The sequence below is a fragment of the Microbacterium sp. RU1D genome (genome assembly GCF_900156435.1).
Taxonomy (GTDB): Bacteria; Actinomycetota; Actinomycetes; order Actinomycetales; family Microbacteriaceae; genus Microbacterium.
Genome location: NZ_FTPQ01000001.1, coordinates 1,591,992 through 1,649,662, shown reverse-complemented (window position 1 = coordinate 1,649,662; position 57,671 = coordinate 1,591,992). Strand labels below are relative to the sequence as shown.

Annotated in this window: 49 protein-coding genes (2 of these 49 cut by a window edge); 14 read left to right on the top strand and 35 right to left on the bottom strand. The window is 70.9% G+C overall.

What is annotated here, in order from left to right; translation table 11 throughout:
- On the top strand, positions 1-469 hold the end of the coding sequence (locus B0B15_RS07540; protein WP_076674676.1) for a S9 family peptidase. The gene continues 1,646 nt to the left of window position 1, outside the view; only the last 469 of its 2,115 coding nucleotides appear in the window; its start codon lies off the left edge, out of view; its stop codon occupies positions 467-469.
- A 278-nt stretch (positions 470-747) separates the two neighbouring features.
- On the opposite strand, the gene B0B15_RS07535 is transcribed toward B0B15_RS07540, so the two are convergent.
- From B0B15_RS07535 to B0B15_RS07525, 3 genes are all read right to left on the bottom strand, one after another.
- A complete protein-coding gene (locus tag B0B15_RS07535; RefSeq protein ID WP_076674674.1) occupies positions 748-1,776 on the bottom strand; it encodes a 6-phosphofructokinase in 1,029 nt (342 codons plus the stop codon).
- A 159-nt stretch (positions 1,777-1,935) separates the two neighbouring features.
- Entirely contained in the window at positions 1,936-4,095 is a 2,160-nt protein-coding gene (locus B0B15_RS07530; RefSeq protein WP_076674672.1) for a DEAD/DEAH box helicase, read from the bottom strand.
- Between the two features lie 254 nt (positions 4,096-4,349).
- Positions 4,350-6,695, bottom strand: a complete 2,346-nt coding sequence (locus tag B0B15_RS07525) for a heavy metal translocating P-type ATPase (RefSeq protein WP_076674671.1) — start codon at positions 6,693-6,695, stop codon at positions 4,350-4,352.
- A 144-nt stretch (positions 6,696-6,839) separates the two neighbouring features.
- Between B0B15_RS07525 and B0B15_RS07520 the strand changes: the two genes are divergently transcribed.
- On the top strand, positions 6,840-8,207 hold the full coding sequence (locus tag B0B15_RS07520; protein WP_076674669.1) for an MFS transporter: 1,368 nt from the start codon (positions 6,840-6,842) through the stop codon (positions 8,205-8,207).
- 150 nt (positions 8,208-8,357) lie between these two features.
- Here B0B15_RS07520 and B0B15_RS07515 read toward each other — a convergent pair whose 3' ends face one another.
- From B0B15_RS07515 to B0B15_RS07495, 5 genes are read right to left on the bottom strand one after another with little or no spacing between them, the layout of a single operon-like run.
- Positions 8,358-9,302 (bottom strand): bifunctional riboflavin kinase/FAD synthetase, encoded by a 945-nt coding sequence (locus B0B15_RS07515; RefSeq protein WP_076674668.1) that lies wholly within the window; start codon positions 9,300-9,302, stop codon positions 8,358-8,360.
- On the bottom strand, positions 9,299-9,718 hold the full coding sequence (locus tag B0B15_RS07510; protein WP_076674666.1) for a hypothetical protein: 420 nt from the start codon (positions 9,716-9,718) through the stop codon (positions 9,299-9,301). Before B0B15_RS07510 ends, B0B15_RS07515 begins: the two co-directional genes overlap by 4 nt.
- 50 nt (positions 9,719-9,768) lie before the next feature.
- A complete protein-coding gene (locus B0B15_RS07505) occupies positions 9,769-10,137 on the bottom strand; it encodes a hypothetical protein (protein ID WP_076674665.1) in 369 nt (122 codons plus the stop codon).
- Complete coding sequence (gene truB / locus B0B15_RS07500) at positions 10,134-11,024, bottom strand: tRNA pseudouridine(55) synthase TruB (protein WP_076674663.1); 891 nt, start codon at positions 11,022-11,024, stop codon at positions 10,134-10,136. The genes B0B15_RS07505 and truB overlap by 4 nt, the downstream gene beginning before the upstream one ends.
- Positions 11,024-11,527: a nucleoside/nucleotide kinase family protein gene (locus tag B0B15_RS07495; protein WP_076674662.1), complete on the bottom strand. Its 504-nt coding sequence runs from the start codon at positions 11,525-11,527 to the stop codon at positions 11,024-11,026. The genes truB and B0B15_RS07495 overlap by 1 nt, the downstream gene beginning before the upstream one ends.
- 202 nt (positions 11,528-11,729) lie before the next feature.
- Here B0B15_RS07495 and B0B15_RS07490 point away from each other — a divergent pair, with 202 nt between their 5' ends.
- Positions 11,730-12,608, top strand: a complete 879-nt coding sequence (locus B0B15_RS07490; RefSeq protein ID WP_076674660.1) for an HhH-GPD family protein — start codon at positions 11,730-11,732, stop codon at positions 12,606-12,608.
- 225 nt (positions 12,609-12,833) lie between these two features.
- Here the strand turns inward: B0B15_RS07490 and rbfA are convergent, their stop codons facing one another.
- From rbfA to B0B15_RS07455, 7 genes are all read right to left on the bottom strand, one after another.
- Positions 12,834-13,319: a 30S ribosome-binding factor RbfA gene (gene rbfA, locus B0B15_RS07485; protein WP_076674658.1), complete on the bottom strand. Its 486-nt coding sequence runs from the start codon at positions 13,317-13,319 to the stop codon at positions 12,834-12,836.
- 202 nt (positions 13,320-13,521) lie between these two features.
- Positions 13,522-16,329, bottom strand: a complete 2,808-nt coding sequence (infB, locus tag B0B15_RS07480) for a translation initiation factor IF-2 (protein WP_176776588.1) — start codon at positions 16,327-16,329, stop codon at positions 13,522-13,524.
- 93 nt (positions 16,330-16,422) lie between these two features.
- Positions 16,423-16,674 carry a YlxR family protein gene (locus B0B15_RS07475; protein WP_076674655.1) on the bottom strand — a complete coding sequence of 84 codons (252 nt, stop codon included), beginning with the start codon at positions 16,672-16,674 and terminating at the stop codon, positions 16,423-16,425.
- Between the two features lie 34 nt (positions 16,675-16,708).
- Positions 16,709-17,698, bottom strand: coding sequence for a transcription termination factor NusA (gene nusA / locus B0B15_RS07470; RefSeq protein WP_076674654.1), 990 nt, complete (start codon positions 17,696-17,698; stop codon positions 16,709-16,711).
- A gap of 120 nt (positions 17,699-17,818) precedes the next feature.
- Positions 17,819-18,400 carry an HD domain-containing protein gene (locus B0B15_RS07465; protein ID WP_256714469.1) on the bottom strand — a complete coding sequence of 194 codons (582 nt, stop codon included), beginning with the start codon at positions 18,398-18,400 and terminating at the stop codon, positions 17,819-17,821.
- A 158-nt stretch (positions 18,401-18,558) separates the two neighbouring features.
- Entirely contained in the window at positions 18,559-21,054 is a 2,496-nt protein-coding gene (locus B0B15_RS07460; RefSeq protein ID WP_083708908.1) for a glycogen/starch/alpha-glucan phosphorylase, read from the bottom strand.
- A gap of 125 nt (positions 21,055-21,179) precedes the next feature.
- Positions 21,180-23,018 (bottom strand): lipase family protein, encoded by a 1,839-nt coding sequence (locus tag B0B15_RS07455; RefSeq protein WP_076674651.1) that lies wholly within the window; start codon positions 23,016-23,018, stop codon positions 21,180-21,182.
- Positions 23,019-23,093: 75 nt separating this feature from the next.
- Here B0B15_RS07455 and B0B15_RS07450 point away from each other — a divergent pair, with 75 nt between their 5' ends.
- The gene (locus tag B0B15_RS07450) at positions 23,094-23,903 is read left to right on the top strand and encodes a DUF1206 domain-containing protein (RefSeq protein WP_076674649.1); all 810 of its coding nucleotides are present in this window, start codon (positions 23,094-23,096) and stop codon (positions 23,901-23,903) included.
- 80 nt (positions 23,904-23,983) lie between these two features.
- Here the strand turns inward: B0B15_RS07450 and B0B15_RS07445 are convergent, their stop codons facing one another.
- From B0B15_RS07445 to ispG, 4 genes are all read right to left on the bottom strand, one after another.
- Positions 23,984-24,805 (bottom strand): aldo/keto reductase, encoded by an 822-nt coding sequence (locus B0B15_RS07445; protein ID WP_076674648.1) that lies wholly within the window; start codon positions 24,803-24,805, stop codon positions 23,984-23,986.
- A 90-nt stretch (positions 24,806-24,895) separates the two neighbouring features.
- Entirely contained in the window at positions 24,896-26,692 is a 1,797-nt protein-coding gene (locus tag B0B15_RS07440) for a proline--tRNA ligase (RefSeq protein ID WP_076675276.1), read from the bottom strand.
- 49 nt (positions 26,693-26,741) lie between these two features.
- Positions 26,742-27,926, bottom strand: a complete 1,185-nt coding sequence (locus B0B15_RS07435) for a benzoate/H(+) symporter BenE family transporter (protein ID WP_076674646.1) — start codon at positions 27,924-27,926, stop codon at positions 26,742-26,744.
- A gap of 58 nt (positions 27,927-27,984) precedes the next feature.
- Positions 27,985-29,136 (bottom strand): flavodoxin-dependent (E)-4-hydroxy-3-methylbut-2-enyl-diphosphate synthase, encoded by a 1,152-nt coding sequence (gene ispG / locus B0B15_RS07430; RefSeq protein WP_176776587.1) that lies wholly within the window; start codon positions 29,134-29,136, stop codon positions 27,985-27,987.
- 213 nt (positions 29,137-29,349) lie between these two features.
- On the opposite strand from ispG, the gene B0B15_RS07425 reads away from it, so the two are divergent.
- Positions 29,350-31,305, top strand: coding sequence for a chorismate-binding protein (locus tag B0B15_RS07425; protein WP_076674643.1), 1,956 nt, complete (start codon positions 29,350-29,352; stop codon positions 31,303-31,305).
- Between the two features lie 223 nt (positions 31,306-31,528).
- On the opposite strand, the gene B0B15_RS07420 is transcribed toward B0B15_RS07425, so the two are convergent.
- Positions 31,529-32,845 (bottom strand): M50 family metallopeptidase, encoded by a 1,317-nt coding sequence (locus tag B0B15_RS07420; protein WP_076674642.1) that lies wholly within the window; start codon positions 32,843-32,845, stop codon positions 31,529-31,531.
- An 88-nt stretch (positions 32,846-32,933) separates the two neighbouring features.
- Between B0B15_RS07420 and B0B15_RS07415 the strand changes: the two genes are divergently transcribed.
- On the top strand, positions 32,934-34,598 hold the full coding sequence (locus B0B15_RS07415) for a Mur ligase family protein (RefSeq protein WP_076675275.1): 1,665 nt from the start codon (positions 32,934-32,936) through the stop codon (positions 34,596-34,598).
- A gap of 195 nt (positions 34,599-34,793) precedes the next feature.
- On the opposite strand, the gene dxr is transcribed toward B0B15_RS07415, so the two are convergent.
- On the bottom strand, positions 34,794-35,876 hold the full coding sequence (gene dxr, locus B0B15_RS07410) for a 1-deoxy-D-xylulose-5-phosphate reductoisomerase (protein WP_076674640.1): 1,083 nt from the start codon (positions 35,874-35,876) through the stop codon (positions 34,794-34,796).
- Between the two features lie 77 nt (positions 35,877-35,953).
- Positions 35,954-36,913: an FKBP-type peptidyl-prolyl cis-trans isomerase gene (locus B0B15_RS07405; protein ID WP_076674639.1), complete on the bottom strand. Its 960-nt coding sequence runs from the start codon at positions 36,911-36,913 to the stop codon at positions 35,954-35,956.
- A 186-nt stretch (positions 36,914-37,099) separates the two neighbouring features.
- On the opposite strand from B0B15_RS07405, the gene B0B15_RS07400 reads away from it, so the two are divergent.
- The 4 genes from B0B15_RS07400 (at position 37,100) to dhaM (ending at position 40,256) form a co-directional block, all read left to right on the top strand.
- Positions 37,100-37,801: a lysophospholipid acyltransferase family protein gene (locus B0B15_RS07400; RefSeq protein ID WP_256334258.1), complete on the top strand. Its 702-nt coding sequence runs from the start codon at positions 37,100-37,102 to the stop codon at positions 37,799-37,801.
- A 90-nt stretch (positions 37,802-37,891) separates the two neighbouring features.
- Entirely contained in the window at positions 37,892-38,887 is a 996-nt protein-coding gene (gene dhaK / locus B0B15_RS07395; RefSeq protein ID WP_076674635.1) for a dihydroxyacetone kinase subunit DhaK, read from the top strand.
- The gene (dhaL, locus tag B0B15_RS07390; RefSeq protein WP_076675273.1) at positions 38,884-39,525 is read left to right on the top strand and encodes a dihydroxyacetone kinase subunit DhaL; all 642 of its coding nucleotides are present in this window, start codon (positions 38,884-38,886) and stop codon (positions 39,523-39,525) included. Before dhaK ends, dhaL begins: the two co-directional genes overlap by 4 nt.
- Entirely contained in the window at positions 39,522-40,256 is a 735-nt protein-coding gene (dhaM, locus tag B0B15_RS07385; RefSeq protein ID WP_076674634.1) for a dihydroxyacetone kinase phosphoryl donor subunit DhaM, read from the top strand. The genes dhaL and dhaM overlap by 4 nt, the downstream gene beginning before the upstream one ends.
- A 30-nt stretch (positions 40,257-40,286) precedes the next feature.
- Here dhaM and B0B15_RS07380 read toward each other — a convergent pair whose 3' ends face one another.
- The gene (locus B0B15_RS07380; RefSeq protein WP_076674632.1) at positions 40,287-41,252 is read right to left on the bottom strand and encodes a sugar-binding transcriptional regulator; all 966 of its coding nucleotides are present in this window, start codon (positions 41,250-41,252) and stop codon (positions 40,287-40,289) included.
- Between the two features lie 112 nt (positions 41,253-41,364).
- Here B0B15_RS07380 and B0B15_RS07375 point away from each other — a divergent pair, with 112 nt between their 5' ends.
- The 3 genes from B0B15_RS07375 to glpK all read left to right on the top strand — a co-directional run bounded on the left by B0B15_RS07375 (position 41,365) and on the right by glpK (position 45,555).
- On the top strand, positions 41,365-43,080 hold the full coding sequence (locus B0B15_RS07375; protein WP_076674631.1) for a glycerol-3-phosphate dehydrogenase/oxidase: 1,716 nt from the start codon (positions 41,365-41,367) through the stop codon (positions 43,078-43,080).
- Between the two features lie 121 nt (positions 43,081-43,201).
- Positions 43,202-43,957, top strand: a complete 756-nt coding sequence (locus B0B15_RS07370; RefSeq protein ID WP_076674629.1) for an MIP/aquaporin family protein — start codon at positions 43,202-43,204, stop codon at positions 43,955-43,957.
- A gap of 86 nt (positions 43,958-44,043) precedes the next feature.
- A complete protein-coding gene (glpK, locus tag B0B15_RS07365) occupies positions 44,044-45,555 on the top strand; it encodes a glycerol kinase GlpK (RefSeq protein ID WP_076674628.1) in 1,512 nt (503 codons plus the stop codon).
- Positions 45,556-45,708: 153 nt separating this feature from the next.
- Here the strand turns inward: glpK and B0B15_RS07360 are convergent, their stop codons facing one another.
- Together B0B15_RS07360 and B0B15_RS07355 are read right to left on the bottom strand one after the other, a co-directional pair.
- Complete coding sequence (locus B0B15_RS07360) at positions 45,709-46,188, bottom strand: hypothetical protein (protein WP_076674626.1); 480 nt, start codon at positions 46,186-46,188, stop codon at positions 45,709-45,711.
- A gap of 85 nt (positions 46,189-46,273) precedes the next feature.
- Positions 46,274-46,744: an OsmC family protein gene (locus B0B15_RS07355; protein ID WP_076674625.1), complete on the bottom strand. Its 471-nt coding sequence runs from the start codon at positions 46,742-46,744 to the stop codon at positions 46,274-46,276.
- 135 nt (positions 46,745-46,879) lie between these two features.
- Here B0B15_RS07355 and B0B15_RS07350 point away from each other — a divergent pair, with 135 nt between their 5' ends.
- Positions 46,880-47,863 carry an asparaginase gene (locus B0B15_RS07350; protein ID WP_076674623.1) on the top strand — a complete coding sequence of 328 codons (984 nt, stop codon included), beginning with the start codon at positions 46,880-46,882 and terminating at the stop codon, positions 47,861-47,863.
- A 78-nt stretch (positions 47,864-47,941) separates the two neighbouring features.
- On the opposite strand, the gene B0B15_RS07345 is transcribed toward B0B15_RS07350, so the two are convergent.
- From B0B15_RS07345 to B0B15_RS07300, 10 genes are all read right to left on the bottom strand, one after another.
- Positions 47,942-49,474: an APC family permease gene (locus B0B15_RS07345; RefSeq protein WP_076674622.1), complete on the bottom strand. Its 1,533-nt coding sequence runs from the start codon at positions 49,472-49,474 to the stop codon at positions 47,942-47,944.
- A 46-nt stretch (positions 49,475-49,520) separates the two neighbouring features.
- Positions 49,521-50,294, bottom strand: a complete 774-nt coding sequence (locus tag B0B15_RS07340) for a PP2C family protein-serine/threonine phosphatase (protein ID WP_076674620.1) — start codon at positions 50,292-50,294, stop codon at positions 49,521-49,523.
- Between the two features lie 118 nt (positions 50,295-50,412).
- The gene (locus B0B15_RS07335) at positions 50,413-51,393 is read right to left on the bottom strand and encodes an aldo/keto reductase (RefSeq protein WP_076674619.1); all 981 of its coding nucleotides are present in this window, start codon (positions 51,391-51,393) and stop codon (positions 50,413-50,415) included.
- A gap of 75 nt (positions 51,394-51,468) precedes the next feature.
- Positions 51,469-52,158 (bottom strand): DUF5684 domain-containing protein, encoded by a 690-nt coding sequence (locus tag B0B15_RS07330; protein ID WP_256334221.1) that lies wholly within the window; start codon positions 52,156-52,158, stop codon positions 51,469-51,471.
- 109 nt (positions 52,159-52,267) lie between these two features.
- Positions 52,268-53,020: a YaaA family protein gene (locus B0B15_RS07325; protein WP_076674617.1), complete on the bottom strand. Its 753-nt coding sequence runs from the start codon at positions 53,018-53,020 to the stop codon at positions 52,268-52,270.
- 70 nt (positions 53,021-53,090) lie between these two features.
- On the bottom strand, positions 53,091-53,351 hold the full coding sequence (locus B0B15_RS07320) for a F0F1 ATP synthase subunit epsilon (protein WP_076674616.1): 261 nt from the start codon (positions 53,349-53,351) through the stop codon (positions 53,091-53,093).
- A 1-nt stretch (position 53,352) separates the two neighbouring features.
- The gene (gene atpD / locus B0B15_RS07315) at positions 53,353-54,801 is read right to left on the bottom strand and encodes a F0F1 ATP synthase subunit beta (RefSeq protein WP_076674614.1); all 1,449 of its coding nucleotides are present in this window, start codon (positions 54,799-54,801) and stop codon (positions 53,353-53,355) included.
- Positions 54,802-54,823: 22 nt separating this feature from the next.
- Complete coding sequence (locus B0B15_RS07310; protein ID WP_076674612.1) at positions 54,824-55,726, bottom strand: F0F1 ATP synthase subunit gamma; 903 nt, start codon at positions 55,724-55,726, stop codon at positions 54,824-54,826.
- Between the two features lie 24 nt (positions 55,727-55,750).
- A complete protein-coding gene (atpA, locus tag B0B15_RS07305) occupies positions 55,751-57,382 on the bottom strand; it encodes a F0F1 ATP synthase subunit alpha (protein WP_076674611.1) in 1,632 nt (543 codons plus the stop codon).
- Positions 57,383-57,444: 62 nt separating this feature from the next.
- A protein-coding gene (locus B0B15_RS07300; RefSeq protein WP_076674609.1) for a F0F1 ATP synthase subunit delta crosses the window boundary here: on the bottom strand, positions 57,445-57,671 show its 3' portion. It continues 562 nt past the right edge of the window; 227 of the gene's 789 nt are visible here — the last part of the coding sequence; the start codon falls outside the window, past its right edge; it ends in the stop codon at positions 57,445-57,447.

Below are 57,671 nucleotides of genomic sequence, written 5' to 3'. Positions count from 1 at the left end.
CCGCATCGTCGCCGAGGGCGGCAGCGCCGGCGGGCTGCTGATGGGCGCGGTGGCGAACCTCGCGCCCGAGCTGTTCGCCGGCATCCTGGCCGACGTGCCGTTCGTGGATGCGCTGACCACGATCCTCGACCCGTCGCTGCCGCTCACGGTGATCGAGTGGGACGAATGGGGCGACCCGCTGCATGACGCCGAGGTGTACGCCTACATGAAGTCGTACTCGCCGTACGAGAACGTGCGCGAGGGCGTCGCGTACCCCCGCATCCTGGCCGTGACCTCGCTCAACGACACGCGCGTGCTGTACGTCGAGCCGGCCAAGTGGGTGCAGCGCCTGCGCGAGGTCGGCGCCGACGCGATGCTGAAGTGCGAGATGGTGGCCGGCCACGGCGGCGTCAGCGGCCGCTACAACGCCTGGCGCGAGCGCGCGTTCGAGCTGGCGTGGCTGCTCGACGTGCTGGGGCTGGCGGAGTAGGGGCGGGCCGCCGCCGCCGAACGCCCCGTCGCCTGCTGCGGCGGGGCGTCGCTCTGCGCGGGGCGCTCGCAAGCCTCTTCACGGCGTGGGCGTCCTGGGGTTTGGGGCAGGATCCGCTTCTCGGGGCGCGCACTGCACGCCCCAGGGTGCGGAAGACGCCCCAAACCCGGAGGTACGACGCACGCAGCGCCTCCGGTAGCACCACCGCCAGACCCCACACCGCGCAACACCCCGCCCCGCACTGCGTGCTGCGGGGACGGGGCGTCAGTGCAGCGGGCTCAGCCGAACAACGCGGCGGCCTCCTCGTACCGGTACAGCGGAACGCTGTTGAGCTCGCCGAGGGCGTCGGCGAAGGGCACGCGCACGATGTCGGTGCCGCGCATGGCGACCATCTGGCCCCACGCGCCCTCGTTCAGGGCGTCGGCGGCGTGAAGGCCGAGGCGCGTCGCGAGCACGCGGTCGAAGGCGGAGGGCGAACCGCCGCGCTGGATGTGACCGAGCACGGTGGACCGGGTCTCGATGCCGGTCAGGCGCTCGATCTCGGGGGCGAGCAGCTCGCCGATGCCGCCGAGGCGGGGACGGTTGAAGGCGTCGAGGCCCTTGTCGCTGAACGCCTCGTCCATGCCCTTGAGCTTGAAGCCCTCCGACACGACGACCAGCGGAGCGCGGCCGCGGTCGTGGGCTCGCGTGACCTGCTCGACGATCTCGTCGATCGACATCGGCACCTCGGGGATGCAGATGACGTGGGCGCCCGCCGCGATCCCCGCGTGCAGCGCGATCCAGCCGACGTGGCGACCCATGACCTCGGCCACCATGCAGCGCTGGTGCGAGTCACCGGTCGTGCGCAGGCGGTCCATGGCATCCGTCGCGATGTTCACGGCGGTGTCGAAACCGAAGGAGTAGTCGGTCGCGCGCAGATCGTTGTCGATCGTCTTCGGCACGCCGAGCACGTTGATGCCGTCGTTCGACAGACGGTCGGCCGCGGCCAGTGTGCCCTCGCCGCCGATGGCCAGGATGCCGTCGAGGCGGTGCCCGTACATGGTCTTCGAGATGTTCTCGGCGCCGCCGCGCACGCCCTCGTACGGATTGGTGCGGCTGGTTCCGAGGATGGTGCCGCCGACCTTGGACAGGCCCTTCACCTCGTGACGCGTCAGGGGGAAGAAGTCGCCGTCGACCACGCCGCGCCAGCCGTCGCGGATGCCGACGAACTCGATGTCGTAGTTGGTCGTGCCCTTCAGCACGACGCCACGGATGACCGCGTTGAGACCGGGGCAGTCGCCGCCGCTGGTCAGGATGCCGATCTTCATGGGCAGAGTCCTCTGGTGCTGTGGTTCGGGTGAAGGGTCGGCGCCGTTGCCGTCTTCGACCCTATCGCCGCGGGCGGGAACGCTGCCACACGGTGAGAGTGGGCGTGGACGAGCGAACGCCCCGGCGCCGAAGCGGCCGGGGCGTTCGAAGGGACGGGCTCAGGCCGCGCCGAGCGCCTGACGCAGCAGGTGCATGAGCGCCGAGAGCTGCACCGAGTCGCTCGAACCGGGCTCGACGGCCTGGCCGTCGAGGGCGCGCTGAGCGAGACCCTCCTTCGAGTCGATGAGCTCGGCGATCTTCGTGTCGATCGTGTGCGCGGCGATGATGCGCCACGCCGTCACGGGCTCCTCCTGGCCGATGCGGTGCACGCGGTCGATCGCCTGCGTCTGCTCGGCCGCGGTCCACGACAGCTCCGCGAGCACGACGTTGGAGGCGGCCTGCATGTTCAGGCCGACGCCGGCGGCGGTGAGCGAACACACCGCGATGCCCACGTCGGGGTCGCTGTTGAAGGCGTCGATCGCGGCCTGGCGCGCGGTCGAGGTCTGCTCGCCGCGCACCGAGACGGCCTTGAGGCCGGAGGCTTTGAAGTGAGCCTCCGCGGCATCCATCACGTCGATGTGCTTCGCGAAGAACACGACCTTGCCGACCGAGCGCTGCAGCTGCACGGCGTAATCCGCCGCGAGGTGCGCCTTGGCTTGGCCGATGCGACGGACCATGGTGAAGACGTTCTCGCTGCCCGAGCCGGCCGCCTTCGACTCCTCGAGCTCGCCGTGGGCGACCAGACGCACGATGTCGTCGTCGATCTCGCCGGCGGCGAGCCCGCGGTCGCCGCGCGCCTCGATGATGCGGCGGTACTTCGCCGCCAGCCGGGCGCCGAGTTCGCGCTCCGCCTGACGGATCGAACGGCCGTACTCGTCGTCGAGCTCGACGGGCAGGTCGGCGACGAGCTTGTCGGGCAGGTCGGCGGCGACGTCCTTCTTCTTGCGCCGGACGATGCCCATCGAGATGACGGCTTCGCGCGCCTCGGGATAGAACGCCTTGTCGGCGGGCGTCAGGCCCGTGGCATCCAGCTTCTCCATGAGCTCGGGGCCCGGCTTCTCGCCGTTGGTCCAGCCGAGGAAGCGCCAGATCGCGTCGAAGTCCTCGACGTCGTTGATCAGTGGGGTACCGGTCAGGGCCAGCAGCAGCGGATGACGGGTCTGCTCGCGGACGCGGGACGCGAGCGCCAGCACGTTCTGCGAGCGCTGCGACGTGAGGTTCTTGATGAAGTGCGCCTCGTCGACGACGATGCCCTTCAGGCCGATCGACGACAACCACGACAGGTGCCGGTCGAGGATCTCGTAGTTGACGATGAAGACGTCGGCGAAGGCGTCGATGTCGGCGCCGCCGCCGGAGATGACGGTCGCGCGACGCTGCGGCGTCCACCGCTGCACCTCGCGCGCCCAGTTCATCTTCACGACGTTGGGCACGACGACCAGCAGCGGGTACGCGTCGGCGACGGATGCCGCGAGGACCGACTCCGCGGTCTTGCCCAGGCCCGGCTCGTCGGCGAGGAGGAACTCGCGATGCCCCAGGCGCACGGCCTCGAGGAAGCGCGACTGGTGCGGCATGACCTCGAGTCCGCGCGGCGACAGCCGGTCGAACTCGGGGACGGGCGGCAGCTCCATGCTCGCCGCGGACCCGCCCGCGCCGGTCTCGAACGCCTTGTACAGCGGGCCCATGAGCTCCCAGCCGTCGAGGCGGCGGCGCGGGGCGTCACCGGTGGGCCGCGGCGTGAGGTCGGGCGCGCGGAACGGGTTCGCCATCTGACGCGCCTCGATGGATGCCGGGACGACCTGCTTCTCGGCGAGGGCCGCCGGGACGACCGGGGTGATCTTGGGCGTGTTGTCGGTGATGATCAGCTCGTCGGCCGGCAGTTCGGCGCCGGACTCGAGCAGCCAGTCGCGACGCATGCGGCGGGCGACGGGCGAGGTGGCCGCATCGACCTCGAGCAGCTGGATGAGCGAGGTGTCCCGCGCGGCGGTCTTGGCGAGGATGGTCGCCACGCCGTCGAGGCGCTTCAGCAGCTCCGCGCGCGCGGCGCCGGTGATCTCGGTGTCGGCCTTGACCCGGGCGCGCTCCTCGCGCACGAGGAACGCGATCACCTGGAACTTGACGCGGTTCGTGGGCCCGAGCTTTCCGCGCTGCGCCTTCGCCTCGACCTCGCGCACCTTGCGGGCGAGGATCGGGATGACGGGGGCTTCGTCGTCGCGTCGGGATGACGTGGTCTTCCTGCGCCGCTGGCTCGAGCTACGGGCGGCGGTTGCCGTGGTCGGCATGCTCCTCCTGAGCGTGTCGTCCGGAAAGAGTCCGGAACGTTCCGGCGCGAGGCCGGTGGATCAGTGACCCCGGGGAACATCACCCGGCATGCCGCCGGAGCGGCGATGCCTGCGGCCCGAGAGCGCTGTGACCGGAACGGTTCGCGACAGGGGCGGATGGCGGGATCGACATCATTCTAGCGCGAACCGCCCCGGTCCCGACCGCGAAGACGCGCCATTGTGGACGATCCGCGCATCCCCCGCCGGGCGGCGCCTCAGGCCGCGCGCCGCAGCCGCAGGCTGTTGAGCACCACGAAGACGCTCGAGAACGCCATCGCCGCCCCCGCCAGCATGGGGTTCAGCAGCCCGAGGGCCGCCAGCGGCAGAGCCGCAATGTTGTAGGCGAACGCCCAGAACAGGTTGCCGCGGATGACGCGCATCGTGCGGCGGCTCAGGGCCACCGCGGTGACGATCCCCCGCGGGTCGTCGCGCATCAAGGCGACGTCGCTCGCGTGCAGCGCGGCATCCGTCCCCCCGCCCATCGCGATGCCCAGATCGGCGGATGCCAGGGCGGCGGCGTCGTTGACCCCGTCGCCGACCATCGCGACGGTGCGCCCCTCGGCGCGGAGAGCGGCGATCGCGTCGACCTTGCCCTCGGGCAGGACGCCGGCACGGACCTTCTCGATGCCGAGCTCGGCGGCCACGGCGCGCGCGACGTGCGGGTTGTCGCCGGTCAGCAGCACCGGCTCGAGTCCCATCCCGCGCAGGCGCGCCACCGTCGACGCGCTCTCGGGTCGCACGGTGTCGGCGACCTCGACGACCAGGCGCACCCGCACGGTGCCGTCGGCGTCCGGCCATCCCGCGAGCACGACGGTCCCGCGCTGCTCCCCCTGCGCCACGGCTGCGGCGAGCGCCTCGGGCAGCGGCGCAGCGAGCTCGGCGGCCAGCGCCGGCCGCCCCGCGAACACGCGAAGACCGTCGACAACACCGACGATGCCGCGACCGGGCAGCGCCTCGACGTCGCGGGCGACCTGTCCGTCGCCCGCGGCGGCCACGATCGCGTGGGCGACGGGGTGCTCCGACGCGCGTTCGAGCGCCGCCAGCAGACGGAGGGCGTCGTCGGCATCCTGACCGGGGGCGGCGGTGACGTTCGCGACGCTCATGCGTCCCGCGGTCAGGGTGCCGGTCTTGTCGAGGACGATCGTGTCGATGCGCTCCGCGGACTCCAGGGCTGCCGGACCCGTGACCAGGATGCCGAGCTGGGCGGCGCGGCCGGTCCCGACGAGGATCGCGATCGGGGTGGCCAGGCCCAGGGCGCACGGGCAGGCGATGATGAGCACCGCGACGGCCGCGGTGAAGCCCGCCGCGAGGGGCTGCCCGGCGACCAGCCAGCCGATGAGGGTCAGGACGGCCAGCACGATCACGACGGGGACGAAGACGCCCGAGATGCGGTCCGCGAGTCGCTGCACGCGGCTCTTGCCGAGCTGCGCGTCCTCGACGAGACGGGCGATGCGGGCGAGGCGCGTCTGCTCGCCGACCCCCGTCGCCCGCACGACGAGCCGGCCGCCCGAGGCGATGGTGCCGCCGGTGACGCGCGATCCGGGACCCACGTCGACCGGGAGCGACTCCCCGGTGAGCATGCTCTCGTCCACCGAGGCGCGCCCGTCGAGCACCTCTCCGTCGGTTGCGACGGTGGCCCCGGGGCGCACGACGAACTCATCGCCGACGGCGAGCTGCGCGATGTCGATGCGGCGCCCGTCGACGAGCTCGGCCTCCCGCGCGCCGAGGTCGAGCAGTGACCGCAGGGCCGCTCCGGCGCGCCGTGTGGAACGCTGCTCGATCACGCGGCCGAGCAGCAGGAAGACGGTGACCGCCGCGGCGACCTCGAAGTACACCACAGAGGTGGCGTCATGCACGGGCCCGAACAGCATCACCTCGTGACGGATGCCGATGCGCCCGGCCGTTCCGAACACGAGAGCCCAGACGCTCCACAGGTATGCGGCGAAGGTGCCGAGCGTGATGAGGGTGTCCATCGTGGCGGCGCCGTGTCGCGCGTTGCGCAGCGTCGCGCGGTGGAACGGCCATCCGCCCCACACCACGATCGGGGTGGCCAGCACGAGCGACACCCACTGCCAGGCGGGGAACTGCCAGGCCGGGATCATGCCGAGCGCCACCACGGGGACGGCGAGGGCGAGCGACACCCACAGGCGCACGCGCAGCGGGGTCTCCCCCGGGGCGTCGGCCGTGTCGTGCACGTGTTCGACGTGTTCGTGACCTGAGCCCTCCGGGTCGCCGGATCGATCGGCGGTGAGGTCGCGGCCGGTCACGGCATCCACGTCGCCGCCGGGGGCGGGGACGGGTACCGGAGCGGGCTCCGTCGACGTGCGGGTGCGGACGCGGGCGTCGTAGCCGGCGGCGCGCACGGCATCCACGAGGGCGGACGTGTCGAGATCTGCGGGGTAGCGTACACGCGCCGTCTCGGTCGCCAGGTTGACCGCGGCCTCGACGCCGTCGACGCGTCCGAGTCGCTTCTCGACGCGCGCGACGCAGCTCGCGCACGTCATCCCCTCGATGTCGAGCACCGCCTCGGCGGTCGGTGCGGCATCCGTCTGGTCGCCCATGGCTCCTCCTCCGGTCACCCCGTCGTCAACAGGATACCCCCTGGGGGTATTCCCAGGGGCCCTCGTCGCCGTCATTCGCGTGTGCGGCGCGCCCCCGACGTGCATCCCCGCCCTCGGCGACCGCCACGACCCTACGCTGGAGGAATGGCCGAGGCGATGACACGCGAGCAACGCACGGTGCTCGCGGTCGCCGTCCTCGCCTCGTTCGTGTCGTTCCTCGACGGCACGGTCGTCAACGTCGCCCTTCCCGCGATCGCCGGTGACCTGGGCGGAGGCTTGAGCACGCAGCAGTGGGTCGTCGACGCCTACCTCGTCACGCTGGGGGCGTTCATCCTGGTCGCGGGCTCCCTCAGCGACGTGCTGGGCCGGGTGGTGGTCCTGCGCATCGGCTTGATCGGCTTCGGCGTCACCTCCCTCGCGATCGCCGCCGCCCCCACCGCGGAGTTCCTCATCGTGGCGCGCGCACTGCAGGGTGTTGCGGGAGCCCTCCTCGTGCCGAGCTCTCTCGCACTCATCACCTCCACGTTCCGCGGCGCGACGCAGGCGCGCGCGATCGGCATCTGGACGGGCGCGACGACGGTCGCCATGCTCGCGGGGCCCCTCATCGGCGGCGTGTTCGTCGACACCCTGTCCTGGCGGCTGGTGTTCCTCGTCAACGTGCTGCCCATCGGCGTCACGATGTGGCTGCTCACCCGCCTGGGCCATCGCGACCACCGCCGCCCCGACGCGCGCGTCGACATCCTCGGCGCCGTCCTGTGCGCCGCGGGCCTCGGCGGCATCGTGTTCGCGCTCATCGAACAGCCGAATCTCGGTTGGGCCTCCCCCGTCATCTGGATGCCCGGGATCATCGGCATCCTGGCCTTCTCGGGCTTCCTCGTGCGGCAGAGGACGGCACGCGAACCGATGATGCCGCTCGACCTCTTCCGGGCCCGCAACTTCTGGGCGGGCAACCTCGCCACCGTCTTCGTGTACGCGGCGCTCTCGTTGAACGGGTTCGTGGTGAGCGTGTACCTGCAGCAGGGCGCGGGGCTGCCCGCGACCCTCGCGGGGCTCGCGTCGCTGCCGAGCACGGTACTGATGATCGTGCTGAGCTCGCGCATGGGCGCGCTCTCGGGCCGGCTCGGGCCCCGTCTGTTCATGACCGCGGGACCGCTCGTGATGGCCGTCGGGGCGCTGCTCCTGCTGCGCGTCGGCGACGACTTCGACTACTGGACGCAGGTGCTTCCGGGCGTGATCGTGTTCGGCCTCGGCCTGACCGCCACGGTCTCGCCGCTGACCGCCGCGGTGCTGGGAGCGATCGACTCCGAGCGCTCCGGCATCGCCTCCGCCGTCAACAACGCCGTCTCCCGCGTGGCCGGCCTGCTGGCCATCGCCGCCGTATCGGCGGTGGTCGGCGGATCGCTGGACCTCGACGGGTTCCACCGGGCGGCGCTGTTCACCGCCGCGCTCATGGCGCTCGGGGCCGCGGCGTCGTTCCTCGGCATCCGGAACCACCTGTCGCGGCAGGACTGACCCTCCCGTCAGGCGCGGAGACCGGTTCGCCGGATGCCGTGGGGGTCGCGGCGCGGCAAGGCCGGGTCACAGCGCCACCCGCGGGGCGGCGGGCCTCACCCCACGACGCGGACCCGCGGCTCCGGGTCCGCCGGTCAGCACGCCTGCGGGTCAGCGCAGGATCGCCCGCGCCCGCTCCACGTCGTCGGCCATCTGCACCAGCAGTGCATCGATGCCGTCGAACGCCGTCATCTCGCGCACGCGCTCGACGAAGCGCACCTCGACGTGATGGCCGTACAGGTCGAGGCCGGTCTCGTCGATCACGTACGCCTCGACCTGCCGCGCGTGCACGTCGTCGAAGGTGGGGTTCGTGCCGACGCTGATCGCGGCGGGATAGCTCGTGCGACGCGCGCCGTCGACATCGACGAGCCATCCGGCGTACACGCCGTCGGCGGGCACGAAGCCCTCGAGGTCGGGCGAGAGGTTCGCGGTCGGGTACCCCAGCTCGCGGCCACGCTTCAGGCCGTGCACGACCTCGCCCCAGACCGAGGGCGCGCGTCCCAGCAGCCGCGCCGCCGTCGCGATGTCGCCGGCCGACAGCGCCTCGCGGATCCACGTCGACGACACACGCCGGTCGGCGTGCACCGCGCGGACGTCATCGACGACGTCGACGCGGAATCCGTGCTCGGCGCCCAGGCGCTCCAGCAGAGCGGGGTCGCCCGCCCCCCCGGCGCCGAAGCGGAAGTCGCGCCCGACGAGCACGGTGCGCGCCTGAAGGGCGTCGACCAGGATGCCGCGGACGAACTCCCCCGCGGGGATCGCCGCCATGGCTTCGTCGAAGGTCAGCAGCAGGGTGGCGTCCACTCCGGCCCGCTCGAGCAGCTCGAGTTTCTGGTGCGGGCCGATGACGTCGGCGGGGCACTTCTCCGGACGCAGGACGCTCAAGGGATTGCGGTCGAAGGTCACCGCGACGACGCGCGCGCCGTCGGAGGCGTCGACCCGGGCGCGGTCGATCACCGCGCGGTGACCCGTGTGGACGCCGTCGAACTTGCCGATCGCCACCACCGTGGGACCGAAGCCCGCGGGGACCTCCGCGGGGTCGCGGAAGACGATCACGACGTCGCCCGGCGGTGGCGCACGAGCCACCACAGCCCCAGGAAGGGCAGCACGAGCGGGATGAAGAGGTAGCCGTACCCGTACACCGACCACACGGTCGGGTGTTGGAACAGCGTCGGCAGCGCGAGGCTCAGCGTTCCCACCACGAGCACGCCGACCAGCTCGAAGCCGATCGCGACCCAGGCCACGCGGTACCAGGTCGGCCGCGCCGAGAAGATCAGCGCGAGGGTCGCGAGGATGTAGACGACCGCGGCGAGGGCCGACAGCGAATACGCCACGGGGGCATCGTCGAACTCGCGGACGATCTGCACGAAGGAGCGGCCCGTGGCGGCGAGCGCCATGATGCCGTAGACGACGACGAGGACACGGCCGATGCCGGTCATCCCCCGGGAACGGGTGGGAGTGGTGGATGCCATGACCTGACGATTCTAGTTCGCCCCGGCCATCGCCGAGCGGCGGTGCACGCTCAGGCGATCTGCACGGTCCAGATGACGTGCATGCGCCACACCATCACCGCGACGGCGAGCGCGGCGACGCCCATCACCACGGTGCTCCACCGACTGCGCTCCAGCAGTGCCCACGCGACGCCGGCGATCGGCACGAGCGCTGCGGACACGAGGTAGGTCCAGAACTCCAGCAGACTGCCGGAGGGCGGGTTGCCCGCGAACGGCGCGATGATCGCCACGACGATCTGCACGATCAGCAGGAGCTCGATGAGGGCGAGCGAACCGACGGTGATGTCTCCGGGCCGACGTCCGATGAGCCCAGCGCCGACGGCCACGACCCCGGCGAGCACGGCCAGGCCCACCTGCACGAGCGTGAACCACAGGATCATCGAGCCTCCTCCGGCATGTTCATGACACTCTTCAGCTGCGCGCCGCGCTTCTCGACCACGCCGACGAGACGCCCGTCGGGGTCGATCGCGGCCGCGACGGCGCCGGTCAGGCGCCCGCCGCCGTCGATGCGCTTGCCGTGGCGCAGGTCGCGCGCCTCGTCGGCGCCCACCGCGAGCGCGCCCATCACGACCGCCGCGGCGGTGGCGGGCTCGACGAGCGCCGCCTCGGCGATGTCGTCGACGGATGCCGCGGCGGTGACGTCGAACGCCCCGATACGCGTGCGGCGCAGGGCCGTCAGGTGCCCGCCCACGCCCAGCGCGCGGCCGAGGTCGCGCGCGAGGGCGCGGATATACGTGCCGGACGTGCAATCGACCACGACGTCGAGTTCGATCCCATCCTCGCGTCGACGGGTGGCGCGCACGTCGAAGCGCGCCACGGTGACCCGCCGGGACTTCAGCTCCACCTGCTCCCCCGCGCGCGCGAGGTCGTACGCGCGGCGCCCGTCGACCTTGATCGCCGACACCGTGCTCGGCACCTGATCGATCTCGCCCGTGAGGGCGGCGATGCCGGCGCGGATCGCGTCGTCGGTCACGGCGCCGACGACAGCGGCATCCGCCCGCTCCGTCTCGACGCCGTCGGCGTCGTCGCTGTCTGTCGCAACACCGAGCAGGATGGTCGCCGCGTAGGTCTTGTCGGCGCCGACGATGTAGGTCAGCAGCCGCGTCGCGCCCTCGACGCCGAGCACGAGCAGACCCGTCGCCATCGGGTCGAGCGTGCCGGCGTGCCCGATCTTGCGCGTGCCGAGCGCCCGCCGCGCGCGCGCCACGACGTCATGACTGGTGATGCCTCCGGGCTTGTCGACCAGGAGGATGCCGGGACGCACCATCAGCAGAAGTCTCCGAAGACCTGCACGGGGTGCGCGGGGTCGGAGTTCTCGACGATGACCGATGCGGCCGCCTTCGGTCGAACCGTGCGGAGGTAGTGCCTCTCGGCATCCGGGAGCTCGGGTCGCGGGGCGCCGATCGGGGGGTTGCTCTCGAGCCAGATCGAGAAGTTCCAGAGCCCGCGCACCTCGGGCGCGTGCAGGAAGCGCCCGGAGACGACGAGGACCGCGTCTGCAGGAGGCCCCGGAGAGTCGCCGAACGGCTCACCCGCGCGGAACGGCACGACGATGCGCTCGCGGACGTCATCGGCGTGATCGGCCAGCGGCACGCGGGCCACCGCCGTGCCGTCTTCCCCGACGACCTCGGCGAAGGCATCGGCGAAGGAGCCGGCAGCTTCCGCGTCGAGCGCATCGACCGCCACTACTACGCGCCCGGCGCGGTTGTTCTGCCGCATCAGGTCGCGGATGCTCCGCTGCAGGGTCTCGACGGCGTTCTCACTCGACATACCTCCAGCCTACGATCGACCACCGACACCGGCCCCCGCGCTGCCGGGGCGGGCACCCTCCCTCCGCGAGAAGGCGATCCGGGCTCGCGAACAACCCGTCTCCGCGGTTCCGCGAGCGCGAACACCGCGTCCTCGCGTTCCCGCGCACGAACGACGTCTCCGCCCGCGACCGGCCGTGGCCCACCGACCGTAGGCTGGGCGGATGCCGGGACTCGCCACGCCGCTCATCGACTGGTATCGCGACGCGGCGCGCGACCTGCCGTGGCGTCGCGAGGGCTTCGGCGCGTGGGGCACCCTGGTGAGCGAGTTCATGCTGCAGCAGACGCCGGTGAACCGCGTCATCCCGCACCTCGAGGCGTGGCTGACCCGCTGGCCGACGCCCGCCGACCTCGCAACCTCTCCCCCGGGCGATGCCGTGACCCAGTGGGCCAACCTCGGCTACCCCCGACGCGCGCTGTGGCTGCATCGGGCGGCGGTGGAGATCCGCGATCGTCACGACGGCGTCGTCCCTCGCGACGTCGACGCCCTGCTGGCGCTGACGGGCATCGGCGACTACACCGCGCGCGCCGTCGCGGTCTTCGCATACGGCGATCGGCATCCCGTCGTCGACACCAACACCCGCCGCGTGCTCGCCCGCGCGGTCGAGGGCCGCGCGCAACCCGGGCCCCCGCACCGCCGCGACCTGGAGCGGATGGATGCCGAGCTCCCCGCCGACGTCGCCGAGGCCGCGGTCGTGAATGCGGCCGCCATGGAGCTCGGCGCGATCGTGTGCACGGCGCGGGCGCCGAGGTGCGAGGCCTGTCCGTTGGCGGCGCAGTGCGCCTGGCGGGCAGCCGGATACCCTCCCTCCGAAGATCGCCGCCGCAAACAGGCGACCTACGAGGGCAGCGACCGGCAGGCCCGCGGTGCGGTGCTCAAGACCCTCCGCGACGCGGCCCCGGAGGCCGTGCCCCTGTTCGCGGTGCTCCCGGACTGGCCCGACGCCGCGCAGCGCGACCGCGCGATCGACTCGCTCGTGGCGGACGGCCTCGCCGAGGCGGCCGACGAGCAGCTGCGCCTGCCGGGCCACCCGGCATCCTGACCTGGCCCCGGCCGAGCCTCACGCAGCGGCCCCGGGCCGAACCTCGGCGTGACCGGCCCCTTGCCCCGTGAACGGCCCACTCACCCCTTCCACACACGGACCCTCCGGAGTTTCACCCGCCCCGGGCGGGGGTCCGCGCCTCGCGGGCGTCGGCGGAGACCCCCCGCAACGCGAAAGGCCGGACGCCGCCCGCTCGGGGTGGCATCCGGCCTCAGGTCCGCGGGCTCAGATGCGCGCGGCCTCGTCGTCTTCGTCGTCGTCTCCGTCGTCGTCGAGGTCGTCCTCGTCGTCGTCCGCGCGGGGCTTCACGTACGGGTCGGCCTCGCCGGCGTAGGCGGCGGATGCCGCGAGACCGGCGACCGACTCGTCGCGCTCGCGCGCCTCGCGCAGCAGCGCCGAGATGTGGTCGGCGTTCTCCGGGATGCCGTCGAGGATGAACTCCAGCGACGGGGTGAGCCGCGTGTTGAGGTGCTTGCCGACCTCGCTGCGCAGCATGCCGGTCGCCGACTTGAGCGCCGCGGCGGTGTCGGCGCGGTGCGCCTCGTCGCCCATGACGGTGTAGAACACCGATGCGCGCTGCAGGTCACCCGTGACGCGCACGTCGGTGATGGTCACGAATCCGAGCCGCGGGTCGCGCAACCCCTTCTCGAGGCGTTCGGCGAGCACCACGCGGATGCGGTCCGCCACTCGAGCCTGTCGTTCCCCTGCCACGTCCTTCTCCTTTTCTCATACCGCCGCGAGTAATCACGGCGGGTGGGCGTCTCGTTCACGGACGCCGCCCCCAGCGTAGGGCGGAGGGGGTGTGTGCCTCCACGAGCATCGGGGTAGGGGCCCCGCTCTGCTCGGGGAGGCACACACCCCCGCAGCCCGAAGCGGGAGCCGCGCCCGAAAGCGCGACTCCCGCCAGGTGTGATCAGCCTCGCGGCTTCTCGACCATTTCCGTCGTTTCGATCTCGTCGCCGACCTGGATGTCGTTGAACTTGCCCAGGCCGATACCGCACTCGAAGTCCGTGCGGACCTCGGTGACGTCGTCCTTGAAGCGGCGCAGCGACTCGATGGCCAGGCCGTCGGCCAGCACGACACCGTCGCGGATGACGCGGGCCTTGGCGTTTCGCGTGATCGTTCCCGACCGCACGATGACACCGGCGATGTTGCCGAACTTCGAGGAGCGGAACACCTCGCGGATCTCGGCGACACCCGACTGCACCTCTTCGAACTCCGGCTTGAGCAGGCCCTTGAGCGACTGCTCGACGTCGTCGATCGCGTTGTAGATGACCGAGTAGAACCGCACGTCCACACCCTCGCGGGCGGCACGCTCGCGAGCCTTGGTGTCGGGGCGGACGTTGAAGCCGATCACGATCGCGTTGTCGATCGTGGCCAGGTTGATGTCCGACTCGGTGATCGCACCCACACCGCGGTGGATGATGCGCAGCTGGACGCTGTCGTCGACCTCGATCTTGAGCAGCGATTCCTCGAGCGCCTCGACGGCACCCGACACGTCGCCCTTGATGATGAGGTTGAGCGATTCGACCTTGCCCTCTTCGAGAGCGCGGGTGAAGTCCTCGAGCGAGATGCGCTTGCGGGCCTTGGCCAGCTGGGCGTTGCGCTCGGCGGCTTCGCGCTTCTCGGCGATCTGACGCGCGGTGCGGTCTTCCTCGGTGACGATGAAGACGTCGCCGGCGCGGGGCACGGAGTTCAGACCCTGCACCTGCACGGGACGCGACGGGTAGGCCTCTTCGACCGCTTCGCCGTTCTCGTCCATCATCGCGCGGACACGGCCGTAGGCCGTGCCGGCGACGATCGCGTCGCCGACGCGCAGGGTTCCGGACTGGATGAGCACCGTGGCGACCGAACCGCGACCCTTGTCGAGCTTCGCCTCGATCGCGACACCGCGGGCCGCCTTGTTCGGGTTGGCCGTGAGGTCGAGACCGGCGTCGGCGGTGAGCAGAACCGCGTCCAGGAGGGCCTGGATGTTGAGGTTCTGTCGCGCCGAGACGTCGACGAACATGACGTCTCCGCCGTACTCCTCGGCGACCAGGCCGTACTCGGTGAGCTGCTGGCGCACCTTGGCCGGGTTGGCATCGGGCTTGTCGACCTTGTTCACCGCGACCACGATCGGCACGTTCGCCGCCTGGGCGTGGTTGAGCGCCTCGACCGTCTGGGGCATGATGCCGTCGTCGGCCGCGACCACGAGGATCGCGATGTCGGTCACCTGCGCACCACGGGCACGCATGGCGGTGAACGCCTCGTGACCCGGGGTGTCGATGAAGGTGATCGCGCGCTCGATGCCCTCGTGCTCGGTCCAGATCTGGTACGCACCGATGTGCTGCGTGATGCCGCCGGCCTCGCCCGCGACCACGTTGGTCTGGCGGATGGCGTCGAGCAGTCGCGTCTTACCGTGGTCGACGTGGCCCATGACGGTGACCACGGGAGGACGGATCTCGAGATCGTCCTCGCTCTCGGCCTCGAGCTCGGCGTCGAGGTCGAGACCGAAGCCCTCGAGGAGCTCCTTGTCCTCGTCCTCGGGCGAGACCATCTGGATCTTGTAGCCGAGCTCGGCACCGAGCACCTCGAAGGTGGCCTCGTCGAGCGACTCGGTCGCGGTGGCCATCTCGCCCAGGTTGAACAGGATGGTCACGAGCGTGCCGGGCTGCACGGTGTAGCCGCGCAGCGCCTCGAGCTTGTCGGCGAAGTCGGCGATGGAGGCACCGCGGCGCAGGCGGATGATCTCGCCGTTGCCCTTCGAGACGTTGACGCCGCCGACGACCGGCGCCGACCGCATCTCGAACTCCTGCCGCTTCGCCCGACGCGACTTGCGCTGCTTCGACTTGCCGCCGCCCTTACCGAAGGCACCCGCGGTACCACCGCCGGGGCCACGGCCACGGCCACCGCCGCCACCGGGACGACCGGCGAAACCGCCACCGGGAGCACCGCCACCGGGGCGCTGGAAGCCGCCACCGGCACCGCCGGGACGACCGGGACCGCCGGGACGCTGCTGGAACGGAGCGCCGGGACGACCGCCGCCGCCGGGACGACCGGCGCCGCCGGGGCGCGGAGCACCGGGACGCGGGGCGCCGGGGCGCGGAGCCTGCGGACGCGGGATGTTGCCGGGGGTCGGGCGCTGGCCCATGCCCTGCGCCGACGCGAACGGGTTGTTACCCGGGCGGGGGCCGGCGGGACGCTGGCCCATGCCCTGCGACGAGGCGAACGGGTTGTTGCCCGGACGCGCGCCACCGGGACGCGGGGGCGAGCTGGGGCCGGGCTTGGGCGCGCTGCCACCGGGAGTGGGGGCCGACGACGGAGCCGCGGGCTTCGCGCCGGGCTTGGCCGGAGCGGAGGGTGCGGGAGTCGACGCGGCGGGAGCCGAAGCGGCCGGGGTGGATGCCGCGGGGGCCGGGGCGGCCTCGGGAGCCGCCGGAGCGGCGGGCTTGGCGGGTCCGGGGGTCGGGCCCGAGGGACGGGCGCCGGGGGTCGCCGCCGGACGGGCGGGGCCCGGGCGGGCGCCGGCGCCGGGGCGCGCCGCGGGGGCGGCGGGCTTGGCATCCGACGATCCGGAGGAGCCCTCGGCCGCGAGGGCGGCGCGGAGCTTGCGAGCCACGGGAGGCTCGATGGTGGATGAGGGGCTCTTGACGAACTCGCCGAGCTCCTTCAGCTTCGCAAGCGCGACCTTGCTGTCGACGCCGAGCTCGGAGGCGATCTCGTGCACGCGTGGTTTTGCCACAATTCTCCTGTCTGAGGGCCTACCCCGGACAGGGCAGACCGCTAGTTGCGGACGGGTCTCATTTCGAGCCGTTCACTTCGTGTCCATAGCCGTTCAGCCTTTTCGCTGGAGGGTTGATTCGAAGGTCTGCGTGTCAAGCGGGCCTGACACACGCAATGCTCGTACGAAGGCGCGACGCGAAAGCGCTTTGCTCACGCATGCGTCCGTCTCGTGCACCCACGCTCCCCGGCCCGGCAGCACCGCTCGCTCGTCTGCGACGAGGACCGATCCGTCGGCGACCACACGCAGAAGCGATGATCGGGGGGCGCGTGCGCGGCATCCGACGCACGTTCGTACGGGTTCCATCTTACACCTCGCGATCGCCCGGACGATCTGACGCTCAGTTGTCTTCGAGGATGCTGTCCGGCTGGATGTCGATCTTGGCGCCGGTCAGCTTGGCGGCGAGGCGGGCGTTCTGCCCCTCCTTGCCGATCGCGAGCGACAGCTGGTAGTCCGGGACGAGGGCGCGGACGGCCTTGGTCGAAGCGTCGAGCACGAACGACGACGTGACCTTCGCGGGCGACAGCGCATTGGCGACGAAGCGCGGCAGCTCGGCGTCGTAGTCGATGATGTCGATCTTCTCGCCGGCGAGTTCCTCGGTCACGGCGCGCACGCGGCGACCGAGCTCTCCGATGCAGGCGCCCTTGGCGTTCACCGTCGGGTCGTTGGCCTTCACGGCGATCTTGGAGCGGTGACCGGCTTCGCGCGCGAGCGAGACGATCTCGACCAGGCCCGCGGCGATCTCGGGGACCTCGAGCGCGAACAGCTTGCGCACGAGACCCGGGTGCGTGCGCGACACGGTGATCTGCGGGCCCTTGTTGCCCTTCGCGACGCTCGTCACGTACACGCGCAGGCGGGAGCCGTGCGGGTAGGTCTCGCCCGGGACCTGCTCCTCGGGCGGGAGGATCGCCTCGACCGTGCCGAGGTCGACGTGGACCATGCGGGGGTTGGGACCCTGCTGCACGACGCCGGCGACGATGTCGCCCTCTTTGCCGCGGAACTCGCCCAGCACCGCATCGTCGGCGATGTCGCGCAGGCGCTGGCTGATGACCTGCTTCGCGGCGAAGGCGGCGATACGGCCGAAGTCGTCGGGAGCCTGCTCCTCTTCGCCGATGACGGCGCCCTCGTCGTCGGTGACGGGGGTGAAGATGCCCACGTGACCGGTCTTGCGGTCGAGCGAGGCGCGGGCGCCGACCGGGATCTCGCCGGACGGCGAGATGTGCTTGGCGTAGGCGGTCAGGATCGCCTGCTCGATGATGCGCGCGAGTTCGTCGAAGGGGATCTCCTTCTCGCGTTCGATCGTCTTCAGAAGTGCGAGATCGATGTCCACAAGGCCCTCCGTTATTCAGCTCTCGTCGACGCGACCGGCGCCGACAACCCTCCTACGATACCCGGGATGCCCCGCGCCTCGCGACTCCGGAGGGATGCCGGATGCCGATGCACAGTCGTTTCAGAGTCGCTCGAGCGGGTTGGCGGCGAGCTTCGCGACCACTCCCCCGTCGACGAGCCGTCGCGCGGCGGTGTCGGGCTTGCGGGCGGCCTGATCGCGCACGCACGCACCGAACTCGGCGGCCAGGTCGCCGCGGGGATGAGCCGTCAGCACCTCCCGCAGGAACGCCTCGGGCAGCACGTCGGCCCGCGCGCCGGAGATGTCGAGACCCGTGGCGATCTCGAGGAGGTGGCCCTCGGCATCCATCGTCGGATCGACGCTGGTCCAGTTGTGCCGCACGATCACCTCCAGCGCCCGCCGGCGACGCTCACGCGGCCACCCCGCCCCCGCAGTGAGGGCGATCGCCACGTGCCCGCCGGCGTCTTCGTACGACAGCGTGTGGTTGTCGAACTCGTGCACCGTGCCGATGTCGTGCAGCACGGCCGAGACGTACAGCAGCTCGTGGTCGATGCCGTCGAATCCGCCGGCCCGGGCGAACCCCTCCGCCCACAGCCACGACCTCAAGCCGTGGGCGGTGATCGCCGCCGACTGGTACTCCTGCGCGAGCGTCAGGGCCGCGCGCGCGGCGGCGGTATCGGGCACGGGGATGTCGTCGATGCGCACGAGGCCTCCAGGATCGGGTCCCCCCAGCCTCGCGCGTGGCGTCTCGCTGCGCCGTGCCGCGACGGTCAACCGCCGTCGGCTTCCTGCCGAAGCGTTCCGGATGCCACGACCGGCATGGCCGTGGCAGCCGGTCCGACTCAGCTGACCGGGGTCGCGTGCCAGATGCGGTCGAGGTAGTCGCGCATCGCCCGATCGGAGGAGAAGTAGCCGCTACGGGCGACGTTGAGGATGGCCGAGCGCACCCAGCCGTCCTGGTCGGCGTAGGCGGCGTCGACGCGGTCCTGGGCGTCGAGGTACGACGAGAAGTCGGCGAGCGCCATGAACCGGTCTTCGTACAGCAGGTTCGACACGAGGGGCTCGAAGACCGTGCGGTCGCCGTCGGAGAACGCCCCCGAAGCGATCAGGTCGATGGCACTGCGCAGTCGCTCGTCGCGCTGGTAGAACTCGGCGGGGCGGTAGCCGTCGGCCCACAGCGCCTCGACCTCGGGCTCGCTCATGCCGAAGAGGAAGAAGTTGTCGTCGCCGACCAGCTTGCGGATCTCGACGTTCGCGCCGTCGTCCGTTCCGATCGTCAACGCGCCGTTCAGCGCGAGCTTCATGTTGCCCGTTCCCGAGGCCTCCTTGCCCGCGAGCGAGATCTGCTCCGACAGGTCGGCGGCGGGGATGATGCTCTCCGCCAGCGTCACGTTGTAATTGGCGGGATAGAGCACCTTGAGCTTGCCCTGGACGCGCTCGTCGGCGCTGACCACCTCGCCGACGGCGTTGACGAGGTGGATGATGCGCTTGGCCATGCCGTAACCCGGGGCGGCCTTGGCGCCGAAGAGGAACGTGCGCGGCTGCACGGCATCCACATCGAGACGGCCGGAGACGATGCCCTCGTAGGTGCTGACGATGTGCAGCACCTTCAGCGTCTGGCGCTTGTACTCGTGCAGGCGCTTGATCATGACGTCGATGAGGTGGTCGTCCGACAGCGGCGCCTCTCCGCGGGCCTCGAGCACGCGGCTGAGCCGGCGCTTGTTCGACGCCTTCACCGCGGCGAACCGCTCGCGGAAATCGGCGTCGTCGGCGAGGGCCTCCAGACCCCGGAGACGCTCGAGGTCGACGGTCCACCCGGCGCCGAGGGCTTCGGTGATGAGGGCTGAGAGGTCGGGGTTGGCTAGGCGCAGGAAGCGGCGCGGCGTGACGCCGTTGGTGACGTTGGTGAACTTGTCGGGCCACATCGTGGCGAAGTCCTTCAGTACGTTGTCGCGCAGCAGCTGCGAGTGCAGCTCGGCGACGCCGTTGACCTTCGATCCGGCGACCGTGGCGAGGTAGGCCATGCGCACGGAGCGGAACGGGTGCTCGCCGATGATCGACATGTTGCGGATGAGCAGCTCGTCGTCGCCGAATCGCTCGCGCACCTCGAGCAGGAACGCGTCGTTGATCTTGTAGATGATCTCGAGGTGGCGCGGCAGCAGGCGGCCGAGCAGGTCGACCGACCAGACCTCGAGCGCCTCGGGCAGCAGCGTGTGGCACGTGTAGGCGAAGCACTTCTGGGTGATGGCCCACGCGGCATCCCATTCGAGCTTCTTCTCGTCGACGAGCACGCGCATGAGCTCGGGCACCCCGATGACGGGGTGCGTGTCGTTGAGCTGGAAGATGACGCGCTCGGGGAGCTTCTCGAGATCGAAGTCGTCGGGCAGCACGTTCTCGATGAAGTCGGCGATGGATGCCGCGACGAAGAAGTACTGCTGCTGCAAACGCAGCTCCTTGCCCTGGGGCGTGGAGTCCTCGGGGTAGAGCACCTTGGAGATGTTCTCCGCGAAGGTCTGCGCGCGCACCGACTGCACGTAGTCGCCGGAGTTGAAGGTGTGGAGGTCGAAGGCGTTCGTGGCCACGGCCCGCCAGAGGCGCAGGGTGTTCACGCGACCGTTGTGGTAGCCGGGGACCATCATGTTGTACGGCACGGCGAGCACGCTCCACTCGGGCACCCAGCGGGTGCGCTCGACGTCATTGTCGTCGTAGGTCTCGGTGGTGCCGGCGAACGAGATGGTCTGCGCGGCCTCGGGGTGGGCGAAGTCCCACGGCGAGCCCATGCGCAGCCACGCGTCGGGCTGCTCGATCTGCTGCCCGTCGGCGAACGCCTGGCGGAAGATGCCGTACTCGTAGCGGATGCCGTATCCGATCGCCGGCACGCTCATCGTCGCGAGCGAGTCCACGAAGCACGCGGCAAGGCGGCCGAGGCCGCCGTTGCCGAGGCCGGGCTCGATCTCGACGGCGCGGAGGTCGTCGATGTCGATGCCGCACTGCGCGAGGGCCTCGGTGGCGATGTCGGTCAGACGTGCGGCGAGGAGGTTGTTGTCGAGCTGACGACCGAGCAGGTATTCGGCCGAGAGGTAGCAGACGGTCTTGTTCTGCTGGGCCTTCTGCTGCGCGCGGTCGTCGAACCACCGCGCCATCAGGTAGTCGCGCACCGTGTACGCGAGGGCCAGGTACTGGTCGTTGACGTCGGAGCTCGACAGGGTCACGCCCTGGTCGAAGTTCAGGTTCTGCAGGAACTGTTTCGCGAAACCGTCGACGGATGCCGCGGGGGCGACGACGGGCGCGAGGGCCAGGGGGTGGGTCGGGCGCAGCTCAGGGGTGTTCTCGGGCACTCTCCGACCGTAATGAGAACCGCGAAGACTTCCAAGACCGCATCCGCGCCGACACACGATCTTCACCCGTTCGCCGCACGGACGGAACCGCCGGAGCGGGCGGGCCCGGAGCGGCCGGACCCGGATCAGCGCAGACCGCACCCGTCGACGACCTGATCCCGCCCCTCGAGGAGGTTCTTCGTCCAGCTGTACAGCACGGGCAGGAAGCGCGATTTCGGCAGGATCGGCCGCAGGTGGTCGTAGCCGGCGTAGGTCGCCCACCGCACCGGCTGCCCCTCCGCGCACAGCTTCTGCACGTAGTCGCGCTGCAGCTGCGGCGGGATGACCTCGTCGTCGGCGCCCCACGCGACGAGCATCGGGGTGCCGAGCGGTTCGGTCATCGCGTTCTCGGCGAGGCGGCGGCCGAGCGCGCCGTCGGTGAGGTCGGCGTTGTAGAGCGGTCGGTCCTCCGAAACGCCGAGGGCCGTCAGCACCGAGACGACCACTCCCGGCTCGCTCGGGCACCGCTGGGTCATCTCCAGCACGATCGAGCGGGATCCCTCGGCGATGTAGTCGTCGAGATGCACGTCGGCGTAGGTCTCGGAGTACGGCACGAGCACCCACGACGTGATCACCGACAGCATGGCGTTCGGCGGCCCCGACAACAGCTCGCGCGCGAGCGCCGGCGGGTCGGCGACGGGGGCGACGACGGCGGTGCCCTTCACGTCGATGCCCGGGGCGTAGTGCTCCGCGATCGCGGTGGTCCACAGCGCCGCGTGCCCGCCCTGGGAGTGGCCCCACACGACGGTGTCGGGCGAGAGCGTGAGGTCGGTGCGCAGCTCGCTCGTAGCGAGCACCGCGTCGAGCGACGAGCGGGCCTCGCCCTTGCCGATGAGGTAGGGATAGGCCCCGGGGGCACCCTGCCCCGAGAAGTCGGAGGCGACGACGACCCACCCGGCCTTGAGCGCCTGCTCGAGCGCGGGGATGGACCACTTCGTCGCCGAGGCGTCGCGCAGGCTCGGTGCGCATCCCTGGGCCACGCCCGTCGTGCCGTGGTTCCACACGATGACCGGGCGCGGGCCCGGGGGCGGATCCTTCGGCACGATGACCAGCGCGCTGGCCACGGCGGGTCGACTCACGGCATCCCGGGTCGTGTAGAGGATGCGGGTGACGTCGCCGTTCTCGGGCAGGCGGCCGAGGTAGCCGTCGGACCGGATGAGCCGGCCGTGCCCGCTCGGCACCTGCACCGGCGGGTCGTAGAAGGCGTCGACGACGGGGGCGCCGTCGTTCAGCCAGTCGTTCAGCCACCACCCGCCCGCGGCGGTCGCGACGAGCACGAGCGACAGGGCGTAGCGGCCGGCGGCGGCCCATCCCGCACGAATGCGTCGGCGCCGCACCGCGCGCTGCGCATCGAACGGCGTCTTCCGCTGCCGGGTGCGACGGATGCCGGCCACCCCGCGCGCGAGCACGCCCAGGCCGAAGACGATCGTGCGCACACCGAAGACGACGGCGAGCACGAGCACCGTCACGTCGGGCCAGGTGAAGGACAGCACGCCGAAGGCGACCTGCGCGACGCCCCACGAGAGGGCGAGGATGCGGGCGCTCACGCGGCCACGACTGACCGCCCGACCGATCGAGGCGAGACCACCGATCACGAGCAGCACCGCGAGCACCGGCGGGAGCAGTTCGAGGCTGCGGCCGAGCCAGACCAGCACGGCGAGCCCGGCGAGGATCCATGCGGCCGACACCGACCGCGCCCACCAGCTCGCGGGGCGCCCGACGAGCTCGACGATCCCCATGACCACCGCGCTCGCGCCCACGTAGATCCCCAGCAGGACGAGGGAGGTGAGGGGGCGCGAGACGATCAGCACGCCGAGCGCCACGACCACGGCGCCCACCACGAGCAGGACGCGCGGCGGGGCGTCGCGCACGAGTTCGGGAAGGGCGTTCCACCGGCGCAGGCGCGGTCGGCGGGTGGCGGGCATCAGGCCATGATAGGCACCGCCGACGCGCCGCTCGCGCCGATCGCATCCTCCCCCGCGACGGCATACGGTGGCCTGATGTCGACTCCCGCCCGCGCCGCCGCCCGCGACGCCGAGGCCAACCCCGCGTTCCGCGTCGCCGCACGCGCGGGCTATGCCGCCAACGGCATCCTGCATCTGCTCATCGGAGCGCTGGTGATCGCGGTGGGCCTCGGCGCGCAGGAGGACAGCGACCAGACCGGGGCGTTCCGCGCGCTCGCGGGGGCACCGCTCGGTGCGGCTGCGCTGTGGGCCCTGGCCATCGGCCTCGTCGCCCTCGGCGGTTGGCACCTGCTGCAGGCGTTCGCGCCGCGCCACCTCACGGTGTGGCGACGAATCGGCCGCATCTTCACCGAGGCGCCGCAGGGCGTCGTCTTCGTCGTGATCGGTCTGGTGTCGGCATCCGTCGCCCTCGGTGCCCGCCCGCGCGCGGAGCAGGCCGCCGAGAACCTCAGCGAAGGGGTGCTGGCCTGGTCGGTCGGCGGGTTCGTGCTCGGGACGGTGGGAGCCGTGGTGGCGGCCGTGGGCATCGGGTTCGTGTGGATGGGACTGCGCCGCTCGTTCCACACCAAGGTGCGCACGCCCGACGGGCCGGCGGGGTTCGCCCTCACGACCCTCGGGGTGATCGGGTTCGTGACGAAGGGTGTGGCGTTGCTGATCGTCGGCGTCCTCGTCGTGGTCGCGGCCGTCACCGTCGAGCCCGACACGGCGGGCGGACTCGACGGCGCCGTGTCGGCCCTGATGGCGTTGCCCGCGGGCCCGGTCCTGGCGTGCCTGGTCGGCCTCGGGTTCCTCGCCTACGGCGTCTTCACGATTTTCCGTGCGCGGTACGCCCGTCTCGACGCCTGAGCCGGGCCGTCGATCCCTGACGCTTCAGGCTCCTGCGCGGCTCTCGCGACCGACGACCGAGGATGCCGTCGTGTGCCGCGTCAGTCGAGGTCGGGGTTGCGGCCCGTGCGCTCCCCCGTGTTCAGCGTCGCGATCTGCGCGTGGTCGTCGGCGTCGAGGGTGAAGTCGAAGACCTCGCCGTTCTCGCGGACGCGCTCGAGCGACACCGACTTGGGGAACACCACGAGGTCGCGGTCGAGGTGCCAGCGGACGACGACCTGGGCCGGGGTCTTGCCGTACTTCTCGGCGAGGCGCGCGAGCACCGGGTCGTCCAGCAGGCCGCCCCGGGCGAGCGGCGCCCACGCCTCGGTGACGATGCCGTGGGCGGCATGCCACGCGACGAGGTCGTCCTGGGGGAAGCGCGGGTGCAGCTCCACCTGGTTGACCGCGGGCAGCACCCCCGTCTCGTCGCGCAGGCGCTCGAGGTGCGGCACCGAGAAGTTGCTGACGCCGATCGAGGTGGCACGTCCCTCCTGCTGCAGCCGCAGCAGCGCCTTCCACGTGTCGACGTAGCGGTCGGCGCTGGGGATCGGCCAGTGGATCAGGTACAGGTCGACGCGGTCGAGGCCGAGCTTCTCAGCGCTCGCGTCGAACGCCCGCAGGGTCCGGTCGTAGCCCTGATCGTCGTTCCAGACCTTCGTCGTGACGAACAGCTCGTCGCGATCGACGCCCGAGGCCCGCAGGCCCTCGCCCACCTCGGCCTCGTTGCCGTACAGGGCGGCGGTGTCGATGTGACGGTACCCCGCGGCGATCGCCCCCTCGACGAGGGCGGCCGTGCTCTCGGCCGGCACCTTGTACGTGCCGATGCCGAGCTGGGGAATCGTGGAGCCGTCGCTGAGCGACAGGCGAGGTGCAGCGATCATGGTGTCCACGCTACCGAGGCGCGCGCCTGCCCGGGGTGCTGAAACGGCATCCCTCCCCCGAAGGGAAGGGATGCCGTCGCGGGAGGGACGTCAGCGGGTCAGCGCCGCCACGGCGTCGTCGACCGACAGGGTCTCGCGCTCGCCCGTGCGGCGGTCCCACAGCTCGACCTGGCCCTCGGCGGCACCGCGGCCCACGATGAGGATGCGCGGGATGCCGACGAGCTCGGCGTCGCCGAACTTCACGCCGGGCGACACCTTGGGTCGGTCGTCGTACAGCACGTCGAGACCGGCGGCCTCGAGCTGCTCGGACACGGAGGCCGCGAGGTCGAAGGCCACGGCATCCCGACCCGTCGCCACGACGTGAACGTCGAAGGGGGCGACCGAGGCGGGCCAGATGAGTCCCTTGGCGTCGTTGTTGAGTTCGGCGATGATCGCGAGGATGCGGGTGACGCCGATCCCGTACGAGCCCATCGTGACGGTCGCGAGCTTGCCGTTCTCGTCGAGCACCTTCAGGCCCAGAGCGTCGGCGTACTTGCGACCGAGTTGGAAGACGTGGCCGATCTCCATGCCGCGCGCCAGCTCCACCGGACCCGAGCCGTCGGGGGCGGGGTCGCCCGGGCGCACCGTGGCGACCTCGACGAAGCCGTCGCCGACGAAGTCACGGCCCGCGACGAGGGCGTGCACGTGCTTCTGGTCGACGTTGGCGCCGGTGATCCACGCGGTGCCGTCGACCACGCGGGGGTCGAGCAGGTAGCGGATCTTCGTCGCCGACTCCTCGCCCAGCACGGGGCCGGTGGGCGACCAGGGGCCGATGTAGCCCTTGACCAGCAGGGGGTTCTTCGCGAAGTCCTCGTCGGTTGCGGCCTCGACCTCGGCCGGGGCGAACGCCACCTCGACGCGCTTGTCGTCGACGTCGCGGTCGCCGGGCAGACCCACGACGACCAGCTCGCGCGTGCCGTCGAGGTGGGTGAGGGCGAGCACGACGTTCTTGAGCGTGTGCGCCGCGGTCCACACGGTGGCCTCGGCCGTCGCGGGGCCGGCGATGCCGGGGGCGGGAGCGTCGAGGTGCGCGTTGGCGTGGTCGACCAGGGTTGCGATCGTGGGGGTGTTCGGCGAGTCGAAGATCACGGCGTCCGGCTGCCCCTCGATGGGGAGGGCGTCGGGTGCGACGGTCGTGAACGCCTCGACGTTGGCGGCGTAGCCGCCGGCCGAGCGCACGAAGGTGTCTTCCCCGACCGGGGTCGGGTGCAGGAACTCCTCCGACTTCGACCCGCCCATCGCGCCGGCGTCGGCGGCGACGATGACGTACTCGAGACCCAGGCGGGTGAAGATGCGCTCGTACGCGTCGCGCTGCGCCTGATACGACGCGTCGAGACCGGCATCCGTCGCGTCGAACGAGTACGCGTCCTTCATCGTGAACTCGCGGCCGCGCAGGAGGCCGGCACGGGGACGCGCCTCGTCGCGGTACTTGTCCTGGATCTGGTAGATCGTCAGCGGCAGGTCCTTGTACGACGAGTAGAGGTCCTTTACCAGGAGGGTGAACATCTCCTCGTGCGTCGGGGCGAGCAGGTAGTCGGCGCCCTTGCGGTCCTGCAGGCGGAACAGCGCGTCGCCGTACTCCTCCCAGCGACCGGTGACCTCGTAGGGCTCACGCGGGAGCAGCGCGGGGAAGTGCACCTCGAAGGCACCGGCGTTCGCCATCTCCTCGCGCACGACCGTCTCGATCTTGGCCTTGACCTTCAGGCCGAGCGGCAGCCACGCGAAGATGCCCGGGGCGTTGCGGCGGATGTAACCGGCGCGCACGAGCAGACGGTGGCTCGTGACCTCGGCATCCGAGGGATCTTCGCGGAGCGTGCGGAGGAAGTAGTTCGACAGACGGGTGACCACGATCATCGAGTCTAGAGCGGTGGATGCCGCGCCTCGACCGGACGCCTCCTCAGCCGGCCCGCCGCCCGAGGTGCAGCACCGTGCGCGTCACGAGTCCGGCCAGCAACGCCCAGAAGGCCGCGCTCACCCCGAAGACCGCGATGCCGGATGCCGCGACCAGGAAGGTCACGACGGCCGGCAGACGCTCGCCCGGGTCGTCGATCGCCTGCTGCACGGCGGATCCGAACGCGCCGAAGAGCGCCACGCCGGCGACGGCGGGGATGACGCCCGCCGGGGCCAGCAGCACGATGGCCGCGAACGCCGCCGACAGCGCTCCCAGCGCGAGGTACGTGCCGCCGGCCGAGACCCCCGCCACCCACCGGCGCCGCGGGTCGGGGTGGGCGTCGGGGCCCGCGGCGATCGCCGCGCTGATCGCGCCGAGGTTCATCACGTGACCGCCGAAGCCGGCCGCCGCGGCCGATCCGAGGCCGGTGACCAGCATCGCGGGACGCCACGGGATCGTGTAGCCGAGGCTCTTCATCACCGCGACCCCGGGGACGTTCTGCGACGCCATCGTCACCACGAACAGCGGCAGGGCGATGCCCACCACGGCGCCGACGGTGAGCGTCGGGGCGGTGACCTCCAGGCGCGGCAACAGGGACGCGGCATCCGTGTCGATCCCGGTGCGCGCGAGCTCGACGGCGACCACGACGATCGCCGCCACGAACGCGAGCGGCACCGCCCACCGCGGCAGCAGACGGGATGCCACGAGCCAGACGATCAGCACCGGGGCGACGCCCCACGGGTCGTCGACGAGGCCGACGAACGGCGCCACGCAGAGGGGCAGGAGGACGCCGGCCAGCATGGCCTGCGCGATGGAGGGAGGGATGCGGGCGATGAGCGCGCCCAGCGGCGGGAACAGCGCGGTGCACAGGATGAGCGCGGCGCACACGAAGAACCCGCCCACGACCGCGGGCCACCCGCCGTCGACCGCTCCCGTCGCCGCGAGCAGTGCGACTCCCGGCGTGGACCACGCGACCGTGATGGGGATGCGGTACCGCGACGCGAGCACGATGCACCCGATACCCACGACGAGCGTGATCGCGAGCAGACCGCTCGCCGCCTGCGCGGCCGACGCGCCCACCGTGCGAAGCCCCGTCAGAACGACGGCGAAGGTGCTGGTGAAGCCGACGAGGGCGGTGACGACCCCCGCGACGAGCGGGCGGGCGAAGGAGGCGGCGGGTGCGTCGGTCATGAGGCTCCCGACGCTATCGGACGGCGGACCGCTGTCCGCGCGCCGGTGCCCGAAGCGCTCAGGCCGTGATGACCTGCGCGGTGCCGGTCGCGGCGTCGGGGCCCATCTCGTCGGCGAGGCGGTTGGCCTCCTCGATCAGGGTCTGCACGATCTCGGCCTCGGGCACGGTCTTGATGACCTGGCCCTTCACGAAGATCTGCCCCTTGCCGTTGCCGGAGGCCACACCGAGGTCGGCGTCGCGCGCTTCGCCGGGGCCGTTGACGACGCAGCCCATGACGGCCACGCGCAGCGGGACGGTCATGTCTTTCAGGCCCTCGGTCACGTCGTCGGCGAGGGTGTAGACGTCGACCTGCGCACGGCCGCACGAGGGGCACGAGACGATCTCGAGCTTGCGCTCGCGCAGGTTCAGCGACTGGAGGATCTGGTGACCGACCTTGACCTCTTCGGCCGGCGGGGCCGACAGCGACACACGGATCGTGTCGCCGATGCCCTCGGAGAGCAGGATGCCGAACGCGGTGGCGCTCTTGATCGTGCCCTGGAACGCGGGGCCGGCCTCGGTCACGCCGAGGTGAAGGGGCCAGTCGCCCCGCTCGGCGAGCAGGCGGTAGGCCTTCACCATGACGATCGGGTCGTTGTGCTTGACCGAGATCTTGAAGTCGTGGAAGTCGTGCTCCTCGAACAGTGAGGCCTCCCACACGGCGCTCTCCACGAGCGCCTCCGGGGTCGCCTTGCCGTACTTCTCGAGCAGGCGGCGATCGAGCGAACCGGCGTTGACGCCGATGCGGAGCGACACTCCGGCATCCTTCGCGGCCTTCGCGATCGCGCCGACCTGGTCGTCGAACTTGCGGATGTTGCCCGGGTTCACGCGCACGGCACCGCAGCCGGCGTCGATGGCCTGGAAGACGTACTTCGGCTGGAAGTGGATGTCGGCGATGACCGGGATCTGGCTCTTCTTCGCGATGATGTGGAGCACGTCCGCGTCGTCCTGCGACGGCACCGCGACGCGCACGATCTCGCATCCGGATGCCGTCAACTCGGCGATCTGCTGCAGGGTGGCGTTGATGTTGGTCGTCGGCGTCGTTGTCATGGACTGGACGCTCACGGGGGCGTCGCCGCCGACGAGCACCTTGCCGACCCGGATCTGACGGGTCTTGCGACGGGGAGCGAGGGTCTCCGGCACGCGGGGCATTCCGAGATTCACAGCAGGCACGGGCTCAGCCTACGCCGCCGTCGCTGGACGGAGCCGGAACGGGCTGCGAATGCTCCCTGTGGTAGGTTCGGCGCCATGCGCGCGCGAATCAACTGGTGGCCCACCGTCTAGGCGGTGAGCACGCGTGCGACAGACCGCCCTCCCTCGGGATCCGGGCGGTCTTCGTGTTTCGGCGGCCGCGTAGGACCCTCGCTCACAGACGGAAGTACTTCGATGACCGGGCCCGACCCCTCCTCTCTGATCCACGACCTCCTCGCCGGCTCGGCGCCGTTCGCGCTCATCGCGCGCGGCCCCGCCGCCGGTGACGACGCCACCGTCGAGGTGCTCACGGGCGATGTCGTCGACGTGGACCTCCTCGCCGACATCCCCCTGACGGATGCCGAGGGCGTCGCCCGCGAGGTCCTGGCCCTCGTGCCGTTCCGTCAGGTGCGCGAGCGCGGGTTCGTCTGCCACGACGACGGCGCTCCCCTGCGCTGCCTCGTCATCGGCGAGCGCGTCGCGCTCCCCCGCGCCGGGGTCATGGCATCCCTCCCCTCCGCTCCCGTGGAACTGGCGGATGCCGGATTCGACATCGCCGACGAGGAGTACGCCGACATCGTGCGCCGGGTGATCGCCGAGGAGATCGGCCGCGGCGAGGGGGCGAACTTCGTCATCAGGCGTGACTTCGTCGCGGGCGTCGATGCCGATCCGCGCACCGCCGCACTGACCTGGTTCCGCGCGCTGCTGGAGCACGAGAAGGGCGCGTACTGGACCTTCGCGGTGGTCACCGAGGGGCACATCGCGGTCGGAGCGAGCCCGGAGGCGCACGTGAGCGCCCAGGACGGCATCGTCACGATGAACCCCATCTCGGGCACGTTCCGCCACCCCGCCGGAGGTGCCACCGCGGACACGCTCGCGGAGTTCCTGCGCTCGACCAAGGAGACCGAGGAGCTCTTCATGGTCGTCGACGAGGAGCTGAAGATGATGAGCGCCGTGTGCAGCGACGGCGGCCGCATCACCGGGCCCCACCTGAAGGAGATGTCGCGTCTCACGCACACCGAGTACATGCTGCGCGGCCGGAGCGACCTCGACCCGCGCGACATCCTGCGCGAGACGATGTTCGCCCCCACGGTCACCGGCTCCCCCATGCAGAACGCCTGCACCGTGATCGCGCGCCACGAGACGACCCCGCGCGGGTACTACTCCGGCGTCGCGGCGCTGTTCACGCCCAACGGCAACGCCGAGGGTCCGACCCACGACCTCGACGCGCCGATCCTCATTCGCACGGCCTATCTCGTCGACGGCCGCCTGCGCGTGCCCGTGGGAGCGACGCTCGTGCGCCACTCCGACCCGTACGGCGAGGTCGGCGAGACGCACGGCAAGGCCGCGGGCGTGCTCGGCGCGATCGGGGCGATCCCCCGCGACGTCCCCGCCGCCCCCGCCGAGGCCGATCCCGACGCCCCGGTGGCCGAGCGCCGGCCGCTCGCCGAGGATCCCGCGATCGCCGAGCTCCTGGCATCCCGCAACGACCGTCTCGCGCCGTTCTGGATGAACCCGCAGGATCCCGACGGATCGGGCCCGTTCGCCGGTCGCACGGCCCTGGTCGTGGATGCCGAGGACCGCTTCACCACGATGCTCGCCCACCAGCTGCGCCACCTCGGGCTCGACACCCGCATCGTGCACTGGGCGGATGCCGTCGAGGCCGACGTCGACGCCGCCGACCTCGTGGTGTCGGGACCGGGGCCCGGCGACCCGCGCGATGACGACAGCGCGCGCATCGCCGCCATGCGCGACGTGGTGTCGCGCCGACTGTCGCGAGGCGCCCCGCTGCTCGCCGTGTGCCTGAGCCACCAGATCCTCGCCGACCAGCTCGGCATCGACCTCGCCCCACTCGCCCAACCCCACCAGGGGCTGCAGAAGAGTGTCGACGTGTTCGGCGAGCCGGCGTCGATCGGCTTCTACAACACCTTCACCGCGCGCGTCGCACCGGGCGACACGCGTCGGGGACTCAGCGTCGGCCGCGGATCGAATACGACCGAGGTCGTGGCCGAGATCGCTGCGGATGCCGAGACCGGAGACGTGTACGCGCTGCGCGGTCCCGGCTTCGCGAGCGTGCAGGGGCACCTGGAGTCGATCCTGTCGCGCGACGGCATGCGCACGCTCGAGCGGCTCATCGCCCACGCGCTCTGAGGCCGACCCGCGGCGAGCCCCGTGCGGCCGGGCCGGTGGAGGTCGCGACGCGGTCGAAACGCCCGGACCCGTCGCCAAGCTCAGGGTCCTCCCCCGCGGAGGCGGATGAGCCCGTCGAAGCCACCACCGCGCCCGCGCCGACCCCGCGGACCCTTCGGCAGTCCCAGGGTCCTTCCCAGCAGGTGGCTGAGCTCGTCGAAGCCGGCGTCGCCGTAGCTTCGCGCTACAGCAGCTGCACCGGGTTGAAGACGTCGGCGAGGAACAGCACGCCGCCCATTCCCACCAGCAGCACGACGACGACGAAGGTCACGGGCACGAGCTTCGTGGCATCCGCCGGGCGGGCGACCCTGCCGCGCCGGCGCGCTATCCAGCGCTTGAGGCCGTCCCACAGGGCGACGACGACGTGCCCGCCGTCCAGAGGCAGCAGCGGGATGAGGTTGAAGACGAAGAGGGCGATGTTCAGCGCAGCGAGCAGGCCGATGATCGACTGCACGCGGGCGGCGATGGGCGCATCGATCGCGGCGTACTCCCCCGCGAGGCGTCCGGCCCCGACGACGCTCAAGGGGCCGTTCGGGTCGCGCGGCTGACCGGTGACGAGGTCGACCGCTGTGTCGTATACGCGGACCGGCAGCTGCGTCATGATCTGCGCGACCGCACCCACCTGCTGGATGGTCGCCTCGGGCCCGGCCCAGATCGGCTGCGGGACGAGCGCCGACTGCGGGCTGAGCCCGGCGAAACCGACGCTCTGGAACTCGGGCTGACCGGCGTCGTCGAGCACGGGGCGTCCATCGGCGCCCGTGATCGCGCGGTCGGTCTGCACCGGGGTGATCGTGAGGGTCTGCTCGGCGCCGTCGCGTTCGACGACCACGGGCAGGGCCTGTCCCGGCGAGCGCTGGATGATGGCGGCGGCCTCGTCGAAGGTCGACACCGCGGTGCCGTCGATCGAGACGATGGTGTCGCCCGGGAGCAGACCGGCGGCGGCCGCGGGGGCGACGGGATCACCCGCCTCGCAGGCCGAGCGATCGGCGGTCGCCGGGATGACGCACTGCGACACCGAGGCGACGGTCGTCGTGCCCTGCGCGATGCCGATGCCGCTCACCGCGACGGCCGACAGCACGAACGCGAGAAGGAGGTTCATGATCGGGCCGCCGAGCATGACGATGATGCGCTTGTGGACGGGCAGCTTGTAGAAGACGCGGTCGTCGGCGGCGATGAGCGTCTCGGCGTTGGCGTCGCGGGCGTCCTGCACCATCGTGGCGAAGAACCGAGAGCGCTTGGTGCCGGGTTCGGCGTCGTCGGGCGCGGGCGGGTACATGCCCGCCATGGAGATGAATCCGCCGAGCGGGAGGAGCTTGAAGCCGTACTCCGTCTCGCCGATCCGCTTGGACCAGAGGGTCGGCCCGAAGCCGATCATGTACTGCCCGACGCGCACGCCGAACAGCTTGGCGGGCAGCAGGTGCCCGATCTCGTGCAGCGCGATCGAGATCGCGAGGCCGATCACGAGCACGAGCACGCCGATGAGGAAGGCGATCGCGGTCACCTTCGTGACGATACCGCCGAGAGCCTTTGAACGGCCCGTGCGGCCGCGATGCGGTGTCTGTGCGGCCCCGGATGCGACAATGGATCCGATGCCCAGCGACGCCCCCTCGAACCTGCCCCCCGTCCTCCGACCCGAGCGTCCGCCCCGTCGCGACCTCGCGGAACTGGCCCGCCGGTGGGGCGTGCGCACGGTCGGCGCCGTCGACGGAACCGTGCTGACCGGCATCACGCTGGCCACCGCCGATCTGCGCGCGGGTGAGGCGTTCGTCGCGATCCGCGGAGTGAACCGGCACGGCGCCGAGTTCGCGGCCACCGCGGCCGACCGCGGTGCGGTCGCGGTCATCACCGACGACGCGGGCGCCGACATCGCCGCCCCCGCGGGACTGCCGATCGTCGTGGTCGACGACCCCCGCGCCCTGCTGGGCGATCTCTCCGCGTGGGTGTACGGCACCGGCCCCGACGACGACCTCCCCCGCCTGCTCGCGACCACCGGCACCAACGGCAAGACGAGCGTGTCGCACCTGCTCGAGGGCATCCTCGGCCAGCTCGGCGTGGTAACCGGGCTGTCGTCGACCGCCGAGCGGCACATCGCGGGAGACGTGATCGTCTCGCGCCTCACCACGCCCGAGGCCTCGGAATTCCACGCCCTCCTCGCCCTGATGCGCGAGCGCGGTGTGGAGGCGGTCGCGGTCGAGGTCAGCGCCCAGGCCCTCACGCGTCACCGCGTCGACGGTCTCGTGTTCGACGTCGCCGGGTTCACCAATCTCACGCACGACCACCTCGACGACTACGCCGACATGCGCGAGTACTTCGAGGCCAAGCTGCCGCTGTTCCGCCCCGACCGTGCGCGCCGCGGCGTGGTGTGCCTCGACTCGCCCGCAGGCGCCGAGATCGCCGCGCGCGCCGAGATCCCGGTCGTGACCATCGCGACGCCGGCGATCGCCCACGACGCTGCGGCCGCGGCATCCGCCGACTGGACAGTCGACATCGTCGACGAGCGCCAGGAGGGCACCGAGTTCACGCTGTCGGACGGTAAGGGGCGCTCGCTCACCACGGTCGTGCCCGTGATCGGCCGGCACATGGCCGCGAACGCGGGACTTGCGATCGTCATGCTGCTCGAGACCGGCTACACGTGGGAGCACCTGTTCAGCACCCTCGACGGCGAGCGCATCGACGCGTCCCTCCCCGGCCGCACGCAGCTGGTGTCGGGCGCCGAGGGCCCCGCCGTCTACGTCGACTTCGGTCACTCCCCCGACGCGTTCGAGAAGACGCTCGCCGCGGTCCGGCGCGTCACTCCCGGCAAGGTCGTCATGCTGTTCGGCGCCGACGGCGACCGCGACGCGACCAAGCGTCATGACATGGGACGCACGGCCGTCGAGGGCAGCGACATCCTCGTCGTCACCGATCACCACCCGCGTCACGAGAACCCGGATGCCATCCGCGCGGTGCTCGTCGAGGGCGCTCGGCGCGCGCGGCCCGACGCCGAGATCCACGAGTTCACCCCTCCGGAGCGGGCGATCCTGGAGGCCGTGAAGCTCGCCGGGGAGGGCGATGCGATCCTGTGGGCCGGTCCCGGACACCAGGATTACCGCGACATCCGCGGTGTGCGCACGCCCTACTCGGCACGCGAGCTGTCACGGCGCGCGCTGCGCGCAGCCGGTTGGGCCGTGCCCGACCCGCAGTGGCCCGTGCCCTACCCGGCCGACCGTACGCCGTCGTCCGACCCCGAGCGTCCGGTCGACTTCCCGGCCTGATCGGGCGTCGCCGCCCGTTCGTCCGCACGAGCTCCCCGGCGAGGTGGCCGAGCCCATCGAAGCCACCGGCACCCGCGCACGCCCGGCCCTTCGACAGGCTCAGGGACCCCCGCGTCGGGCACTGGTCGTCGAGCGCGGCTCAGCGACCCCCCGCGGCCCGACGTGCCGCCACACCGGGCCGTCCGCCGACCGGCGTCACTGCGCCGCGATGATCTCGTCGGCCGTCCGCCGCGCCCAGGACTCCGCCTCGGCGAGGCTCTCACGTGTGAGGGCCGCCGGGGGCTCGTGCCGATCGACGACGCGCTCGATGAGGTCGACGATGCCCAGGAAGCTCAGCCGCCCCTCGTGGAAGGCGTCGACCGCCTGCTCGTTCGCGGCATTGAACACCGCCGGGAACGTCGCCCCCGCCCGCCCCACGCGCTTGGCCAGCGCGACCGAGCCGAAGGCTTCCTCGTCGAGCGGCTCGAACGTCCACTGCGACGCCGTGGTCCAATCCAGCGGCGCCCCGACCCCGCCGACGCGGTGCGGCCAGTCGAGACCGAGGGAGATCGGCAGGCGCATGTCGGGCGGCGAGGCCTGGGCGATCGTGGAGCCGTCGACGAATTCCACCATCGAGTGCACGATCGACTGCGGGTGAACGGTCACCGCGATGCGGTCGTAGGCGACGTCGAAGAGCAGGTGCGCCTCGATCACCTCGAGGCCCTTGTTGACCAGCGTCGCGGAGTTCGTCGTCACCACCCGGCCCATGTCCCACGTGGGGTGGGCGAGCGCCTCAGCCGGGGTGACGGCGCCGAGCTCGTCGCGCGAGCGGCCCCGGAACGGCCCCCCGGATGCCGTGAGCACGAGCCGGCGCACCTCGTTCGGTGCCCCCGCGCGCAGAGCCTGGGCGATGGCCGAGTGCTCCGAGTCGACGGGGACGATCTGCCCGGGGGCGGCGAGCGCGGTGACGAGTTCGCCACCGACGATCAGCGACTCCTTGTTCGCCAGCGCGAGGGTGCGACCCTCTTCCAAGGCCGCGAGGGTCGGCCCGAGACCCACCGATCCGGTGATGCCGTTGAGCACGACGTCGGCGTCGACGTCGCGGACGAGTTGTTCGGCTTCGACCGCGCCGAGGGCGATGTGCTCGACGTCGAACGTCTCCGCCTGCGCTTCGACGCCGGCACGGTCGGTACCCGCCGCGAGGCCGACGACCTCGAAACGGTCGGCGTTGGCGCGGATGACGTCGAGCGCCTGCGTGCCGATCGAGCCGGTGGAACCGAGGATGAGGACGCGGCGCATCACGTCAGCCTACTGAGCCGTCGGCCCCCGGGCGTCGCGCGGCGCACGCATTCGTGCGGGCGCGACGCCGGCCGGGCTCACTGCGCGGCGGGGGCGTGCTGGACGCCGAGGATGTCGGCGACGAACACGAGCGTCGAGTTCGCGGGGATCGAGCCCTGCTCCTGGTCGCCGTAGCCGTCGGCGGGCGGGATGACCGCGACGACCTGCGATCCGACCGTCTGCCCCTCGAGGGCCTTCTTGAAGCCGGGGACGACCGCGGTGGTCGCGAACTGCGTCGGCGCTCCCTTGTCCCAGCTCGAGTCAAAGACGGTGCCGCCGTCGTAGAGGACGCCGGTGTACTGCACGATGACGGTGTCGCCCGGGTTGACGACGTCTCCGGAGCCCTGGCGCAGGTTCTCCACCCGCGTCTCGGTGGGGGCGGCGGTGGTCGGCACGGTGATCGTGGGCGCGCCGTTGTCGGCGAAGGTCACGGTGGGCATGCCGTCGACCGGGGCGACCTCGGCGCCGTCGGCGCGGGTGGGAAGCTCCGCGATCGCGTCGGCCACGAGCACGTACGCGGGCGAGCCCTCTCCGAGGATGCCGGCGGGGAAGGTCGAGACGGTGCGCGAGCCGACCGGGACGCACGACACGGCGGCGCCGAAGATCTGCTGCGAGTTCACGATCATGTCCATGCCGGACGGGTCGGACGACAGCGAGTCCAGGACGACCTCGCCCGTGCCGGCGTCGAGCACCGTGTAGTTCGCCTTGACGATGTCACCGGCCTGGATCTCCTCGCCGCTGCCGTCGATGAGGGTGGAGCGCTGGATGTCGCCGGGGGCGAAGCCGTCGGGACGCGTGACGGTCACGGGACCCTGGAAGTCGCCGGACACCTCGAGGCCCTCGGGGACGTCGCCGGTGAACGGAGTCGTGCACGCTCCCGCATCCGGGGTCGCCGTGGCATCCGGCGTCTGCGCGTCGGTGGACGAGCCGGAGCACCCGGCCAGCAGCAGCGCCGCGACGGCGGCGACGGACAGGGAAGCGATCGGGCGGAAGCGCACGGGAGACCTCTCGGAGGAAGACGGGAAGCCCTCATCCTCGCGCATCCGGCTTTGGCGCGGCTGGGAGAGCCTTCCGGATGCCGTGCGTCCCGCCCCATGCACGCCCCGGCATGCGGCGGCTAGTAGCCTCGACGAGTGAGTTCCGACCTGCCCGCCGAGACCCCCGCCGCCGCTCCGCCGCAGCAGATGGGTGCGGCCTACGGACTCGGGCGCTTCCTCATCGCCCCCCTCGCCCGCGCCGTCTACCGGCCGCACGTCGAGGGGCGCGAGAACGTCCCCCGCACGGGTCCGGTGATCTTCGCGAGCAACCACCTGTCGTTCATCGACTCGATCGCCATCCCGGTCGCCGCTCCCCGGCCCGTGCACTTCATGGCGAAGTCGGCGTACTTCGAGAAGTGGGCCTCACGGCAGTTCTTCACCGCCATCGGCGCGATCCCCGTGGAACGCGGGGCGGGGCAGAAGGCCCTCGACGCCCTCGACCAGCAGCGTGTGCTCCTCGAGGACGGTCGTGCCGTCGCGCTCTACCCCGAGGGCACGCGCTCTCTCGACGGCCGGCTCTACAAGGGCCGCACGGGCGTGGCGTTCCTCGCGCTGCAGACCGGCGCCCCCGTCGTGCCGGTGGGGCTGATCGGCACCGACAAGGCCATGCCGGTCGGCGCGAAGTTCCCCAGCACGAGCGAGCGCATCACGGTGCGCTTCGGCGAGCCCCTCGATCTCTCCCCGCACGGTCCCGCCGGCTCGGGTCGCGCGCGCCGCGGTGCCACCGACGAGATCATGGCCGCCATCCACGCCCTGAGCGGCCAGGAGCTGGCGAACGCCTACAACGAGGCGCCCGCGCAGAACCCGATCGAACGCATCAAGCAGGTCCTGCCGCACGAGCGGCTCTGACGCGCTCCTCCTCGCCCTTGACGCGGCGCCGCGCGACGACCAGGGTCGAACCGACGGCCCGAACCGTCGACGCCACAACGAGGAGGCATCGTGAAGAAGTTCGTCAACGACCCGGCCGACGTGCTGGCCGAGGCCCTGCGCGGGATCCAGGCGGCCCACCCCGATCTTCGCGTGGATGCCGAGAACCGCGTCATCCTGCGCGCGGAACCGACGCGCGCGGGCAAGGTGGCCCTCGTCTCCGGGGGAGGCTCTGGACACGAGCCGATGCACGGCGGATTCGTCGGCCGCGGCATGCTCGACGCGGCCGCCGCGGGCGAGGTGTTCACCTCCCCCACCCCCGACCAGGTGCTCGCCGCCACGCAGGCCGCCGACTCCGGCGCCGGAGTCCTGCACATCGTGAAGAACTACACGGGTGACGTGCTCAACTTCGAGATGGCCGCCGAGCTCGCCGCCGCCGAGGGCGTGCAGGTGGAGTCCGTGGTGGTCGCCGACGACGTCGCGGTCACCGATTCCACCTGGACCGCCGGTCGCCGCGGGACGGGCACCACCGTCATCCTGGAGAAGATCGTGGGAGCCCTGGCCGAGGAGGGCGCCGACCTCGCAGCCGTCGCTGCCCTGGCGCGCCGGGTGTCGGAGGCCGGACGCTCGATGGGCGTCGCGTTGACCAGCTGCACCGTGCCCGCGGCCGGTCGCCCCACCTTCGAGCTCCCCGACGACGAGATGGAGGTCGGCGTCGGCATCCACGGCGAGCCCGGTCGCTCCCGCGTGAAACTGGCATCCGCTCGCGAGATCGCGAAGCTCATGGTCGACCCGATCGTGCACGACTTCGGCGACGCGGTGGGACCGGCGATCGTGCTGCTGTCGGGACTGGGCGGCACACCCCTGATCGAGCAGTACCTGCTGTACGGCGAGATCGCGCCGCTCCTGGCCGACGCCGGCGTCGACGTGCAGCGCGTGCTCATCGGCGACTACATCACGAGCCTCGACATGGCCGGCGCCTCGCTCACGGTCGTCGAGGCGGACGACGAGATGCTGCGCCTGTGGGATGCCCCCGTCGTGACCCCGGGACTGCGGTGGGGCGCATGAGCGCCGCCGTGACGACCAGCGACCTCGTCGCGTGGATCCGCGCGTTCCGCGACGCCGTGCACCAGCAGAAGGACGAGCTGACCCGCCTCGACTCCGAGATCGGCGACGCCGACCACGGCTCGAACATGGCCCGCGGGCTCGACGCGGTGATCGCGAAGCTCGATGTGGCGCCGGCGAGCCCGACCGAGCTGTTCAAGACGGTGGGAATGACCCTCGTCTCCACGGTCGGCGGGGCCAGTGGCCCGCTCTACGGCACCCTCTTCCTACGCATGGGGCCCGCCCTCGCCGAGGCCGATCCGGTGGATGCCGCCGCCCTCGGCGCGGCGCTCCGGGCCGGCGTCGAGGGCGTCATCGCCCGCGGCAAGGCCGAGGTCGGCGACAAGACGATGATCGATGCCCTCTCCCCCGCCCTGGAGGCCTGGGACTCCGCGGCGCGGGACGGCGCGTCGCCCGCCGCCGCTGCCGGCGCCGCCGCCGAGGCCGCCGCGCGCGGCCGCGATGCGACCGAGCCGCTCGTCGCGCGGAAGGGGCGTGCGAGCTACCTCGGCGAGCGCAGCGCCGGGCACCTCGACCCGGGCGCGGCTTCCGCGACGCTGCTCCTCGAGGCGCTGCGCGACGCCCTGGCGGCCGCCGAGTGATCGGCATCGTCGCGGTCTCGCACAGCCGCGCCCTGGCGGAGGCGGCGATGGAACTCGCCCTGCAGATGGGCGGGGCCGAGCCGCCCGTCGTGCGCGTGGCGGCGGGCGGTCCCGACGACGACCTCGGAACGGATGCCGTGGCGATCGCCGCCGCGATGGACGAGGCGGATTCCGGCGACGGCGTGCTCGTGCTCATGGACCTCGGCTCGGCGATCCTCAGCGCCGAGACCGCTCTGGAGTTCGCCGCCGTCCCCGAGCACGTCCGACTGAGCCCCGCGCCGTTCGTGGAGGGGCTCGTCGCCGCGGTGGTGACGGCCGCCGGCGGTGCCGGTCTCGACGAGGTCGCCGCGGAGGTGGCGGGAGCCGGCGAGGCGAAGAGACGCCAACTCGGCTCGACGGCCGACGGCGCGCAACAGCCCGCGCGCCCGGCATCCGCTCCGGACGACGAGCCCGCCGCGCAGGCCTTCGAGACCGTGGTCGTCAATCCCTCGGGGCTGCACGCCCGTCCGGCCGCGACGTTCGTCAAGGCCGCGTCGCGCTACGACGCCGACGTGCGCATCGTCGACCTCGACGCCGGCAGCGACGAGGTGTCGGGGCGCAGCCTTCTCGCTCTCATGGCGCTGGGCGTGCGCCGGGGGTCCCGGGTGCGCGTCAGCGCGACGGGACCGCAGGCCGCGCAAGCACTCGACGAGCTGCGCACGCTCATCGACGACGGCTTCGGCGAGCACTGAGGGTCCGTCCGCCTCGCGCGGACACCGGGATCAGCGCGTGACGCTGAGCAGGCGTCGCGCCAGCGACTCCTCGACGACGAGCTCCGTCACCAGGCCGGCAGCCAACGCACCGCGCAGACCGTCGAGCTTCGACAGGCTCGACACGACGCAGAACCGACGCGGGATGCGACGGACGGTGTCGAGGTCGGGCCCGCTGGAGCGGGCGTTGAGCTCGGGGATGTCGCTCGAGCCGTCGGCACGATAGAACACCGTCGCGCAGTCGCCCACCACTCCCTCGCGCTCGATGACGGCGCGGTCGCGCTCGTCGAAGTAGTCGCCGCTGTAGACATGCGAGGGCACGTCGGCGTGCGGCGAGCCGAGGCCGAAGACGAACAGGCCCACGCGCTGCTGGATCTCCAGCACCGAGCGCACGGAGCGCTCGCGCCACATGGCCTGCTTCGTGCGCGGATCGTCGAACAGCGCCGGCACCGGGAATTGGTGCACCGACGACGACCACGCCGCGCCGAACTTCGACAGGATCTCCCCCGCGTACGGGATGCCGGAGGTGCGCACGTTCGCGGCGCCGTTCATCTGCACGATGTGGGTGTCGTGCACGTCCTTCTGCGGCACGTGGCGCGCCATGGCCGACAGCGTCGACCCCCACGCCACGCCGACCGTCATCGACGACTCGACGCGCTCGGCGAGGATCCTCGCCGCGGTCAGAGCGGTCCGCTCCAGACGCTCCGCCTCCGAGGTGCGGGCGGGAGTGGGCACGATGTGGGCCGTGATGCCGAACCGGTCCGCGATGCGCTGGGCCATCTGACCGCGCGCGTCGTCGGGCGGACTGATCGAGATGGTGACGAGCCCGACGTCGCGGGCGTGCTGCAGCAGCCGTGAGACCGATGAGCGCGAGACGCGCATCTCGTGCGCGATGGCATCCATCGTGAGGTCCTGCATGTAGTAGAGCTGCGCCGCGCGCAGGGCGTCGCGGGAGCGCTCCTCCGCCTGTGTCGTCACCGTCTTGGCACCTTCATGAGCACCATTCTGCACGTTTGTTCAAGGGGCTTGCAACAACGTGCAGACGGGCGCATCCTGTTCGTCGTACCAACAACGAAAGGTCGCAGTCGACATGTCGTCCCCCACTTCGCTCCGCGCCGACGTCCAGGCGCTCCGTGACGCCGAAGACCTCGACGTCCTGATCATCGGCGGAGGCATCAACGGCCTCGCCACCCTGCGCGACCTGGCCCTGCAGGGCGTCAGCGTCGCCCTCGTCGAACGCGGCGACTTCGTGTCGGGCGCGTCGTCCGCCTCCAGCCACATGGTGCACGGCGGCATCCGCTACCTCGAGAACGGCGAGTTCCGTCTGGTGAAGGAAGCCGTCACCGAGCGCAACGACCTGCTCAAGACGGCCCCCCACTACGTCAAGCCGCTCGAGACGACGATCCCGATCTACAAGACGTTCTCCGGCATCCTGTCCGCCCCGTTCCGCCTCCTGGTGACGCACGGCCGCGGCAAGCCGAACGAGCGCGGTGCGCTGCTGATCAAGGTCGGCCTCATCATGTACGACACCTTCTCGCGCGACGGCGGCTCGGTGCCGCGTCACAAGTTCCTCGGCAAGAAGAAGTCGCTCGCCGAGCTTCCGAAGCTCAACAACGACCTCGCCTACACGGCCACGTACTTCGACGCGTCGATGCACGACCCCGAGCGCATCGCCCTCGACGTTCTGCGCGACGGCATCGAGGCGGGCGCCGGTCGCACCCAGGCCGTCAACTACGTCTCGGCCGTCGGCGCCGACGAGAACGGCGTCCGTGTGCGCGACGAGGTCTCCGGCGAGGAGTTCAGCGTCAAGGCCAAGGTCATCCTCAACACCGCCGGCCCCTGGACCGACCTCGCCAATCAGGCCATGGGGCTCACCACCCGGTTCATGGGCGGCACCAAGGGTTCGCACATCGTGCTCGACAACCCCGAGCTGCTGGCCGCGACCGGCGGGCGCGAGATCTTCTTCGAGCACTCCGACGGCCGCATCGTGCTCATCTACCCGCTCAAGGACCGCGTCCTGGTCGGCACCACCGACATCGACGCCGATCCCTCGAAGCCCGTCGTGTGCACCGACGACGAGATCGAGTACTTCTTCGACCTCATCGGACACGTCTTCCCGACCGTCGGCGTCGACCGTTCGCAGATCGTCTACACGTTCTCCGGCATCCGTCCGCTCCCCCGCCACGACGACACCGCTCCCGGCTTCGTCTCGCGCGATTACCGCATCGTCGAGGACGAGATCGCCGGCGTCCCCGCCATGAGCCTCGTCGGCGGCAAGTGGACCACCTTCCGCGCCCTCGCCGAGCACCTCAGCATGAAGACGCTGCAGAAGCTGCGTCGCCCGCACCGCGTGAGCACCCAGGGCCTCTCGATCGGCGGTGGCGCCGGCTTCCCCGCCACGCCCGAGCAGCGCCGCCGCTGGATCTCCGCACGCACGAATGCGCACTCGGCGGAACTCGTGGATGCCATGCTCGAGCGCTACGGCACGCGTGCAGACGCGATCCTCGACGTGCTGCCGTCCGAGCCGACCGCGGTCGCGGACGCGCCCGGGTACTACCGCGAGGAGCTCGAGTGGATCGCGGCGAACGAGCAGGTCGTGCACCTGATCGATGTGCTGCTGCGCCGCACGCACCTGGCATTCGTCGGGGGCATGACCGAGCGCACGCTGCGCGAGGTCGCCGAGGCCGTGGCCGGTCCCCTCGGGTGGGATGCCGATCGCGTCGACGACGAGATCAGCCGTACCACCGAGATCCTGCGCTCCGCGCACCGGGTCGACCTGGCTCAGGCCGGAGTCGCGCGAATCTGAGAGAACGTGCGGGCGCGCCACCTGTCGCGCGCCCGCACGACGCGCATAGGTTCGGAACACCGAGCCGCATCACCACCCGAGCCGAAGGTGTCCGGGTGAGAAAAGAAAGGTCGATGACGACATGCAAGAAGTGAACCTGGGTCTGTACTTCCTCTCGGAGGTGGTCGGAACCGCGATGCTCATCCTGTTGGGCTGCGGCGTGGTCGCCAACGTGGCCCTGGCCAAGACCAAGGGCAACGCGGGCGGCACCCTGATGGTCAACTGGGGATGGGGCCTGGCGGTCTTCGCCGGTGTCATCGTCTCCGCGTACTCCGGTGCGCAGCTGAACCCGGCCGTCTCGATCGGCCTCCTCGTCGCCGGGAAGATCGCCTTCGTCCAGTTCCTCGTGGCCGTCGCCGCGCAGATGGTCGGTGCCATCATCGGCGCCGTGCTCGCCTGGGCCTCGTACAAGCAGCACTTCGACGACGAGCCCGACCCCGCCAACAAGCTCGGCGTGTTCTCGACCGGCCCGGCGATCCGCTCCTACGGCTTCAACTTCCTCACCGAGGTCATCGCGACCTTCGTGCTGGTCTTCGTGATCTTCGGCTTCAGCGACTACGGCGTGGCCGACATCGGCGTCCCCGGCGGCATCGGGGGTCTCGCGGCCGTGCCCGTGGCCCTCCTCGTGGTCGGTATCGGCGCCTCGCTCGGTGGCCCCACCGGTTACGCGATCAACCCGGCCCGTGACCTCGGACCCCGCATCGCCCACGCCATCCTCCCCATCAAGGGCAAGGGTTCCAGCGACTGGAGCTACGCCTGGGTTCCGGTGGCCGGCCCGCTCGTGGGCGGTCTGCTCGCGGGCCTGCTCGCCCCCGTGCTCCTCAGCCTCGGCAAGTAAAGCCGTCGCGGGGGCGTCCTCCGGCGCCCCCGCCTCCCTCTTCCTCTCTTCACCCGTTCACCGAAAACTGACAAAGGAGTCCATCCATGGCCGACTACGTCCTCGCCATCGACCAGGGCACGACCTCGACGCGCGCGATGATCTTCGACAAGTCCGGGAGCGTCGTCTCCGTCGGGCAGAAGGAGCACGAGCAGATCTTCCCGCGCGCGGGATGGGTCGAGCACGACCCGCTCGAGATCTGGCGCAACACCCAGGAGGTGATCGGCCTCGCCCTGAGCCGCGCCGACATCACCCGCCACGACATCGCCGCCGTCGGCATCACCAACCAGCGCGAGACCGCGGTGGTCTGGGACAAGAACACCGGCAAGCCCGTGTACAACGCGATCGTGTGGCAGGACACGCGCACGCAGTCGATCGTCGACCGTCTCGCCGACGGCGACCCCGAGCGCTACAAGAGCATCGTCGGCCTCCCGCTGGCGACGTACTTCTCGGGCACCAAGATCGTCTGGATCCTCGAGAACGTCGACGGAGCCCGTGAGAAGGCCGAGGCCGGCGACCTGCTCTTCGGCACGACCGACACCTGGGTGCTGTGGAACCTGACCGGCGGCATCGACGGCGGCGTGCACGCGACCGACGTCACCAACGCCAGCCGCACCCTGTTCATGGACCTCGAGACGCTGTCGTGGCGCGACGACATCCTCGCCGACTTCGGCGTGCCCGCCTCGATGCTGCCCGAGATCCGCTCCTCCTCCGAGGTCTACGGCACCGTCGAGTCGTCGTCGCTGCTGCGTGAGACCCCGATCGCCGGCATCCTGGGCGACCAGCAGGCCGCGACCTTCGGTCAGGCCGCCTTCGACCCGGGCGAGAGCAAGAACACCTACGGCACGGGTAACTTCCTCATCTTCCAGACGGGCGAGGAGATCGTCCACTCCAAGAACGGCCTGCTCACCACCCTCGGATACAAGCTCGGCGACCAGCCCGCCCGCTACGCGCTCGAGGGCTCGATCGCCGTCACCGGCTCGCTGATCCAGTGGCTGCGCGACCAGCTCGGCATTATCTCCTCGGCTCCCGAGGTCGAGGCGCTGGCCTCGAGCGTCGACGACAACGGCGGTGTGTACTTCGTGCCCGCGTTCTCGGGCCTGTTCGCCCCGTACTGGCGTCCCGACGCCCGCGGCGCGATCGTCGGCATGACCCGCTACGTGAACCGCGGCCACATCGCCCGCGCCGCGCTGGAGGCCACCGCCTTCCAGTCGCGCGAGGTGCTGGACGCCGTCAACGCGGACTCGGGCGTCGACCTGGCCGAGCTCAAGGTCGACGGCGGCATGACCGCCAACGACGCGCTCATGCAGTTCCAGGCCGACATCCTCGGCGTGCCCGTCGTGCGCCCGGTCGTCGCGGAGACCACCGCCCTCGGCGCCGCCTACGCCGCGGGCCTGGCCGTCGGCTTCTGGGACAACCTCGACGACCTGCGCGCCAACTGGCAGGAAGACAAGCGCTGGGAGCCGAACATGGACGACAGCGAGCGCGAACGCGAGCTGCGCCTGTGGAAGAAGGCCGTCACCAAGTCGATGGACTGGATCGACGACGACGTGCGCTGATCCCGCCTTTCACCACCGGAACCCCGTCGGCCTTGCGCCGGCGGGGTTCCGTCGTTCCCGCCCGCCCCGTCCCGCGGGCCGCAGGTCCCTGAGCCCGCGGAGGGGACCGGCCCCCTCCGCGCGCCGCCCGCCCGGCATCCGGATGCCGAGACCTCAGCGCTGCGGCTTCGGGTATGCCGCGCGCATCGCGTCGGACTGCAGGTAGTCCGAGACGCCGATGAGCAGCAGGGCGAAGAGGATCTGCTCGGTGACCATCCAGAACGGGTACAGCCCCGGGATGGCCGCCAGCACGAGCGCCACCACGGGGAAGATGCGGCTGAACAGCTGCAGCCGCCGGAAGGCCCAGTACCACCCGGCGTGCGCACGCCAGAGGAAGTAGAACAGCGTCGTGGTGATCGCCAGCACCACGAGGCATCGCATCCACACGGCGAAGCCCACGTCGTCGCCGTTCGCGGTCATCCACAGCGCGACGACCACCGTCGCGACGCCGAGCACGAACCCTACCGCGAGCAGCAGCGCCATCGCGCGGAAGGCGCGTCGCACCTTCGGATCGCCGGATGCCGCGACACGGTGATCGGCCTGGCGACCGCCGGCGATCCGGTCGAGGCGGCGCAGGGCGGGTTCGAGCTGCATGCGCTCACTGTACGACGCCGTCCTGTGCCGTACCGTGCCGCGCTCGGCCGCGCCGAAATCTGCCGCGCCGTCACCGCGCGTGCGCTCAGCCGACCGTGATGACCGGCTCGTGGCGCACGGGGAAGTTGACCGAGTTCGCGATGAAGCACCACTCGCGCGCCTGGCGGTGGGCCACCGTGGCGGCTTCGATCATCGACTCCTCCGCGACCGTCACCCGCGGGTGCAGCACGACCTCGGTGAACGCTCCCCCGCTGTTGCCGTCCTCCTTCATGGTGCCCGCCGCGTCGTCCTCGTACGAGGTCACAACCACCCCGGTCGTGACGCAGGCGTGCAGGTACGACAGCAGGTGGCACTCGCTGAGAGCGGCCAGCAGCAGCTCCTCGGGATTCCACTTCGCCCGGTCCCCGCGGAAGGGCGTGTCAGCGGATGCCGCGATCGCGGGCTTGCCGTCGACCTCGAGGGTCACCGACCGGTCGTAGTCGCGGTATCCGCTCGTCCCCGTTCCCCGGTCCCCGGTCCAGGTCGAGCGCAGGCGGTAGTGATGCTCTCCGTTCATCCCCTCAGTCTGCCCCCTCCCCTCGCGCGAGTCGCGGGAAATCGTCGCTTCGGACGGCGTGGAGCGACAGATCCTGGCGACTCGCGTCGGCCGCCCCTCCGGGGCGGGAAGGGGCCGGCGGGATACGATGAAGGGATGCCCACCACGCCTCCCGCCTCCGTCGAACTCGCCGTCGTCGACCGCAACGGCTTCGTCGAATCCCGTCACTTCGGCGTCGCCGTCGTGCTCGCACCCGACGGCACCGAGACGCTCACCCTGGGCGAGACGACGGCGGCGTTCCTCCCGCGTTCGAGCATGAAGCCCCTGCAGGCCCTGGCGTGCCTGTCCGCGGGTGCGGACCTCGCGGGCGAGCGTCTCGCGATCTCCATGGCCAGCCACTGCGGCACCGACCGCCACGCCGAGCTGGCGCGCGACATCCTGCAGTCGGCCGGACTCACCGAAGACGACCTGGGCTGCCCCGCCGCCTGGCCCACCGACACCGCCTCGCGCGACGAGCTCGTGCGCGATCACGGCGCCCCCTCCGCGCTCCGGATGAACTGCTCGGGCAAGCACGCCGCGATGCTGCTGACGTGCGTGGCCAACGGCTGGTCGACCGCCGACTACCTCGACCCCCAGCATCCCCTGCAGGTGCACATCCGCGAGGTGCTCGAGCGCCTCGTCGGCGAACGCATGACCACCACGGCGATCGACGGCTGCGGGGCCCCCGTCTACGCGATGAGCCTGGTCGGTCTCGCGCGGGCGATCCAGCGCATCGCCACGTCGTCGGAGCGTTCGCCCTTCGCCCTGCACCGCAGCGCCGGCGCACTCGTGCGCGCCGTCAAGGAGCACCCCTGGACGATCGACGGGCCGGGTCGTCCCGACACGCTCGTGATCGAACGCCTCGGCGTCTTCTCCAAGATGGGCGCCGAGGGCGTCCAGGTGATGACGGCGCCCGACGGCACGACCGTCGCCCTGAAGATGCTCGACGGATCCAACCGCGCGGGCTGGGCCGTGGCCCTGCGCCTGCTCGAGCGCGCGGGCGCCCTTCCCGCCGAGGCGGTTTCCGAAACGCTCGCGCTCCTGCCGCTGACGGTGTCGGGCGGCGGCGGTGTCGTCGGCTCGATCCGCGCCGTCGTCTAACCCCTCGGGGCGCCTGCCCGCACCGGTACCGGCGCCGGTTGCCGGCATCCCCCGACCCCTCAGGCAGGTTGAGAGCGCTCAGATCCCGCCGTCGACGGATCGCGGGTAGGCGATCGGCTCGTCGGGGACGAGCACCTCGGTCTCGCGGTTGAGGCTCTCGCCGCGGAAGAACGGCTTCGATCCTGGGAGGGCGAACCACACCACCATCAGCACGACACCGATGGCGAGGGCCCCGATACCGACGACGAACGTACCGCCCACCCCGAGCAGCACCGTGTTGCCGTACTCGGGGTCGTACATGTCGATCGCCGACTGTACGAAGGCGTAGGTCAGCATGAGCGCGCCGAGAAGCGGCAGGATGCCGCGGTACACGAGGTTCTTGCCCGAGGCCAAGAGTTCGCGGCGGTAGTACCAGACGCACGCGTACCCGGTCATGGCGTAGTAGAACGCGATCGCGAGGCCCAGCGACAGGATCGAGTCCTGCAGGATGTTGTCGCTGATGAGCGTCATGCCGACGTAGTAGACGCTCGCGACGATACCCATGACGAGGGTCGAGAACGACGGCGTCTTGTAGCGCGGGTGCACCGAGCGGAACCGCTCGGGCAGCGCTTTGTACGCGGCCATCGCCAGCGTGCCGCGGGCGGTGGGCAGGATCGTGGTCTGGGTGGACGACACGGCCGAGATGAGCACGGCGACGATGAGCACCCAGCCGAACGGCCCGAACAAGCCGTCCTTGAGCGCCAGGAACACGTCGTCGGCGTTGTCGGGGTTGGCCAGGCCCGCACCGTCCTCCCCCACCCCGGCGTACATCATTGCGGCGACGGTGACCGTCACGTACGTACCGAGCAAAATGACAGTGGTCAGCAGCGCCGCTCGTCCGGGGATGCGCTTGGGGTCTTTGGTCTCCTCGTTCAGCGCGAGGCAGGTATCCCACCCCCAGTAGATGAAGAGCGCGAGCAGCACGGCCTCGGTGAAACCGCTCCAGTCGGTGAACCCGAGCGGGTTGAACCACGCGATGTCGAACGGCGTCGGGTTCGGGGCCGTCCCGTCGAAGAACTTCCAGAGGGCGAGCACGACGAACAGCGCGAGCACGAGGTACTGCACGGCCAAGAGAACGTTCTGGATCCGCTCGCCGATCTCGACGCCGCGGTAGCTCACGTAAGTCATCGCGGCGATGAACGCGACGCCGGTGGCGGTCACGAGAGGGACGTTCTCGGCGAGCGAGCCGTCTCCGATGAGCGACCACAGGTAGATGCCGGCGATCTGCGAGAGGTTGGCGAGCACCACCATCCCGGCCACGGCGACGCCCCAGCCGCCCATCCAGCCGATCCACGGCCCGAAAGCCTTGGTCCCCCAGGTGAACGTGGTCCCGCAGTCGGGGATCTCGTTGTTCAGCTCGCGGTAGGCGAAGGCGATGAAGAGCATCGGCACGAAGGCGACGACGAACGCGATGGGCGCCTGCGCCCCCACGGCGAGGACGACGAAGCCCAGCGTGGCGACGAGCGAATAGACGGGAGCGGTGGATGCCAGACCGATGACGGTCGAGCCCCACAGCCCCAGCGTCCCACTGGCCAGGCCTTTGCCGGCCGTCCGTTCGGGTGCGGAGGTCATATGCCGAACGTAGAATCCGCGGCCAGCCGCGGTCAAGAGGAGATTCTCAGGCGGAGCGACGCTCGACGTCGAGGACGACGATGGTGATGTTGTCGCGTCCGCCGTTCTCGAGCGCCGCCGCCATCATCGCGTCGACGGCCGCAGCGGGGTCGGCGTTCGCTTCGAGGAAGTGACGGATGCCGAAATCGGTGAGCTCCTTCGTGAGCCCGTCGGAGCAGATCACGAAGCGGTCGCCGTCGAGGACGTCGAGGCGCAGGTAGTCCGGCTTGACGCTGTCGCTCGGCCCGACGGCGCGGGTGATGACGTTGCCGTACGGGTGATTCTCCGCCTCTTCCGGGCTCAGACGGCCCGCGGCGATGAGCTCCTGTACGACCGAGTGGTCGGTCGTGACCTGCACGATCTCCCCGTCGCGCAGGAGATACACGCGAGAATCGCCGATGTTGAGCGTGACCCAGTGCGGCTCGTCGGTGTGCGTCTCGAGGTAGAGCCCGGTGAGCGTGGTGCCCGTGCCCTCGTCGGTCGTCTCGGGGTGAGCGACGATGTCCTTCACCGCGCGCGAGAGGGCCTTCTCGATGTTCTTCGTCGACACTGTCCCCGCCTCGACGACGGCCCGAAGGCGTTCGACGGTGCTGGCACTGGCGATCTCGCCGCCGAGGTGGCCGCCCATCCCGTCGGCGACGACGAAGAGGGGGTAGTCCGCGAGCACCGCGTCCTGATTGACTTCGCGACGACGCCCGGTGTCGGTGCTGGCCGCCCACCGGAGCTCGAGGGCGCCGTCTCCCAGGGAGACGGTGCGCGTGTAGGTGGTCACCTCGGGCACGAATGATCCTCCGGTTGGCCGACAGCTGCGCCGGCGGAACCGCGCGGCCCTGTCATCCTAGTCGACCCGAGGGCGTCGACCGCGGACGCGCCGCCGTGGTGCATCCCCCGTGCCGCATTCATCCCGCCGCCGGGTCAGCCGGCAGACTCAGGATGCCATCGAGCTCGGCGATGTCCGCAGCGCTCGGCGACCACGCGGTGGCGGCGGCGGCATTCGCCCGCACCTGCGCGGCGCTGGTCGCCCCGGCGATGACGCTGGAGACGAGCGGGTTGGCGAGGAACCACCCGAAGGTGGCCTCGAGCATCGAGATGCCGCGGGCGTCGCAGAAGTCCTGGTAGCGCTCGAGAGCGTCCCAGGGAGCGTCGCGCCACAGGTGCGGCCGCTGACGCATGATGCGACTGTCGTCGGGACCGCCCTCGCGCGTGAACTTGCCGGTGAGCAGCCCGTTGTGCAGCGGGAAGAAGGGCAGGAAACCGAGACCGAAGCGCCGGGCTGCCGGGAGCACCTCCCGCTCGGCCGCCCGGGCCAGGAGGCTGTACTGATTCTGCGCCGACACGAAGCGCACGCCCGAGGCCGCGGCATCCGCCTCGGCGATCTGCCACCCTGAGAAGTTCGAGTGGCCGATGTAACGCACCTTGCCCTCGCGCACGAGATCCGCGAGCGCGTCGAGCGTCTCGTCGATCGGCGTCTCCGGGTCGGGCGTGTGCAGCTGGTACAGGTCGATCCAGTCGGTGCGCAGGCGTCGCAGCGAGTCCTCGACCGCTCGGCGGATATGCGCGCGCGAGCCCTTGGAGCCGCCCGCGATCGCCGGCGCGAAGTCGGCGTGCCCGAACTTGGTCGCGAGCACGACCCGGTCGCGGCGGCCCTCGAGCGCCTCCCCCATCAGCGTCTCGGACAGCCCGAACGAGCGACCGTAGATGTCCGCCGTGTCGACGAAGGTCACCCCGGCGTCGATCGCGGCGTCGAGGACGTCCCTCGTTCCGGTCGGCGTCTCGGTCGGCGTGCCCGCTCGACCGAAGTTGTTGCATCCGAGGCCGACGGCCGACACGCGCAGCCCCGAGCGACCGACAGCGCGAAGCGGGAGAGGAGGAGGGGTCATCCCTCCACGCTATCCCCGGAACGAGCATGAGCTCCCCGCCACGACGGGGAGCTCATGCGATGGGCGGAGCGGTGCTCAGACCTGGGGACCTGCCGGGGGTGCCGGCGGCGGCGGCGTGGTGCCCGCAGCGGGCGGCGTCTGCGGCGGAGCGTACCCGGGAGCGGCCGGGGGCGCGTAGCCCTGCGCAGGCGGGGCGACGGGTGCGCCGTATCCGCCGCCGTTCTGCCCCTGCACGTTCTGCGCGGGCTGGGCGGGGATGCCGTTCCAGAACGTCTTGTCGGCGAGGAACGACGAGCCCCACGGCGACGGCGACGCGGCAGCGGGGTTCCAGCGGTTGCTGCTGAAGCCCAGGATGCCGAGGAAGATCCACTGACCGAGCGGTCCGAGGATGAACAGCAGCAGGATGGGCCAGTCGCGCCCGAACTTGGCGGCCACGCGGTACGAGATCATGACCAGTGCGACGACGATCGCGATACCGGCGAGGAAGTTCAGGATCGGAATGGCCGAGGCCACGGCCAGGCCCAGAAGGACCCACGGCGAGAAGTCGCCCAGCTTGGCGTAGACGAGGCTGTTGTACACCGGGACCCAGGCACGCCATTTGCCCTGGACACCGGCCTTTTCGAAGACCTTCATCAGCAGGAAGGAGCTGATGAGGTACCCGGCGATGGCGAACAGGAAGATGAAGAGATACGCGACGGCCAGGAATGCCGCCTCGCCGGCACTGGTCGTCCCATAGTCGGAGTAAGCGAGATTGATGATGTTCACGTCGATCCTCTCGAGCGGCCCGCACGATGTCGCGAGCCGGCGGGTGTCTCCCGCGCGTGTCATGGTAGCGAACCTGTGTGTTCGCTGAAATCCCCCACGCCCGAAAGTCTCACACCACGACGAACAGCTCCCGGTCGCCTGCGACCCGCACGGTCCAGCCGTTCGCATCCGCCCACCCGCGGAAACCGTCGGCGGTGGTCACCTCCGCAGCGGTCTGTGCGAGTGCTCGGACGAGGTCGCCCTTCGCATGTTTGTTGAAGTGGTTCAAAGCGCGCACCTCTCCCCCGTCGCCGCTGGCGGTCACGATGCGCACGTACGCTGCGTCGATCCCCGGGGGCACCGGCCCGAGAGCGGCGTACGCCTCGGACCGGAGATCGAGCACGAACGACGGGCGGGCCGTGTCGAGGGCCGAGCTCACGGCATCCGCCCATACGCGCCGCAGGGGCGGGAGTCCGGGGAGGGACGTTCCCGCGGCCAGTCGGTACGCCGGGATCGGGTCGAGCGCGCCGAGGGGTCCGAACGGGGCGGAGTGGATGACGACATGCTCGGCGAGCCAGGAGCGCTCCGACGCGCCGAGCCCGCCCGCGTCGAGGGCGTCGAACAGCACTCCCGTGTAGCGGTCCACCGCCGGGAGGCTGGGAGCGGTCCGCAGCGCCGCGTTGTCGGCGATCTCGTGTCGCCGTTTGGGGCTCAGCTTGAGCACGCGCGCGGCGGTCTCCTGGTCGGCGCTGAGCGCGACGAGCGCGTCGACGACGGCCTCGCGCGGGGCGCGCAGCGACGGGGACCACAGCGACGCGAGCGAAAGCGGTGCACCGTCACCGCCCGGACGCTTCGTCTCGGACGGAGGGAGGAGGACGAGCATGGGATCTCTCGGGGAAACGACCGACGCGCGCCGCCCGCATGGGGCGACGCGCGTCGGTGGAGGAACAGCGTCAGGAGACGAGGGCGGCGTTCCCGGCGACGATCGTGACTTCGTCGTTCGCCATCGACAGGAAGCCGTCCTCCGCGTTGGCCAGGACCTTCGTGCCGTCGGCGCGGGTGATGCGCACCTCGCCCTGGGCGAGGATCGCGAGCACCGGCTCATGCCCCTGCATGAAGCCGATCTCACCCTCGACGGTCTTGGCCACGACGAGCGAGGCCTCCCCCGTCCACACCTCGGCGTCCGCCGACACCAGGCTCACGCGCAACGACATGTCAGCCGTTCTCCTTCTGGATCTGCGCCCACTTTGCCTCGACGTCGGAGATGCCGCCGACGTTGAAGAACGCCTGCTCGGCGACGTGGTCGAAGTCACCCTTGACAATCGCGTCGAACGACTCGATGGTCTCCTTGATCGGGACCGTGGAGCCCTCGACGCCGGTGAACTTCTTGGCCATGTAGGTGTTCTGCGAGAGGAACTGCTGGATGCGACGTGCACGCGACACGACGATCTTGTCTTCCTCGGAGAGCTCGTCGACACCGAGGATGGCGATGATCTCCTGCAGTTCCTTGTTCTTCTGCAGGATCTGCTTCACGGCGGTGGCCACGCGGTAGTGGTCGGCGCCGATGTAGCGCGGGTCGAGGATGCGGCTCGTCGACGTCAGGGGGTCGATGGCCGGGTACAGACCCTTCGACGCGATCTCACGCGAAAGCTCGGTGGTGGCGTCGAGGTGCGCGAACGTGGTCGCGGGGGCCGGGTCGGTGTAGTCGTCGGCGGGCACGTAGATGGCCTGAAGCGACGTGATCGAGTGGCCGCGGGTCGAGGTGATGCGCTCCTGGAGCACACCCATCTCGTCGGCGAGGTTCGGCTGGTATCCCACGGCCGAGGGCATGCGGCCCAGCAGCGTGGAGACCTCGGAACCGGCCTGCGTGAAGCGGAAGATGTTGTCGATGAACAGCAGCACGTCCTGCTTCTGGACGTCGCGGAAGTACTCCGCCATCGTCAGCGCCGACAGCGCGACGCGAAGACGCGTCCCCGGCGGCTCGTCCATCTGGCCGAACACGAGGGCGGTCTTGTCGAAGACGCCCGCCTCTTCCATCTCGCCGATGAGGTCGTTGCCCTCACGGGTGCGCTCGCCGACACCGGCGAACACCGAGACACCACCGTGGTCCTGCGCCACGCGCTGGATCATCTCCTGGATGAGGACGGTCTTGCCGACGCCCGCGCCGCCGAACAGACCGATCTTGCCACCCTGGACGTAGGGGGTCAGGAGGTCGATCGACTTGATGCCGGTCTCGAACATCTCGGTCTTGGACTCGAGCTGGTCGAAGCTGGGCGCCTTGCGGTGGATGCCCCAGCGCTCGGTGACCTCGATCGTCTCGCCGGGAGCGGCGTTGAGCACCTCACCGGTGACGTCGAAGACCTTGCCCTTGGTCACGTCGCCGACGGGCACCGAGATGGGGCCGCCGGTGTCGCGCACTTCCTGACCGCGGACCATGCCGTCGGTGGGCTTGAGCGAGATGGCGCGGACGAGGTCGTCGCCCAGGTGCTGCGCGACCTCGAGGGTGATCTCGGTCGACTCGTCACCGATGGTGATCGTGGTCTTCAGCGCGTTATAGATCTCGGGGATCGCGTCATGCGGGAACTCGATGTCGACGACCGGGCCGGTGACGCGCGCGACGCGTCCGACGACGGCCGCGTCGGTCTTCTCGGCGGTGAGGCTCATGGCTTCTTCTCTCCTTGGGAACTTACTTGCCGGATGCCAGGGCATCGGCGCCGCCGACGATCTCGGCGATCTGCTGCGTGATCTCCGCCTGACGCGCGTTGTTGCGCAGGCGGGTGTAGTCGGTGATGAGCTTGTCCGCGTTGTCGCTGGCCGACTTCATCGCCTTCTGGGTCGCGGCGTGCTTGGCGGCCGACGACTGCAGCAGGGCGTTGAAGATGCGGCTCTGGACGTACGTCGGCAGGAGCGCGTCGAGAACCGTCTCGGCGTCCGGCTCGAACTCGTAGAGCGGGTAGACCTCGGACTGCGCGGGAGCCTCATCGGCCTCGAGCACCTCGAGCGGGAGCAGGCGCACGGACTCCGGCGACTGCGTCATCATGCTGACGAAGCGGTTGTACACGAGGTGGATCTCGTCGACGCCGCCCTCGTTGTCGCCGCCGGCGCGGTACGCCTCGATCACGGCATCCGAGATCTCCTCCGCGGTGGAGAACTGCGGGGTGTCGGTGTCGCCCACCCACTGCGCGACGCTCGGCATGCGACGGAACTGGAAGTATCCGACGGCCTTGCGCCCGACCAGGTAGTAGACGACCTCCTTGCCCTGCGAGCGGAGCAGCTCGGCCAGCTCGAGACCCTCACGGAGGATCTGCGAGTTGAACGCGCCGGCGAGGCCCCGGTCGGAGGTGAAGATGACAACGGCCGAACGACGGATGTTCTCGCGCTCGGTCGTCAGCGGGTGATCGACGGAGGAGTGCGTGGCGACCGCCGAGACGGCGCTCGTGACGGCCCGCGCGAAGGGGGATGCCGCGCGCACACGCGCCATCGCCTTCTGGATGCGCGAGGCCGCGATGAGCTCCATCGCCTTGGTGATCTTCTTGGTCGTCTGAGCAGAACTGATCTTCTGCTTGTAGACCCGCAGTTGTGCGCCCATGATTCCGTTCTCGTGTCGTCGCTGTCAGCGACGGCCCTTGACGATCCGCTCCTGGTTGACGTCCTCCGCCTCGGCGGCATCGACCTTCTCGGCGCCGACGACGCTCTGGTCCTTGCCGGGCTGGAACTCCTTCGCGAACGCGTCGATCTTCTGCTCGAGCTCGGCGAGCGTGTCGTCGCCGAGCACGTTGGTCTCGCGGAGCGTGTCGAGCACGGTCGAGTTGCGCCGCAGGTAGTCGAGCAGCTCGCGCTCGAAGCGCAGCACGTCGGAGACCTCGACCGCGTCGAGCTTGCCGTTGGTGCCGGCCCAGATCGAGACGACCTGCTCCTCGACGGGGTACGGCGAGTACTGCGGCTGCTTGAGCAGCTCGGTCAGGCGCGCACCACGGGCGAGCTGACGACGCGAGGCCGCGTCGAGGTCGCTCGCGAACATCGCGAAGGCCTCGAGCGAACGGTACTGCGCGAGTTCGAGCTTGAGCGTGCCGGAGACCTTCTTGATCGACTTCACCTGAGCGTCACCACCGACGCGCGAGACCGAGATACCCACGTCGACCGCAGGACGCTGGTTGGCGTTGAACAGGTCGGACTGCAGGAAGATCTGGCCGTCGGTGATCGAGATCACGTTGGTCGGGATGTACGCCGAGACGTCGTTGGCCTTCGTCTCGATGATGGGCAGACCCGTCATCGAGCCGGCACCGAGCTCGTCGGACAGCTTCGCGCAACGCTCGAGCAGACGCGAGTGCAGGTAGAACACGTCGCCGGGGTACGCCTCGCGGCCCGGCGGACGGCGCAGGAGCAGCGACACGGCGCGGTAAGCCTCGGCCTGCTTCGACAGGTCGTCGAAGATGATGAGGACGTGCTTGCCCTCGTACATCCAGTGCTGGCCGATGGCCGAGCCGGTGTAGGGGGCGAGGTACTTGAAGCCCGCGGGGTCGGAGGCGGGGGCCGCGACGATGGTGGTGTAATCCATCGCGCCCGCGTCCTCGAGGGCGCCCTTCACCGAAGCGATGGTCGAGCCCTTCTGGCCGATCGCGACGTAGATGCAGCGCACCTGCTTGTTGACGTCGCCCGTCTCCCAGTTCGCCTTCTGGTTGATGATCGTGTCGATGGCGATGGCGGTCTTGCCGGTCTGGCGGTCACCGATGATCAGCTGACGCTGTCCGCGACCGACCGGGATCATGGCGTCGATCGCCTTGATGCCCGTCTGCAGCGGCTCGTGCACGCTCTTGCGCTGCATGACGCCCGGGGCCTGGAGCTCGAGCGCGCGGCGGCCGGTCGTCGCGATCTCACCGAGACCGTCGATGGGGTTGCCCAGCGGGTCGACGACGCGACCGAGATAGCCCTCGCCGACGCCGACCGAGAGCACCTCGCCCGTGCGGGTGACGCTCTGGCCCTCCTCGATGCCGGAGAACTCGCCGAGCACGACGACACCGACCTCGTTCTCGTCGAGGTTCTGGGCGAGGCCGAGCGTGCCGTCCGCGAAGCGGATGAGCTCGTTGGCCATGACACCCGGAAGGCCCTCGACGTGAGCGATGCCGTCGGCCGCGTCGACGACGGCGCCGACCTCGGTCGCCGCGGCGCCGGTGGGCTCGTAGGCGGTGACGAAGTCCTTCAGCGCGTCACGAATGACGTCGGGGCTGATAGAGAGATCTGCCATTGTCTTCCTTCGTTCGTGGGGCCCTCGGCCCCCAAGATCACGCCCACTCGGGCGGAAAGTCTTCAGCCGGCGATCCGCTGGCGGAGATCGGCGAGACGTGCGGACACGCTCGCGTCGATGACGTCGTCGGCGACCTGCACGCGCAGACCTCCGAGCACGGTCGGGTCGATGACGGTGTTCAGGGTGACAGCCGAGCCGTAACGTGCGCTGAGAGCGTTCTGCAGACGGGTCTGCTGGTCGGCGCTCAGCGGTGCGGCGGCGGAGACGGTGGCGACGATGCGCGAACGCT

Excerpts from the sequence above, each read along its gene's own strand:
- B0B15_RS07535 (WP_076674674.1), bottom strand. The coding sequence starts at position 1,776 with ATGAAGATCGGCATCCTGACCAGCGGCGGCGACTGCCCCGGTCTCAAC.
- B0B15_RS07530 (WP_076674672.1), bottom strand. The coding sequence starts at position 4,095 with ATGCCGACCACGGCAACCGCCGCCCGTAGCTCGAGCCAGCGGCGCAGG.
- B0B15_RS07525 (WP_076674671.1), bottom strand. The coding sequence starts at position 6,695 with ATGGGCGACCAGACGGATGCCGCACCGACCGCCGAGGCGGTGCTCGAC.
- B0B15_RS07520 (WP_076674669.1), top strand. The coding sequence starts at position 6,840 with ATGGCCGAGGCGATGACACGCGAGCAACGCACGGTGCTCGCGGTCGCC.
- B0B15_RS07510 (WP_076674666.1), bottom strand. The coding sequence starts at position 9,718 with ATGGCATCCACCACTCCCACCCGTTCCCGGGGGATGACCGGCATCGGC.
- B0B15_RS07505 (WP_076674665.1), bottom strand. The coding sequence starts at position 10,137 with ATGATCCTGTGGTTCACGCTCGTGCAGGTGGGCCTGGCCGTGCTCGCC.
- truB (WP_076674663.1), bottom strand. The coding sequence starts at position 11,024 with ATGGTGCGTCCCGGCATCCTCCTGGTCGACAAGCCCGGAGGCATCACC.
- B0B15_RS07495 (WP_076674662.1), bottom strand. The coding sequence starts at position 11,527 with ATGTCGAGTGAGAACGCCGTCGAGACCCTGCAGCGGAGCATCCGCGAC.
- B0B15_RS07490 (WP_076674660.1), top strand. The coding sequence starts at position 11,730 with ATGCCGGGACTCGCCACGCCGCTCATCGACTGGTATCGCGACGCGGCG.
- B0B15_RS07475 (WP_076674655.1), bottom strand. The coding sequence starts at position 16,674 with ATGGAACCCGTACGAACGTGCGTCGGATGCCGCGCACGCGCCCCCCGA.
- B0B15_RS07455 (WP_076674651.1), bottom strand. The coding sequence starts at position 23,018 with ATGCCCGCCACCCGCCGACCGCGCCTGCGCCGGTGGAACGCCCTTCCC.
- B0B15_RS07450 (WP_076674649.1), top strand. The coding sequence starts at position 23,094 with ATGTCGACTCCCGCCCGCGCCGCCGCCCGCGACGCCGAGGCCAACCCC.
- B0B15_RS07445 (WP_076674648.1), bottom strand. The coding sequence starts at position 24,805 with ATGATCGCTGCACCTCGCCTGTCGCTCAGCGACGGCTCCACGATTCCC.
- B0B15_RS07435 (WP_076674646.1), bottom strand. The coding sequence starts at position 27,926 with ATGACCGACGCACCCGCCGCCTCCTTCGCCCGCCCGCTCGTCGCGGGG.
- B0B15_RS07425 (WP_076674643.1), top strand. The coding sequence starts at position 29,350 with ATGACCGGGCCCGACCCCTCCTCTCTGATCCACGACCTCCTCGCCGGC.
- B0B15_RS07415 (WP_076675275.1), top strand. The coding sequence starts at position 32,934 with ATGCCCAGCGACGCCCCCTCGAACCTGCCCCCCGTCCTCCGACCCGAG.
- dxr (WP_076674640.1), bottom strand. The coding sequence starts at position 35,876 with ATGCGCCGCGTCCTCATCCTCGGTTCCACCGGCTCGATCGGCACGCAG.
- B0B15_RS07400 (WP_256334258.1), top strand. The coding sequence starts at position 37,100 with ATGGGTGCGGCCTACGGACTCGGGCGCTTCCTCATCGCCCCCCTCGCC.
- dhaL (WP_076675273.1), top strand. The coding sequence starts at position 38,884 with ATGAGCGCCGCCGTGACGACCAGCGACCTCGTCGCGTGGATCCGCGCG.
- B0B15_RS07375 (WP_076674631.1), top strand. The coding sequence starts at position 41,365 with ATGTCGTCCCCCACTTCGCTCCGCGCCGACGTCCAGGCGCTCCGTGAC.
- B0B15_RS07370 (WP_076674629.1), top strand. The coding sequence starts at position 43,202 with ATGCAAGAAGTGAACCTGGGTCTGTACTTCCTCTCGGAGGTGGTCGGA.
- glpK (WP_076674628.1), top strand. The coding sequence starts at position 44,044 with ATGGCCGACTACGTCCTCGCCATCGACCAGGGCACGACCTCGACGCGC.
- B0B15_RS07360 (WP_076674626.1), bottom strand. The coding sequence starts at position 46,188 with ATGCAGCTCGAACCCGCCCTGCGCCGCCTCGACCGGATCGCCGGCGGT.
- B0B15_RS07355 (WP_076674625.1), bottom strand. The coding sequence starts at position 46,744 with ATGAACGGAGAGCATCACTACCGCCTGCGCTCGACCTGGACCGGGGAC.
- B0B15_RS07350 (WP_076674623.1), top strand. The coding sequence starts at position 46,880 with ATGCCCACCACGCCTCCCGCCTCCGTCGAACTCGCCGTCGTCGACCGC.
- B0B15_RS07345 (WP_076674622.1), bottom strand. The coding sequence starts at position 49,474 with ATGACCTCCGCACCCGAACGGACGGCCGGCAAAGGCCTGGCCAGTGGG.
- B0B15_RS07335 (WP_076674619.1), bottom strand. The coding sequence starts at position 51,393 with ATGACCCCTCCTCCTCTCCCGCTTCGCGCTGTCGGTCGCTCGGGGCTG.
- B0B15_RS07325 (WP_076674617.1), bottom strand. The coding sequence starts at position 53,020 with ATGCTCGTCCTCCTCCCTCCGTCCGAGACGAAGCGTCCGGGCGGTGAC.
- B0B15_RS07320 (WP_076674616.1), bottom strand. The coding sequence starts at position 53,351 with ATGTCGTTGCGCGTGAGCCTGGTGTCGGCGGACGCCGAGGTGTGGACG.
- atpD (WP_076674614.1), bottom strand. The coding sequence starts at position 54,801 with ATGAGCCTCACCGCCGAGAAGACCGACGCGGCCGTCGTCGGACGCGTC.
- B0B15_RS07310 (WP_076674612.1), bottom strand. The coding sequence starts at position 55,726 with ATGGGCGCACAACTGCGGGTCTACAAGCAGAAGATCAGTTCTGCTCAG.
- atpA (WP_076674611.1), bottom strand. The coding sequence starts at position 57,382 with ATGGCAGATCTCTCTATCAGCCCCGACGTCATTCGTGACGCGCTGAAG.